The sequence below is a fragment of the Microbacterium sp. genome, from assembly GCF_035687345.1.
Lineage (GTDB): Bacteria > Actinomycetota > Actinomycetes > Actinomycetales > Microbacteriaceae > Microbacterium.
Map to the genome: position 1 here is coordinate 1 of NZ_DASRXZ010000093.1, position 49,287 is coordinate 49,287.

Here is a 49,287-nt window from a genome sequence, read left to right on the forward strand (position 1 = left end):
GCCGAGGCGTCCTGCCACGACATCGTTGCCGCCGAGGGTGTCGTTCTGGAACTGGTCGGCGTTGTCGCCCTGCAGCAGGTCGGCGTGACCCGAGCCCTCGACCCAGTCGTCGTGCTCGCCGCCGACCACGGTCATGCGACCGGTCGTGCCGAGGAAGATGTCGTCGCCCATGCCTCCGAAGAGAGTGGTGGCGTCACCTCCGCCGTTGACCATGAAGTCGTCGCCGAGACCGCCGATGCCGAGGTCCACCCCGCCGCCGACGTTCATCGCGTCGTTGCCCTGCTTGCCCTTGAGGTTGTCGTCGCCGAACGAGTCGGTGATGATGTCGTTCCCCGGGCCGCCGACGAGTGCGTCGTTTCCGGAGCCGCCCTCGATGCGGTCGTCGCCTCCGTAACCCCAGATGGAGTCGTCGCCCTCGTCACCGCGCAGGTTGTCGTCCGCCGGCGTGCCGTGCATCTCCACATGCTCGTCACCCTGCCAACGCCACTGGCCGTTGATCAGGCTGAGACCCGGCACGCGCTCCGAGGCCGGCAGTGCTGCCTGCTCCTCGATGTCGATGATCGGGTCCTGCAGCGCGAAGATGTCGGCCGGCAGGTTCGAGGCATCCGTGTTCCGCTGGATGATGTCCGAGAACGTGTTGCCCTCGAGAGCGGCGAACAGCTGCTCACCCTCGTTGCGGAACAGGTAGTAGAAGCGGTCGCCGAACTGGAGCTTCTCCAGCTGCGTCTCGAACACGAAGTTGAACGTCGAGCCGAGCATGCCGCCGAACGGGTCGAGGCGCTCTGCGAGGCCGCCGATCCAGAAGTCGACATCATTGAGGCCGGTCTCCTTGCCCGCCCACGTGCCCGTGCTGAACATGAAGTCCTCACGGTCCTCCGGAGCGGCCACGACAGGCGGGGCGAGCGTCGCGATCTGCTCTTCGACCGCGAGCGACACCGAGTTCGGGCTGCCGACGATCTGCACCTGCGCGATGCCGAGCCGCTGCAGCTCGCTCATCGTGCCCGCCGCGATCGCGGTCGGCTGCGTGAGCAGGATCGGTCCGCCGAACATGCCGGCCGCCGGGCCCGCCGCGAGCGCGTCGGGGAAGTTCGTGCCGGTGGTGACGAACGCCGTCGGCGCTCCGTCCGGGTAGAACTCCTGGCTGACCTTCACCGCGGTGTCGTAGCGGTTCACACCCGCGATGCGGCGCGTGTCGCCGTACGCCGAGATCGCCGTCTCGACGGCCGCGCTCACCGACGGCGTGCCGCCGACGATCACGATCTCACCCGGCGTGAGGCGCGCGAGCTCGGCCGCGGTGGCCGGCGGGAGCGCCCCTGGCGTCGTCAACAGGACCGGCGAGCCGTCCCGAGCCGCGATCGCGCTGACCGCGAGCGCGTCCGGGTAGTTCGTGCCGTCCACGACGAACACGCGCTCGACCCCCGGCTCGGCGAACCGCTGGCTGATGAGCGACGCGGTGTGGTAGCGGTTCGTGCCCGCGAGCACGTCCACCTGACCGGAGCTCGCGTACGCCGCGAGGTTCGCGATCGTCTCGGGGCTCACGGTGGTGGGACCGCCCAGCACCACGATGCGCTCGGGGGTGAGCCGCTGAAGCTCGGCCGCGGTCGCCGACGGGATCTCACCGTCGGTGCTGTGCGCGACGAGCAGGAGCGGTCCGCCCTCCGCCGCGGCACCCGCCGCACCGGCCAGACCGTCGGGGAAGTTGTACCCGTTGGTGATGTACACCACGGGCACCGGCTTCGCCTCGGGGAATTGGCGCTGGCTCACGAACGCCGCGGTCTGGAACCGGTCGGAACCGGAGTGCCGGATCACGAACTCCTCGCCCTGGAGGGCGCCGTTCACGAGGAGGGCAGCGGCGGTGCGCTTCTCCTCGATCGTGGTCGCCGCCAGGATCGACGGGTGCGTGCCGTACGCCGCCACGAAGTTCACGAGCGACGCCTTCTCACCGGCACGACCGAAGTTGTTGCCGTTCTTGATGTTCCGGCCGAAGTCGTCCCAGCTCGTGTACGGCTTGAGAGTCGTGTCGCCGGTCATCTCGAAGAACTTCTGCCGCGCAGCCTGCAGCGGCGGCACGCCCGTGTCGCGACCGCGGAGCAGGTTCAGCGTCGCGAGGTCGAGCGGGAGCCCGAGCAGGTTGTTGCGCAGCACGTCGACGACGTGCTCGTCGATCTGGCTGCCGACGCGCGCCGTCATGCCGTTGATGAGCGACCCGGCGGCCTCCTCCGGCGAGAGCGTTCCGTTCTCGTCGTAGAGCGTCGGGTTGAGGAATCCGGTGAGCAGCGGGATGTCCTGCATCGGCTGCCCGCCCTCGACCGCCTCGCGGCCGATCTCCTCGGTCATCATCGAGTGGCCGAACCTGTACACGACGTGCGCGAACTCGGCCGTGATCGACGGGTCGATCGCCGCGTTGTAGCTGTTCTCGTTGAACACGACGGCGTCGATGTTCGGCGAGATCTTGCGGCCGAACTCCTCGAACACGAGGTGCTGGTACTGCATCTCGGTCGCGAACTTGGCGGCGTGGAACAGGCGCTCCTGGAACTTCCAGTCGTCGGCGTTCCAGTTCGCCGGCAGCGACGCCGGGCTGCCGCCCTCGGGGAAGTACCCCGGGAGGTTCTCCTCCGGCTTGTCCGACACGTACGAGTGGGGCTCGCCGCGGAAGGCCTTGGCGAACTCCTCGATCCCGCCGCGCTCGTCGGAGTCCTGCGCCTCGAGCTCAGGACGCTCGCCGTTGAGCACCTCCAGGATCTGCCCGACCATGCGGTTGTGCTCCGCGTGGAACACCGCGTGCACCGCCGTGAGGCCGATGTTCTCGTTGACGCGCCCGTCACCGGCGATGAAATGCTCGTCGAGCGCGGCGTTGTCGTAGCCGCTGAGCACCGGCTCGCCGGTCTCCGGGTCGAGCACGGCGGTGCCGTCCTCGTTGAAGCGCGGCAGCAGTTCGCCGGTCTCCGGGTCGACGACCGGCGTCGCGCCGTGGGCGATGTCGTCCAGGAACGCGTGGCCCGTGCCGAGCACGTCGTCCGGGACGGGGACGCCTCCGGGACCGCCCGGGACGAAGCCGCTGCCGGTGATGTACTGCGGATAGCCGTTCGCCGCCGGCACGAAGTTGCCGTACGGGTCGGTGAGGATCTGCGGGACATCGAGCAGGTCGGCATCCGTGAGCTCGAGGCCGAGGATGTCACGGGCCTGAGCCTTGACGTCCTTCCACTTCGCCATGCCGCCGTTCTCGCCCTCGATGAGCCGGCCGGTCGGCACCGGAACGCCGCCCTCGAGCTCGTACTCGCGCAGGAAGAAGTGGTGCGCCGGGTGCGAGCCGTAGGTCTGGTTCTGGTCGATGAACGGCGAGGTCAGGTTCTTGTGCTCCGTCGGGTTGCCCTCGAGGCGAGTCGCCCGCGTGAGGGTGATGAAGTTCGCCGCCGGGTTGCACTCCACGGTCTCGCCCGGGCGCATTCCGCTCTCCGGGCAGTAGAGCGGGTCGTCCTCCGCGAGCGGCACGATCATGGTGCCGTTGCCGCCCTTGCCGACCAGGTCGAGGCCGTGGTCGAAGAACTGGCCGAAGAAGCCCATGAACGTGTTGAACGGCGCCGAGAGCTCCTCGTCCGGTGCCGTGTTGGGGGTGACGACGCGGTCGGTTCCCTCGATCGGGATCGCCGTGCCGGCCTGCACCTGGTTCGCGATGGCGGGGTTGTTCAGCGACTGGTCGACGATCAGGTTGCTGATCAGGCGCGGCTCCGAGTCGTACACGTTGCCGCTCGTCTGCGCGTAGCAGGTCGTGCCCGCCTCACACGCGGCCATCTGCTCGGGAGTGTTCGCCTCGAAGCCGAGGTCGAGCGCCTCGGGCTCCGCCTGACGCCATTCGGCCTCCAGCAGCCGGGGGAACGCGTTGTCGGACGCGCCGTACTCGGACTGGTGGAGGCGGAGGTTGTTGAACGAGCCGTCGATCGTGCGGACGCCCTTGGGACGCATCTCGTCCGACACGCAGTTCTGCGCGGCGTCGCCCTGATCGGTGCAGAGCAGCTCGTAGTTGGAGGGGTTCAGCACGTCTGCGGCGTGTGCCTCCGAGATCTGGATCTGCCGGAGGATGAACTCCAGGTCGTTCTGGTTGAGGACGAACGACGGATCCTCATCCGTCGCCGCCACGGCTCTGTCCGGTGGACTGCCCACCAGAAGCGTCAGCACCAGTCCGGCGATCGCGACGATCGCCAGTGCTATCCGCCGCCACCTTTCCGAGAGGTCCCCAAGTGAATGCGTGTTGGTGTTCATCGACTGCCGTGCCCTCCAGACAGGCCTTGCGCCCCCAGCTGAACCCCGGCACGCCCAGACCGTGCCGTGCACCGGCCCCAACCGGCGCTGGTTGATTCATACAGGAATCTCCACCCAATGACAAGGTAATTCGCACGAAAAGTTCAGACTGGGTTCAGACGAGCTTCAGGCATCCGTGCATAGGCGAACTCCCCCGCTGCGGCCGCCTGCAACAGGGTCTTCGCGGGCGTCGCGCGACCCGCTCCAGGGTCAGACCGAGACGGTCTCCCGCGCCTCCTGCGGGCTTTCCACGGATGCCGACGGCCTCGAGAGCGCGCTCGGCCACCACGCACTCGCACCCACGTCGTAGACGAGCGCGGGCACGAGGAGCGTGCGCACGACGAACGTGTCGAGGATCACCCCGAACGCCACGATGAAGGCGATCTGCGCCATGAACAGCAGCGGCAGCACACCGAGCGCGGCGAAGGTCGCCGCCAGCACGATGCCGGCCGAGGTGATGACGCCGCCGGTGAGCACGAGGCTCCTGAGGATGCCCGTGCGCGCGCCGTGCAGAACGGTCTCCTCCCGCGCCCTGGCCATGAGGAAGATGTTGTAGTCGACGCCGAGCGCGATGAGGAACACGAACGCGAACAGCGGCACCGTCGGATCGGCCCCGGTGAACCCGAAGACCTCGTTGAACGCGATCGCGGACACGCCGAGAGCGGCCGCATACGACAGCGCGACGCTGCCGATCACGATGACGGGCGCGACGAGCGATCTCAGCAGCGCGACGAGCACGACGAAGATCGCGAGCAGCACGAGCGGGATGATGATCGCGCGGTCGCGCAGGGCGGCTTCGTTCGCATCGATGTCGATCGCCGTCTGCCCGCCCACGAGCACGTCCCGGCCGACATCGTCCAGCGCGGCGCGGAGCGTCCGGACGACGGACTCCGCCTGCGGCGTGTCGGGTGCGTGGTCGAGGGTCGCCTCGAGCAGCACGCGTCCGTCGACGACGAGCGGAGCGAGCGCGATACCCGCCCCCGATGCGAACGGCTGCACGCCGTCGGGCGTGATCGGCGTCGGGCCTCCGAGTGTCGCCACACGGACGTGATCCACGCCGTCCACCCCGAGGATCGCCTCGGTCACCTGGAGCATCCGCGACGCCTCGACGACGACCACCGCGGGCGTTCCCGAGCCCGCGGGGTAATGCTCCGCGAGCACGGCGAGCCCGTCGCGCGCCTGCGACTCGCCGATGACGTACTGGCTCGACGGTGCGCCGTCGGCGCGCAGCTGCGTCAGGCCGAACGACATGGCGACGAGCGCGAGGCCGGTCACGATCCAGACGCCACGGTGGCGGTGCGCCACGGACCGCGCGAGGCGCGGCCACAGCCCCGGTCCGTCCGTGGGGTCCTCATGCGGATGCCGCGCCACGATCCTCCGCGGCCAGAACGCCCTTCTGCCGGCCCACAGCAGCAGGGCGGGCAGGAGCGTGAACGATGCGAGAAGCGCGAACGCGATGCCGATCGACGCGATCGGCCCGAGCGTGCGGTTCGAGTCGAGCTCGCTGACCAGGAGCACCATGAGCGCCGCGATGACCGTGAGCCCCGAGGCGAGGATGGCCTTCCACGACCCGCGCAGGGCATCGCGCGTGGCCTCCCACCTCGTCCGGCCGGCCGCGAGCGCCTCGCCGTAGCGGCTGATGTACAGCAGCGCGTAGTTGGTGCTCGCGCCCACCACGAGGATGAGGAGGATCCCCTGCGTCTGCCCCGCGAGCAGGACTGCGCCCGAGCCCGCGAGGCCCGCGACGACGAGGACCGCCCCGCACAGCGCCGACAGGCTCGTGAAGAGCACGATGAGCGGAAGCAGCGGCGATCGATAGACGACGATCAGGATGAGCAGGACCGCCCCGAGGGCGACGAGCAGGAGCAGCCCGTCTATGCCGGCGAACGCGGCGATGATGTCGGCCGCGAATCCCGCGCCGCCCGTGATGTAGACGCCCGTCGCCTCGGGAACGGCGGTCTGCAGCCCGGCGCGCAGCAGCGACACCGTCTCATCGAGCGCGCCCTGGGAGTCGACCGGGATGACGAACTCCGCCGCGAGGCCGTCGTCCGCCACGATGAGCGGCGTCGAGCGGAACAGCGCGAGCCCGTCGATGGGGGGCATCCGCTGGATCTGCCGTTCGATGAACGGCACTTCGCGCTCGTCGAGGGGCTCGTCGAACGTGAGCACCGCGACGGCGTAGCTGTAGCCCTGGACCCTGAACTCGTCGTCGAGCCGATCGACCTGCGTCGACTCCGCGCTGTCGGGCAGGAACTGCACGCGGTCGTTCGTCCCCAGGTCGTTGAGCTGGCTGAACGCCCTCCCTCCCGCGAGGAAGATCACCACCCACACGAGGATGATCCCCGCCGTGATCGCGATGCGCCGCCCCCGTGATTCCTTCGCACGCTCGCGCGTCGCCGTGTTCCCCATACCGGCCCCCAGACTCCGTGTGGGAGACAAGATAGGCGCAATCCTGCTCGCAGTTCTACCTTCTGCTGAGGCTTTCCCGAAGATTCCGCACACTTTCGCTGGCGTTGCGGCGGGACGGGACTATCGTGAACGCATGGGGGTTCTCTTCGGCACCGTGCTCGTCGTGCTCGCAGGCACGGGGCTCATCGCGCCGGCGGGCGATCGCTCCGAGCCGGTGCCGACGCCCGGCTGCGTGTTCTCGGGGGGCGCGATGATCTGCGGCGGGGCGCAGCCCACCGATCCGCCGGGCGGCCGACCGTCCACTCCGGCGCCGAGGCCGTCGCAGCCTGAGCAGCCCGGCCCGAGCGCGCCGCCGGCCGCTCCGACGCCCGCGCCGGCGCCCGGAGAGCCGGGTGCGCCGTCGACTCCCGCGCCGAAGCCGGATCCGTCCGCCAGCCCGACCGCGCCGCAGCCGACGACGGAGCCGCGCACCGACGACCCGACGCCCGCGCCCTCACCGTCCGAGAACGGCGCTCCGGCGAGCGAGGACGACGGCGCGGCGACGCCCGTGATCGCGACGGTGGCGATCGGCGCCGCGGTCGCAGCCGCCGGCGTCACCGCGGCTGTCCTCGTGAGGCGCCGGGCCGCGGCATCCGCGACGGGCTCCGATACGGGCACCGGCGGCGACGGGTCCGCCGACTAGGTCGACACAGCCCGCCCACACCGTCAGGGCTGCACGAGCAGAACCAGCGCGCCCACGCCGTTGTACACGACGTGCGCGGCGATCGGGGCCCAGATCCGCCCTGTCACCGCGGCCAGCGTGCCGCACGCGATGCCGGTGAGCGTCGCCCCCAGCAGGAGCGCCGGCTGCAGCCCTCCCACGATCGCGTGCATCGCGACGAACGCCGCGGTCGAGATCGCGACGGCCACGACCGCCATCGACCGTCGTCCCATGCGGTTTGCGAGCACGTCGCTCGCGGCGCCCTGGACGAGACCGCGGAAGTAGGCCTCCTCCACGATCGGCGCGATGAGCACCGCCGCGATGAGCGTGACCGCGAGCGCGGGCGCCGGACGCGCGAGACCGGATGCGCCGCCTGTCGGCGCGACGAGCTCGACGAGCGCGCGCACGACGAGTCCCGCGAACGCCCCGAGCACCGCATCCGTCCACGACCCGCGCACGAAGCCCGCCGGCGCACCCGCGCCGTCGCCGGACCGCCGGCCCGCGATCGCGACGGCGAGCGCGAGGGGCGTCATCGTCAGCACGACGAGGGCGACCGCCAGCGCGACGGGCGGCCAGCCGGTGAAGAGCTGCGCCGTCGCCGCCGCGGCCGCCGTCAGCGCCCACGCGACGGCGGCGATCCCGAGGGCGAGGCCCGGGAGCTCGTACCGGGCGCGACGCAGCCGGTGCGGGCGCGGCTCGAGCCCGTCGCGACGGGTGCCTTCGCGCGACGGGCTCGTCGAGGTGCCTCTACTGTCCGCGGGCACGACGCCGCGCGAGCGCCGCCGCGATGGCGATGCCGCCGATGCCGAGCGCACCGATGCCGCCCCAGATCAGCGCCGCCGGCACCGTGCCACCCGTGGTCGACAGACCGCCGCCGACGGCGCCTTCGCCCCCGCTCGGCCCGTTGACCGTGATGGACGCGGTGGCAGCGAACGTTCCGGCGGTGTCGGCGACACTCACGGTGTAATTGTGGGTGCCGGTCACCTGCGGCGCCGTGAAGGTCGCCGACAGGTTGCCGTTGCCATCGGCTGTCTTCGTGACCTGCGTCGTGCCGACCGCCGCGAACAGCGAAGAGAGCGACGAGGCCGACACGCCGGCGCCGCTCACGGTGAACACCGCGGTGGTTCCCGCGGGAACCGTGCCGTCGCCGCCGCACTCGATGACCGTCGACTGCCCGGGCGTGATCGTCGGCGCCTGCACAGTGCACGTGACGTCCGGTGGGTACGTGTCCGCGGTCGCAGCGCTCGCCCCCATGAAGATGAGGGCACCGCTGATACCGATGACGGAAACAATCTTCTTCAGCATGTGAGATCCCCAGTTCTCTGCCGCAGTGCCTCCGCTGGCGCGGCCCTTGACCGCCGGAGTGCCGTCATGCTACTCCACCCGGGAAGGAATCAACAGGTATCATTCAGATTTTCGCAAGGATTTCTCAACCTCCCCGAGAGGGCACTGCCCGCATGATCGAGATCCTCACGGTGTGCACCGGCAACATCTGCCGCTCTCCGCTCGCCGCGCAGCTCCTCCGGCGCGCGCTCGGCGACGTCCGCGTGCGGGTCGAGAGCGCAGGGACACACGCGCGCGACCGTGACGCGATGGCACCCGACGCCGTGCGCCTCGCCGAACGGCTCGGGGTCGGACCCGACGAGATCCGGATGCACCGCGCCCGCCGCCTCGACGAAGGTCAGCTCACGCGCCCTGACCTCATCCTCACGATGGACCGCGACCAGCGCAGGGCGGTCGTCGAGATCGCGCCGACGCGCGTGCACGCGACGTTCACGGTGCGGGAGTTCGCCCGTCTCGCGCGGGCGGTGCCGCGCGAGGAGCTGCAGGCGGCGGCATCCGCCGGCGACTCGCCGTCCGGGCGCGTCCGCGCGATGGCCCGCGAGCTCGCCCTGCATCGCGGCCTCGTGCCGCAGCCCGTGGACCCCGAAGAGGACGACGTTCCCGACCCGTACGGACGGGAGTGGCACGCGTACGTGGCGTGCGGCGCGCAGCTGGTCCCCGCGATCCGCGTCGCCGCCGAGACCGTGCGGGGCGCCGTCACCGTCTGAGCACCGGGATGTCGCCTCGCGGTGTGGCACAATACCCGGAACCACCGGACCGAGAGGCGACATGGAGCTCAGGGAATACGTCCGGATTCTGCGCAGGAACTGGGGGATCATCCTCGCGGCGACGCTGCTGGGGATCGCGGTGGCCCTCGCCTGGTCGCTCACCCGCACGCCGGAATACCGCGCGCAGAGCACCGTGTTCGTCTCGAGCCAGGCAGGTGGCAGCATCGCCGAGCTCGAGCAGGGCGCGAGCTTCGCGCAGTCGCGCGTCGCGACCTACGCCAGCCTCGTGTCGACGCCGATCGTGCTCGACCCGGCGATCGAGCAGCTGGGGCTCGACGAGGACGCCCCCGACCTCGCTCCGCGCGTGCAGGCGACGACGGTGCCGAACACGTTCCTGATCACGATCACCGTGACCGACACGGATCCGGACCGCGCCGCCGACACCGCCAACGCCGTGGCCGCATCGCTCGCCACGACGGTCGAGACCCTCGAGTCCGTCGACGACGACGAACCCGCATCGAGCCCGGTTCACCTGACCCCCGTCCGCGACGCGCTCCCGCCGGATGCGCCGTCCTCGCCGAACACGCGGCTCAACCTGCTCATCGGCGGCCTCATCGGAGCGGCGCTCGGCATCGGCGGCGTCGTCCTGAGGACGGTGCTCGACACGCGCATCTCGGGGGCGCGCGACCTCGCGGCGGTCAGCGACCGGCCGCTGCTGGGGACGATCCCGTTCGAGAAGCGCGCGAAGGAGCGTCCGCTCGTCGTGCAGGACGATCCGCTCAGTGTCCGGGCCGAGGCGTTCCGCACGCTGCGCACGAACCTGCAGTTCCTCGACCTCGACAACAGGTCGTCTTTCGTCATCACCTCGAGCGAGCCCGGCGAGGGCAAGACCACGACGCTCATCAACCTCGCGACCGTCCTCGCCGACGCGGGGCGCCGCGTCGCGGTCGTGGATGCCGACCTGCGCCGCCCGCGCGTCGCCACCCACCTCGGCATCGAGGGCGGAGCCGGCCTCACGGACGTGCTCATCGGACGCGCTTCTCCCGAGGAGCTCCTCGTCCCGTGGCGCACGCGCAACCTGCGCGTGCTCCCCGCCGGGCGCATCCCGCCCAACCCGAGCGAGCTGCTCGACTCGACGCAGATGCGCGCGCTGCTCGCCGACCTCGAGCGCGAGTTCGAGATCGTGCTCGTCGACGCGCCGCCGCTTCTCGCCGTCACGGATGCGGCGGTGCTCGCGAAGGCGACCGCGGGCGCGATCGTGGTCGTGGCCGCCGGGCGCACGAAGAGCGCGCGCCTCACCGCCGCGCTGGAGACCCTGCAGGCGGTCGACGCCCGGACGGCGGGCCTCGTTCTGACGATGGTTCCGATGCGCGGACCGGACGCGCACCACTCGTACGGCTACCGCTACGGCGGCAGGGAAGCCGACGGCGAAGACTGACGCGAGGGCCCGGATTTCCGGGCATCCGTCATCACGTTCAGGAAGACTTCGCGTGTTCTCCACTTGACGTACAGGAAACATGCGACGAACCTCTATGTACGACGTCCATCTGGGGATCGGGCGAGGGGTTCGAAGTGACGTGGGAACTGAAGCTGGGGGCTTCGGCGTTGACACCGCCGCGTACCGCCGGGCAACCGGTGGGCGCACGATGGCGCGAGGCATACGCCGTTCGGCTGTGGATGACGGATGCGCTCATCCTCGTGTGGGTGGTGTACGGCACGCAGATCGCGTGGCTCGGGCTGCAGCCGCCGCGCGTGTCGGGGCTCGCCGAGATCGACTACTGGATCTTCTCGGGCGTGCTCATCGGCGCGTGGATCTGGATGCTCGGCCTGCTCGAGACACGCAGTGACAAGGTCATCGGCGCGGGGATCACGGAGTACATCCGCGTCGGCGATGCGAGCCTGAGGGTGTTCGGCGCGGTCGCGATCGTCGCGTTCCTGTTCCGCGTCGACGTCGCGCGTGGCTACCTCATCCTGGCGCTGCCGATGGGCATCGTCACCCTCGTCCTCGGACGTTGGCTGTGGAGGCAATGGCTCATCGCGCACCGCCGCATGGGCCTCTACACGGCGCGTGTCCTGCTCGTGGGGTGTGAGGAGTCGGTCGCCCAGATCGCGCGTGAACTCTCGCGAACGACCGACGCCGGCTACACCGTCGTGGGGGCATGCGTTCCCGCCGCCGTGGGCGGCACCGTGGCGGGCACCGGTATCCCGATCGTCGGAGATCTGGAATCGGTGCCCGCCGCGCTTGCCCGCATCGATGCCGACACCGTCGCGATCACCGGCACGGACGACCTGCCGCCCGACCGCGTCAAGCAGATCTCGTGGGCGCTCGAGTCCGGCGGCCAGCACCTCGTGCTGGCGCCGAGCATCGTCGACATCAGCGGTCCGCGCATCCGCACCCGGCCCGTCGCGGGGCTTCCGCTCATCCACGTCGAGCGCCCGTCGCTCTCGCGCGGGCAGAGGGTCGCGAAGCGTCTCGCCGACATCGTGTGCTCCGCCGCGATGCTCGTCGTCCTCGCACCCGCGCTCCTGCTCATCGCGGCCGCGGTGCGCGCCACCAGCCCCGGGCCGGCCCTCTTCCGCCAGGCGCGCATCGGCCGCAACGGCGAACCGTTCCACATCCTCAAGTTCCGCACGATGTACGAGGGGGCGGATGCCGAGCTGGCCACCCTCCTCGCGGCGCAGGGGACCGACGACCGACCCCTCTTCAAGGTGCGCGATGACCCGCGCGTCACGCCGTTGGGGCGGTTCCTGCGCAAGTACTCGATCGACGAGTTCCCGCAGCTGCTCAACGTGCTGAGCGGCTCGATGAGCCTGGTGGGGCCGCGGCCGCAGGTGCACGCCGAGGTCGCCCTGTATTCGGATGCCGCGAAGCGGCGCCTGCTCATCCGGCCGGGCATGACGGGGCCGTGGCAGGTCAGCGGCCGGTCGAGCCTGGACTGGGAGGACGCGATGCGGCTCGACCTGTCGTACGTCGAGAACTGGTCGCTCCTCGGCGACGCGGCGATCCTCGTCAAGACGGTCAAGGCGGTCGTGTCGCCCGGAGGGACGGCGGTCTAGTGCGTGTGCTCATGATCGCGCCGTCGTTCTTCGGCTACGAGAAGGCGATCGCACAGGAGATCCGGGCTCAGGGCCACGAGGTCGAGCTCGTCGACGAGCGCCCCTCGAACGCACCGCTCGCTCGGGCGGTCGTGCGCGTCGCACCCGCGATCCTCGGCCACCGGATCACGGCGCACTTCAGGGAGCTGCTGCGCCGCGCCGAGCACGATCCTCCGGATCTCGTCCTCGTCATCAAGGGCGAGGTCGTGCCGGAGTGGTTCCTCACGACGCTCCGGTCGCGCTGCCCGAGGGTGCGGTTCGTCTACTACACGTTCGACTCGTTCGCGAACAGCCCTCGGGGCGCTGCGCTCCTCCCCCTTTTCGACCGCGCGTTCTCGTTCGACCCGGACGACGCGCGCCGCACAGGCGTGGATCACCTGCCGCTGTTCCACCGCCCGGAGTTCCACCCGGGCGACGAGCCGCGCGACCTCGACGTGTCGTTCATCGGCACGTTGCACGGCGATCGCCACGCGTTCGCGAACGCCGTCGCGGCCGCCGTGCCGCCGGAGCGACGACTCCTGTGGTTCTACTCCCCTGCCGCCTGGTATTTCTGGCTGCGCAAGGTCTTCGTGCGCCGGTACCGCGGCATCCCGCGCGCGGACGTGCGCACGACGCCGCTGCCGATCGGCGCGGTCGCCGACACCATGCGCCGTTCCAAGGCGGTCATCGACCTCCAGCGGCCCGGTCAGACCGGACTGACGATGCGCGTGTTCGAGGTGCTGGCCAGCGGCGCCGCGCTCATCACCGCTAACGCCGCGATCCGCGACGAGCCGTTCTACGATCCCGCACGCGTGCTCATCGTGCCCGCCGATCCCGCTCGCATCGAAGTGGCGGAGGTGACCGCGTTCATCGCCGCGCAGCCCGCCCAGGGGACGAGCCCCGCCGGCTTCGAGAACCGGTCGCTCGCCGCCTGGACGTCGGAAGTCCTGGCGCCCGCGCTGGTCGGGGCCTGACATGCGGATCGTCATCGACGCGATGGGATCGCCCGCCGGATCGGGCGGGATGAACCTGTACGCGCGCGAGGTCGTCGGCGCCTGGGCGCAAGCCCACCCCGGCGACGGCATCATCGTGGTCGGGGGGCCGTGGGCGGCGGACGCGTTCGCCACCCACGCGAACGTCTCTGTGCACGTCGTTCCGAGCGTGTCACCCGTCGCCCGGGCGTGGACCCAGCTCGTCTCGTCCGCGATCGTGTTCCGACGCTCCCGCGCCGACGCGCTGCTGTCGCTGAGCCCGGTCGCCTCCCCGCTCGTGCCGCGCGCGCGCCGCGCGGTCGTCGTGCACGACTGGCGGCACGAGAACCACCCCGCGGAGTTCCCTCTCGTGCAGCGCCTCTACCGGCGCCTGTGGCGGTGGTCGGCGGCATCCGCGGGGACGACGGTGGCGATCTCCGAGAAGACCGCCGCCGAGACCCGCGATCGCGTGCGGCCCCGCCGTCTCGTCGTCGTCGAGAACGGCGGCGACCACCCGCGGCGGTGGCACACGGCACCGGCGTCCGCCCGGGGCGTGAACGTGGTCACGTACGGGCATCTGCCGAACAAGCGCCCCGAGGCCGTGATCCGCGCGGTCGCCGCGATGCCCGACGTCACCCTCTGGGTGCTGGGGGCGGTGGACGAGTACCGGGAGTCGCTTCGAGAGCTCGCGGCGCGCTACCGGGTCACCCACCGCGTGCGACTGCCGGGATACGTGTCCGACCGTTCGTACCAGCGGATCGTTGCATCCGCGGCGGCCCTCGTCCTCAACTCGTCCGACGAGGGCTTCGGCCTCCCGGTCGTCGAGGCCGCGTACTTCGGGATCCCCGTCGTCGTGGCATCCGACAGCGGCCTCGCGGCGATCCACCCGGGGGCCGTGCACGTCTCGGATCCCGATCCGCAGAGCATCGCTGATGCCGTGACCGCCGCCCTGCGGGAGGAGCCCCGCCGGCCGCGGCGCGTGCGGCCGTGGGCCGACTGCGCGCGGGAGACGCGTGCGGCCGTCGAGGCGTCGCTCCCACGCCCGTCGCGGGTACCGGCGATCGCGGGGAGCCGGCGATGAGGATCAACCCGTGGGCGCTGCCGCTCGTCCTCCTCGGAGCGGCGATCGTGGCCCTGCTGGTTCGCGACCTGTCCGATCCGGCCGCGCTCGCCCTCGCGGGCCTTTCCGCGGTCATCGCGCTCAGCGGCGCCATCCAGTCCGCCGCGCACGAGCTGCGGCCGGCCGCCGCGGCTTTCTACGTCTTCTGGTTCGCGTGGCTCGGGGTGGGCCCGATCGCGCAGCTCACGCTGGGCCGCGTCGCGTGGAACGACACACGGGCGCTCGCCGATCCGGCGGCGGTGCGGCTCGCGCTCGTGCTGACCGCGCTCGCGATCGCCTTCTTCGCGATCGGCGACCTCGCGACCCGTGCCCGTGTGCGCGCCCCGCGTCCCGAGGCGCGCGCGTCGATCCGCCGGGTCGTGCACGGCATCGTCGTGGCGGCCCTCGTCGTCGTCGGCGTGAACGCGGTGAACGTGCTCGGGCTCAACAGCCTCTTCGCGAGCCGCAACGCCCGGGGTGACGCGCTCGACGCGGCGGGCGGCTCGCTCTCGGACGCCGGCGGGGTCGTCTACGCCCTCTACACGGTGCTCCCGGCGGGCCTCGCGATCGCGGCGGCGCTCCTCGGCGTGTATCGTCTGCAGCTCGCGTGGCGCGGTCTCGCGCACGTCCGCGTGAGCGAGATGGGTCTGCTTCTCGTCGGAGTCGTGGGCATCGCCCTCTTCGCCAACCCGTTCTCGCAGACGCGCTTCATCGCGCTGCTCGCCCTCGGATCGCTCGTGCTCGCCGCGGTGCGCCCGCGGTCGCCGCGCGCCGGCTTCGCCTTCCTCGCGCTGGGGATCGCGGCGACGCTGCTCATCTACCCGCTCGCGAACGTGTTCCGGCGCGGCACGCTCTCGTTCGGGAGCATCACGGCGAACACGTTCGTCTCGCCCGACTTCGACGGGTTCCAGCAGGTCGTGAACACGCTGTCGTACGTGCAGACGCACGGCTTCGCCGGAGGCCACCACCTCGTCTCGGCCGTCCTGTTCTTCGTGCCGCGCTCCGTGTGGGCCGACAAGGCCACGATCGCCTCGGCGGATGTCGCGAAGCACGCCGGCTACTCGTTCACGAACCTCTCGCTCCCGGTCCACGCCGAGCTCTATCTGCAGTTCGGCATCGCGGGCCTCGTCGTCGGGATGCTGCTGCTGGGCGTGCTCGCCGCGCGGGTCGACTCGGCGTGGCTCCACGCACCGCTGTCGAAGTGGGCCATGCTCGCGCCGCTCGTGTCGATGGCGATGTTCGGGATCCTCCGCGGGCCGCTCGGCGCGCAGGTGCCGGCGTACCTGCCCGCGATCCTCATCCTGCTCGTCGCGATCCGCTCGAGCCCCCGCACGCGGGCCCTTCCCGATGCCACGGAGCAGCCCTCGTACGATCTGCAGCCGGTGGGTGCCCGATGAGCGCGCCGGTCGATGTCGTCGTCACGTGGGTGGACGACACGGATGCCGCGTGGCGCGCGCTGCGCGACGAACACCTCGTGCGCTCAGGCGCCGACCCGTCGGACGTCGCCACGCCCGATCGCTTCCGGGACTGGGACCTGCTGCGCTTCTGGTTCCGCGGCATCGCGGCGAACTGCCCGTGGGTCGGGACGGTGCACCTGGTGACGCAGTCCCCGCCGCCGGAGTGGCTCGACACGGAGCATCCGCGTCTTCGCGTCGTGCGGCACGAGGACTTCATTCCGTCCGAGTACCTCCCGACGTTCAACTCGCGCACGATCGAGCTCAACCTGCACCGCATCGAGGGGCTGTCCGACCGGTTCGTCTCGTTCAACGACGACATGTTCGTGCTGCGCCCGCTCGACGAGACGCACTTCTTCCGCGGCGACCTGCCCGTCGGCTTCGGCGTCATGAACGCGATCTCGCTGGGCGACAACGTCTCGCATGCGATGCTCAACGACGTCCACCTGCTCAACGGCCGGTTCTCGAAGCGCCGGGTGATCGCCCGGTCTCCCCTGCGGTGGTTCAGCCCGCGCTACGGGCGCGGACTCCTGCAGAACCTGGCCCTCGCGCCCTGGCCGCGGTTCACCGGTTTCCTCAACCACCACCTGCCGCTGCCGCTGCGGCGGGCGACCATGATGCGCGTGTGGGGCGAGGCGGACGCGGCCCTGGAGCGCACGTGCCGGTCGACGTTCAAGAGCTTCGCCGACCTGAACGTGTTCCTCTTCGCGTGGTGGGCGCTGTGCGAGAACGCGTTCGCACCGGCGAGCCCGCGCCGCTACGGCACATTCATCCAGCTCTCCGACGCGTCGATCGACCGGGCGTGCGAGGTGGTCGCCGGTGCGCGCACTCCCATCGTGTGCCTCAACGACGGCCCGCTGGACTTCGAGACCGCCCGAGCCCGCCTCGCGGCGGCGTTCACTTCGCTCCTGCCCGCCCCGTGCGAGTTCGAGCGTCAGGAGGAGGAATCATGACCGAGCGCATCCTGATCACCGGCGGCGCCGGGTTCATCGGAAGCAGGCTCGCCGCGCGCCTCGCGGGCGAGGGACACGAGGTGCGCGTGCTCGACTCCCTGACCGAGCAGGTGCACGGTCGGCGTCCCGTGCACCCGCCCCTCCCCTCCACGGTCGAATTCGTGCGCGGCGACGTCCTGTCGCGCAGCACGCTGAGAGCGGCGCTCGCCGACGTCACGGTGGTCGTGCACCTCGCGGCCGACACCGGAACGGGCCAGTCGATGTACGAGATCGACCGATACGTGCAGACGAACGCCGGCGGCACGGGGCGCCTGCTCGACGTGCTCGCGAACGAGCGGCACTCCGTGCGGCGACTCGTCGTCGCGTCGTCGCGCGCCGTCTACGGCGAGGGGGCCTACCGCACGTCCGACGGCCGTGTCGTCTACCCCGGGCCGCGCAGCGAGGCCGACCTGGTGCGCGGCGACTTCGAGGTGCGCACGCCGGGCGAGACCGAGCTCGTGCCCGCGCCGACGCCCGAGTCCGCGCCACTCCAGCCGTCGAGCGTGTACGGGATCACGAAGCACATGCAGGAGGCGCTCGTGCTCACGGCGGCTCCGGCGGTGGGCATCGAGGCGGTCGCGCTGCGGTACCAGAACGTGTTCGGTCCGGGTCAGTCGCTCACGAACCCGTACACGGGGATCCTCTCGATCTTCTCGGGCATCCTGCGGCGGGGCGGTGAGGTCAACGTCTTCGAGGACGGGCGCGAGAGCCGCGACTTCGTGTTCGTGGACGACGTCGTCGAGGCGACGCGACTGGGGGCGCTGCATCCGGATGCCTCGGGTGTCTACAACGTCGGCTCGGGCACCTCCACGACCGTCGTCGACGTCGTCGAGGCGCTCGCCGCCGCGTTCGGCGCCGAGCCGCGCATGCGGGTGTCGGGCAGCTTCCGGGCGGGCGACATCCGCCACAGCATCGCCGACACGACGCGCCTGCGCGCACTCGGCTGGGCGGCCGCGACGAGCTTCGCGGAGGGCCTGCGGCAGTTCGCGGCCTGGGTCGAGGAGCAGCCGGCGGATGCCGCGGGCTACGAGCGCTCGCTCGCCGAGCTGTCGTCGCGCAGCCTGTTCAAGTGACGAGCGCCTCGCCGCGGGCCGCCGCGGCCAGGAGCGCGAGGACGTCCGGCGTGTACGTCGCGGCGATCTGGCGGTCGTTGCCGCCGCCCTCGTTCGTGCGGTAGAGCCCCGTCGGGCGCGTGCCGGGCACGCCCAGGAACTCGAGTGGCCGTGGTCGCACCTGCACGATCGCGCGGCCCGACCGCACCGCGAGGAAGTGGAGCCACACGTCGTCGGCGCGCGGCGCCCGCTCGACGAAGCCCGTCCCCGCCTCGCGGATCACGTGCGCGAACGTGCGCGGGTACAGCACGCCCGACACGCCCGTCGCGAAGTGGAGCGGTGACGGTGTCGTGCGCCGGCACGGCTTCCACGAGGTGTAGGGGCGGATGCGGGGTGCCTCCCCCATGTCGTCGACGCCGAGGACGTGGGCGCGGAAGCACACGATGGCCTCCGGCACCCGCTCGCCCGCGTCTCGCAGCTCGGCGAGCCACCCGCGCGGATAGAAGACGTCGTCGTCGGCCGTCACGAAGTCGCGGTCGGGCTCCGACTCGACGAGCGGCCAGTACTTCGTGTGCGGGCCGAGGTCGACCGCCTCGCGCACCTCGAGTCCTCGCGCGACGAGACGTCGCAGTGTCGGCGGACGCGGGCGCGCGTGGTCATCCGGCCCGAGCCACAGGATGAGCCGGCTCGGGCGCACGGCTCCACGGCCGATCGACTCGAGCGCGAGGTGCACGATGTCGAGCCGCGGTCCGTGGGTCGTGAGCGACACGATCGGGCCATCCCCCGTGACGGGAGCCTTCGACACGCGATTGCGCATGTCGAAGCGCACACGCAGCGCGCGGCGCGCGACGCCGTTCCACACACGCCGGGGGATGCTCGTCACGCCCTGCCTCCTGCGCGTGGAAGGAGTGCGGAGACCGCCCGGAGGTCCGCGAACCGAAACGCGTAGAACGACCCGACCGGAATCCCCGACGTGCGGCGGAGGAGGACGAGGTTGAGGTTGCTCGACACGAGGTTGCCGATGAGCGTCGCGACGGCGGCGCCGACCGCGCCCCACACCGGCACGAGCACGAGGAACACCGCGACGTTCACGACGCACGCGATCACGAGGCTGATGCTGCGCAGGCCGGGCCGCCCGCGCGCCGACAGCCCGGTGCCCGCGATCGACCCGGGGTTTCCGAGCACGACGGCGGCGAGGAGCACGAGGAGCGGCACGAGCGCCCCGCGGAAGTCGTCGCCGAACAGCACCGGCAGCCACAGCCACGCCGTCGCCGCGATCGCGAGCGCGACGGCGCCGGTCGCGATGGTCGACATCCGCGATGCGCGCGCGAGGAGCTCGTCGTCGCCCTTCGCGGCGTCGTGTGTGAACACGACGTCCCGCACGGCTGCGTTCACGATGAGCGGCGCCTCGCTGATCGTGACCGCCACCGCGTAGAGCCCGAGCTCGTAGGCGCCGCCCACGGGCACGAACAGGAGCTGGTCGATCCGGATGAGGAGGATGCCCGCGACCGCGCCGATCCATGAGCGCAGGCCGTACCGGAGGAGGTCGGCGGTGCGGGCCGATGCCTCGTCGGCGGCGTCCGCATCGGCTCGGGCGGTCGCCTCACCCGGTCGCAGGCCGAGGTACACGAGCCCGCCCACCACCGGCGCGAAGGCGACGACGATCACGGCCGCCGCGACCGTGAGGGTGCCGGTCGCGAAGAGCACGACGATCGCGATGACCTTGACGAATGCGGCGACCACCCGCTCCGTCGCGATGAGCCGCCAGCGTCCGAGGCCGGCGGCTCCCGCCTGCACGACCGCGACGAGCACCGTCGGCACGATCGCGAGCGCTCCGACGACCATGTAGCCCGCGAGGGTCTCGTCCCCCGCGCTCAGGAGCGTCGCCGCCTGGACGGCGACGACGACCGCGACGAGGCCCGCGAGCAGGGTGAGCACGGCGCCGCGGCGAAGCGCGACGCCGATCAGGCGCGGAGAGCGCGCAACGACGTAGGTGACGGCCGTGGGGATCCCCAGGGGCGCGATCGTGACGGCGAGCAGGAGCGGCGCCGTCGCGGCAGCGAGTTCGCCGCGCCCCGAGACGCCCAGCCCCACCGCGAGCAGCGGTGCAGTCGCGAGCGCGGCGACAGGGGGGAACGCGCGCCCGACGAACATCGTGACGACGCCCCGGCGCAGCGTCTGCGCGGACCCGCGTCCGTCGTGCCGCATGCCCATCCGACTCCCCAGCCGCCACCGCCCGCCGATGGTGGCTGCAAGCCTACGTCGAGGAATTCAGTTTTGCGACAGCCGACGTCAAGGTAAAGTGTGCGCTACTGGGGGCACAGACAATGGGGCTGCGACACGTTGGGGTCGGCCCTCGCGTGCGGTCGAAGGGGATGACCGGGGCGTGGGTCGTCATCGTGGTGCTCGCTGCCGCCATCATCGCCGGCGCCGCGTGGATCGGCATCCGCGCCGCGCTCGCGCACGGCCACCTCCGGGCGGTGCAGGCGACCGCGCAGGACATGCGGAGTCTGCTCGACGATCCGACCGCGATGGCGAGCACGCTCGCCGAGGCCGCAGACCACACCGCCGCCGCGCGCGCCCTGACCTCCGACCCGATCTGGCGCGCCGCCGAGGGCATCCCGTGGCTCGGCGCGCAGCTCGGAGCCGTGGGCGTGCTCACGGGCGCGGTGGACGACGCCGTCGGCGACGCCCTCACCCCCCTGGCCCTGTCGGTGTCGCAACTCGACCTCACGGCCCTCCGCCCGCAGAGCGGACGCATCGACCCGGCACCGCTCGCGGGGCTCGGCGCCGACGCCGGACAGGCCGCCGAACGCCTCCAGGCGGCCCTCGCGACGGTCTCGCAGATCGATCGCGGCGCGCTCGTGGGGCCGGTGCGCGACGCCGTCGACCAGGTCGCGGACCTGCTCGCCACCGCGCACGGCGGCGCGGATGCGTTCGCGCGGGCGGGCGACCTCCTCCCGTCGATGCTGGGCGCCGAGGGACCCCGCGATTACCTGCTCCTTTTCCAGAACAACGCCGAATGGCGCTCGCTCGGCGGCATCCCGGGTGCGATGGCGCTCGTGCACGTCGAGGACGGCCGCGTCGAGCTCGTCCGGCAGGAGTCGACGGCCGACTACCGCCGTTACCGCGAGTCGGTTCTCGACCTCGGACCCGAGGTCCGCGGCATCTACGGAGAGAACCCGGGCCGGTGGATCCAGAACATCACGCAGGTGCCCGACTTCGCGGTGTCGGCCTCGCTCGCGCAGGAGATGTGGGCGCGCGAGCACGGCGGCCAGCGCATCGACGGCGTCATCTCCTTCGACCCGGTCGCGCTGTCGTACCTCCTGAAGGCCACGGGGCCCATCACGACGCCCACCGGAGACCGGCTCACGGCGTCCGACGTCGTCAAGACGCTCCTGCGCGACTCGTACCTGCGGTTCGACCGACCCGCAGACCAGGACGCGTTCTTCGCAGGGGCGGCGGAAGCGGTCTTCTCGACCGTCACCGAGGGCAGGCTCGACACGACGCGCCTCGTCTCGGCGCTCGGCCGCGCCGCCGACGAGCGGCGCCTGCTCGTGTGGAGCGCGCATCCCGCCGATCAGGCGATCATCGAGGGCACCGCCCTCGCCGGACGGCTGCCCGACAGCGACGACCGCACCGCGCGCTTCGGTGTGTATCTGAACGACGGCACAGGATCGAAGATGGACTTCTACCAAGCGGCGTCCTCGACGGTCCGGTGGGTCTCGTGCGAGAGCGGGCGGGACGGCGTGACGGGGCTGGCGGAGGTCTCGGTCACGATCGAGAACAACGCGCCCGCGGATGCCGCGGACCTCCCGCGGTATGTGACGTCCGGAGGCAAGTACGGCCTCGAGCCGGGCACGGTCCGCACGGTCGCGTACATCTACCTTCCGCCGGGCTTCGACCTCGTCGACGCGTCTGTCACAGGCGATGTCGGCTTCGGCGGCGGCGTGCACGACGGACGCCGTGTCGTGAGTGTGAGCGTGGACGTGGAGCCCGGGGCATCCGCGACCCTCACGCTCGCCGCGCGTCCCAGCGAGCCGTCCGCTCCGCGGCTCGCGCTCGTGTCGACGCCCACCATCGGCGGAGCTTCTGGGGAGGAGGCGACATGCAGGACCTGAACCCATTGACCGAGGCCCCCGCGACGTGGCGGGGCCGCGGGTTCGAGATGTGGAACAATTCGGGCTGGATCCAGGAGAATTCGGGCAGGGCGCACGAAGGGGAGGTGCCGGTGGACATCGGCGCGAAGGGGGCGACGGCCGTCGTCATCGAGGACGATGACGTCGTCCGGGAGCTGCTGCTCGACATCTTCGAGTCGGCGGGCTTCCGCGCTTTCGGCGCGTCCAACACCGTCGACGGCGTCGACGCGGTCGTCGAGCACGACCCGCTCATCACCACCGTCGACATCAACATGCCCGGCATCGACGGCCTCGAGGCGACGCGCCGCGTGCGCGACCGCAGCGCGACCCACATCATCGTCGTCTCGGCACTGACCGACGAGGCGGATGCCGTGCTGGCGCTGTCGGCGGGCGCCGACGACTTCGTGCCGAAGCCCTTCCGGCCGCGCGAGTTCCGCGCGCGCATCGAGGCGGTGCTGCGGCGCGCGAAGTCCGACACCCCGGCCGAGGCGACGGCGGCGCCCGCGTCCGAGATCGGCGCGACCGGCGCGGAGCCGCAGGCGCTCGTGTACGACGACCTCGTCGTCGACCGCTCGACCCGCATCGCGGCGCGCGACGGGGTCGACGTCGGGCTCACGCGTACCGAGTTCGACCTGCTCGTCGCCCTCATGGAGACGGGGCAGCGCGTGCGCACGAAGGAGGAGCTCGCGCTGGCGGTGCGCAGCCAGCGCGGCGGCTCCGTCGCCGAGGTCACGGACGTCGAGATGAGGACGATCGAGACCCACATCGCGAAGCTGCGGCGCAAGCTCGACGAGGATCCCACCGACCCCCGCTACATCGAGACGGTGCGAGGCGTGGGCTACCGACTCACGGGAACCGCGACCCGGCGATGACCCCGTCCGGTCGAGGAGCGGCCGTGTCGACCGGTGTCATCCCGTTGATCGACCGGGGGTCCGAGGTCGGAGGCACCGACGCCGACATCCGCAACGTGTGGATGTGGCAGCTCCTCTTCGCCGCCGTCGTCGCGATCATCGTCGCCGTCGGGTACGTCCTCGACCCCGCCGTCCTCCGCATCCCACCGCTCGTCGTCGGCGTCGGCGGCGTCTTCGCGACGACCATCGCCGCGCTCGTCGTCCCCTGGCGGCGCCTTCCCGCGGGCTCCGCCGTGTGGCTCCCCTACCTCGACATCCTCTGGGTCGGCCTGCTCACGTTCAGCACCGAGCTGCGACTCTCGCACCTGTGGGTGTTCCCGGTGACGTGGCTCGCGTCGCAGTTCCCGCTCTCGCGCCTCGTGGCGGCCCTCGCCGTCGTCGCGGTCATCACCCTCATCGAGGTGCTCGCCAACGAGCCGTCGCCGGCGAGCGCGCTGCGCGTCATCATCGCGGTCCTCGCGCTCGCCTTCGTCGGCATCGCGATCCACGCCACGGCGCGCCAGGGGCGCGCCTTCCGCACCCTCCTCACGCGGCAGTCGCAGCGCATCCGCCATTCGCTCGACACGGTCTCGACCGAGAGGCGCCGCATCAGCGACATGCTCGACGCCATCCATATCGGGCTCGCGCGCGTGAGCTCGTCCGGCGAGCTCCTGTCGACGAACGCGGCGTACCGCTCGCTGTACGCGATCGACGAGTCCGACCCCACCCAGCCTGCCCACTCCGTCGAGTACGACGGCCTGCGCGGCAATGCGCTCCGCGCCGGAGAGCGCACGTTCGACCGCGCGATGCGCGGCGAGGAGTTCGAGGACGAGCGCGTGTGGCTGTACGACTCGGACGGGAGGTGGCACGCGCTGTCGATCACGACGCGGCATCAGGCGCCCCGGCCCGGCGAAGAGGACAGCACGATGATCATCGCCGAGGACATCACCGAGCTGATCGCCGCCGACAAGCGACGCCAGGCGCTCGCGGCGCAGGTGTCGCACGAGCTGCGCAACCCGCTCACGGCGATCCTCGGGCACACCGATCGTCTGTTGGAGAGCGACCGGATCGACGATCGCGAGCGCAAGCGGCTGCTCGTCATCGAGGAGTCGACCGAGCGGATGATCCAGCTCGTCTCGACGATCCTCTCGGCCCGACCGGACGCGACGACGCGCGCCGACCGGGATCCGCGAGCCGTCACCGACCTGCGGGCAGTCGTCGAGGCATCCGTGGAATCGTTCGCGGTGACCGCGAACGACCACCGTGTGCGGCTGACCCTCGAACCGGGCGAGCCCCTCATGATCTGGGGCGACGCGTTCCGCCTGCGCCAGCTCGCCGACAACCTCGTGGGCAACGCGCTCAAGTACACGCGCCCGGGCGGGTCGGTCGACGTCAGCGTCCGCCGGGACGGATCGATGGTCGAGCTCATCGTCGCCGATACGGGCATCGGCATCGCCGAGAGCGACCTGCCCCGCATCTTCGAGCCCTACTTCCGGTCCGAGACTGCCGTCGAGAGCGGCATCCCGGGGACGGGGCTCGGGCTCGGGATCGTCCGCACGATCGTCGACGCACACGGAGGGACGATCCACATCGACAGCGCACTGGGCGTCGGCACGACCGTGACGACCCGGATACCGGCGGAGGCGACATGACGACAGCGACCGTGGACGGCTCGGTGCTCACAGCCGTCCTGGCCACCCTGACCACGATCCTCATGGTGGGCCTGGGGTTCCTCTATCGACCGTCACCGGCGACTCTGCTGTGGTCCATCATGTTCCTGGTGCTCATGTTCGCCAGCTACGGCGTGCTCATCGCCGAGGCGAACCGGATGCCGATCCTCGGCGAGCTCTCCGAGGGCATGATGATGAGCGCCCCCGCGTTCGTGTGGTCGGGCCTGCGCGCCGCTCGCGGCGTGCGGCCGCATGCGTGGAGCGGCCCGCTCGTCGCGACGTTCTCGGCGGTCGTGCTCATGGTGAGCGTCGGACACCCACCTCACTCGCTCGTGTACTCGGTCGCCTACTTCATCGGCGCGATCTGGGCGGGACTCACGGTCATCGAGCTCATCCGCCGGCACGAGCGCGACATGGGCCGCCTCCTGCCGCTGCTGATCGTCTCGGGTCTCCTCCCGATCATCGGCACCGCGAGCATCGTGGCGGCCGTCGTCGGCTTCCTGTCGGGCAACGAGCAGCATGTGCTGCCCGACCTCAAGTCGATCGGCGTCGTCGCCTACCTCACGTGTGCGCTCATCACGCTGCTCGCGATCGCGCGCAATCCCGACGAGTCCCGCGGCCGTTCGGGGGCCGGTGAGGCGTTCTGGGACACGGCCCGCGACCGTCTCACGCGCGCCGAAGCCGCCGGCGAGACGTCATGGTGCCTCGTCGCGCTGTCGCTCGACGACACCGACGCCCTGCGCGCCGCGGGCGGCGACGACGCGTTCCGTCGCATCGTCGCGCGCCTCGGCTCCGATGTGCGCGCGGCGTTCCCGGCCGAGGCCGACATCTTGGGGGACGGCAGCGGCGGCTTCCTCGTGCTCGTGGCACGGCCCGACTCGGCGCTGCGCGACTGCATCCGCGACCTGCTCGATCGCGTCTCCACGGTGCGCGCCGATCAGCCCCTCGCCGTCGAGTTCTCGGCGAGCGTCGGATCCGCGTGCGCGCGTACGCACGGCTACGACCTCGACACCCTCATCGCCGCCGCGCACTCGGCGATGGACAAGGCCCGCGCCGAGGGCGGGCATCAGTGGGCGCGGGCGGGCGCGGTGTGACGTTGCGGATATCGGTCATCGGATGCGGCTACCTCGGCGCCGTGCACTCGGCGGCGCTCGCGTCGATGGGCCACGAGGTCGTCGGCGTGGACATCGACGGCGAACGCATCGCCGCGCTCTCGCAGGGCGTCGCGCCCTTCTTCGAGCCGCGTCTGGAGGAGCTGCTGCGCGAGGGCCTCGACGCCGGCAGGCTGCGCTTCACGACCGACATCGCCGACGTCGCCGGCGCCACGGTGCACTTCGTGTGCGTCGGAACGCCCGAGCGGAAGACGAGCCGCGCGGCCGACCTGACGTTCGTCGAGCAGGCGATCGACGAGCTCGCGCCGCATCTCGAGCGCGGGCAGGTCGTCGCGGCGAAGTCCACTGTGCCCGTCGGCACGGCTGAGCGCCTCTCGCCGCGCGTCGAGGCGCGCGGTGCGACGCTCGTGTGGAATCCTGAGTTCCTGCGCGAGGGGTGGGCGGTACGCGACAGCATCGAACCCGACCGCATCGTCGTCGGAGTCGCCGGCACGCCGGCGGGCGAGGCAGCAGCCGACGTGCTGCGCGAGGTGTATCGCGACACCGTCGCATCCGGGACCCCGTTCCTCGTCACCGACTGGGCGACCGCGGAGCTCGTCAAGGTCGCCGCCAACGCGTACCTCGCGACGAAGATCTCGTTCATCAACGCGATGGCCGAGATCGCAGAGGTGACGGGCGCCGATGTCACGCTGCTCGCCGACGCGCTCGGCCACGACGGGCGGATCGGGCGCCGCTACCTCGGCTCGGGCATCGGCTTCGGCGGCGGATGCCTCCCGAAGGACATCCGCGCGTTCGTCGCACGCGCGGAGGAGCTGGGGCGCGGGGAGTCCGTGGCGTTCCTGCGCGAGGTGGAGGCGGTCAACCTGCGCCGCCGCGAGCGGGCCGTGCAGCTCACCGTCGACGCCCTCGGCGGACAGGTGTTCGAGAAGCGGATCACGGTGCTCGGCGCGGCATTCAAGCCGCACAGCGACGACATCCGCGACTCCCCCGCGCTCGAGGTCGCGGTGCGACTCAAGGGCCTCGGCGCCGCCGTCACGGTGACCGACCCCGCGGCCCTCGACAACGCGCGACTCCGCTACCCGCAACTGCGCTACGTCGACGATCGCGACGAGGCGCTGCGCGGGGCGGACGCCGTGGTCGTCGTCACGGAGTGGGACGAGTACCGGCGCCGGCTCACGCCCGAGCACGCGGCGAGCCTCACCGCGGGGCGCGTCGTCGTCGACGGGCGCAACTGCCTCGACGCCGCCGCGTGGCGGGCGGCGGGCTGGACCTACCGCGGCATGGGCCGCCCCTGACGGCCCGCCATCGCCGGCGTGTCGACGCCCGCCGATAGGGTGTGCGCATGGCGCCGCCCCCCGTCTCGACATCGCTCGAGCGCACGTATCGATACCTCCGCATCGGCGTCGCCGGCGCGGTGGTCGTCATCTTCACGGCGGTCGGGGTGGCCGCGGCATCCGTCGGCTGGCTCACGTCGGTGAGCGACTACTACTACACGTCCGCGCGCGACGCGGTCGTGGGGGCGCTCGTCGCAGTGGCGCTCGCGCTCGTCGCGCTGTCAGGGCGCGGAGCGGAGCGCTTCCTGCTCGACGCGGCAGCGGTGTTGGCGCCGCTCATCGCGGTGGTGCCGACGACCGTGGTGCCGGGGTCGATACCGGGGATCGAGGTCTCGTGCGAGGGGCGCTGCTTCCCCCGCGCGTACGAGGCGGATGCCGCGACCGGAGTCACGACGTACCTCATCGTCGGCGCGCTGACGGTCCTCGTCGCGCTGCTGCTCGTCGCTGTGAGGCAGACGTCGCTCGCGAGCATCGCGGCATCGCTCGTCTTCACCGTCGCGGTGCTCGTCGCGGTTGCGCTCACGTGGTCGCTCGCGCGCGATCTGTTCCTCGAGCAGGGGCACTTCGTCGTGACGGTCGCCTTCTTCGGATTGTTCGCCACCGTCGCGATCCGGAATGCGTTTCCGCGCCGCGAGGCGCCGCCGCCCCCGGTCTTCCGCGCGATCTACACCGCGATCGCGGTCGGGCTGGCGCTGCTGCTCGTCCTCTACGTCGTGCTGCTGCCGCAGTCCGATACGACCGGGGTGCCGGTCGTGCTGATCACCGAAGCCGCCGCGCTGGTGCTGTTCTTCGCGTTCTGGGTCGTGCAGGGGATCGAGAAATGGCGTGATTCGGATCCAAGGCTCGCACCAGCGTCGACGGGGCCCGCGCACACACCGTGAGCATGCGAGCCCTCCGCGGTCGGCGAGGCGTCCACACCGGCATCTCGGAGAGGGCGAGCGTCGCCCGCGGTGCGACGCACGAGGCCGCGACGCGGCCGGCGTCGCCGCTGCGGTCCTGGCGCCGCTCCGTGAACTCCGGCTGAGGGGCGGTGTCCGCCACCTCGGCCCTCGAGTCGGCAGCGTGCCGGAGGAGGCATCCGTCGAGGCTCCGCGAGATGTTGTAGATCGAGACGAGCACGAGGGTGAACATGACCGCCTCGAGGGCGGCGAGGTTGATGACCCCGATGATCATGGCGGCGATCCCGACCGCGAGCACGACGACCGAGGCATCCGCGATCAGCCGGATGTTGCGGGCGACGCCTCGCAGAAACCAGCGGGAGGCCCCCAGCACCACCACGAAGGAGATGAGCATGCCGTTCGCGCCTCGTTCGTGCAGGAACTCGCTCACCGACAGCGGGATCATGCCGGCGGCCGACATGCTGACGCCGAAACCCGCGACCGCGGCCGGCAGGATCGTCGCCGCATTCGCCCGACGGACCACGCCGATCTCGACCGCGAACCGCAGCTGAGCGCGCAGCGGCTGGGCGCCCATCGCGATCACGCCGCCGACGACGGTGAGCGTCGCGTTGAAGGTGTGGCCGGAGAAGTCGTCGAACATTCCGAGCCTGCTGAAGTGCAGATGCCACCACAGCGGGTCGGTCGTCGTCGACGCCGCGAGCCCGATTCCAAGCAGAAGCATCGCCGCGGCGACCACGATCGGCGGAACGGGCAGGCCCGTGTACTCGCCGATCCCGCGCGCACGAGACACCGGAAAACGTACAGCGTTGAGGATCGTCGGATGCAGATTCATCGAGCTGCAGGCGTGCTTGAGTCGTTCGCCCCCTCCCCCCGGCGATGGCGCCGGCGAACTCGACGAACGGACGCCGGTTGGTCACCCCCCAATACCCAGCGGAGCCGTCAATGATTGGGCACCATGCTACGAGACAAACGCTGATGATCACCCATTCGCGCGCATAAGACGTACGACGCGCCGTGATGAGGGTGCTTCTGAGGGAGCGTTCAGCCCGTCTTCAGCGCACGACGGCGGTGACCGTCGCGAGGCGCGCGAGCACTTCCTGGCTGATCGATCCGAGCAGGAACCGAGCGAGCGCGCCGCGGCCGTGGGTGCCGATGACGGCGAGCCGCGCGGTCGCTGCGAGCTCGTTGATGATGAGCGACGGATACCCGCGCTCGACGCGTGTGACGATCTCGAGATCCGGGTAGTCCTGGCGGGTCCCCGCGAGCGAAAGAGCGAGCGACTCATCCGCGAGCAGCCGCATGTTCTCGAGGTACTCCTCGGGATACCAGCCGAGATTGCGCGGTGCCTCGAGCGGCGTCCACACCGTGACCGCGATGAGCGGCTCGTGCAGGCGGTCGGCCTCTGCGGCCGCGAACCGGACCGCGGATTCGGATGCCTCGGAGCCGTCGACGCCCACGACGACGCCCGACCGCCCCTCGAAGTCGAGGTCGGGCACGACGACGACGGGGCACTTCGCGCCCGCCGCGATCCGCAGTCCGTGCGCGCCGCGCGCGGGACCCGTGCCGGGGCCCTTGTAATCGCTGCCGATCACGAGGAGGTCGGCATCGGCGGATGCCTCGATGAGCCACGCGACCGGGCTGCCCCGGCCGACCCTCGTGGTGACCTGCACACCGCGCTCCGCGACGCGGGCCGCCTCCTCGGCGAGGAGAGCGCGGGTCTGCTCGACGGCGTCGTTCAGCACGGACTCCTCGCCGACCGCGCCGATCGCGCCCCCCACGACCGCCACGAGCTCGACCGTCTGGCCGCGCTCGGCGGCGCGTGCCGTCGCCCAGTCGACGGCTCTGCGGGCGGCGGGCGCGGCGGTGACTCCAACGATGATGGTGCTGCTCATGACGCTTCCCTTCGCCGGGCGGTGACTCCAGCCTACCGAGGGGAGGTCACGCCGCGCCGCGCGCCGCGTCGGCCGACAGCTCCGCCGTCACGAGGATCGGCAGGTGGTCGCTCAGGCCTTGCGGAAGCGTGCGGACGCGCTCGATCGTGAATCCGACCGAGGTCGCGAAGTCGTAGTGGCCGCGGAAGAAGCGGTACCGCGTGTACGTGCGCGAGTCGCTCAGCGAGAGCTCGTAACCCTGCTCGCGCACCTTCTGCCCGAGGTTCTCCTTGAACACGGGGTAGTTGTAGTCGCCGACCATGAGGGCGGGGAGACCTTCGCCGAGCCGCTCGAGCGCCGCGAGCGCGGTGCGGATCTGGTGGCGCCGCAGCGAGTTGAGCGCGGTCAGGGGTGCGGCATGGAACGAGGCGACGATGAACTCGCGACCGTCGTCGATGTCGTGCAGCCGCACACCGAGCATCCGCTCCTCTGCAGGCTTGAGCACGCGGTCGTGCAGGGACTTCTTGAGCGCGAGCGAGCGCACGTCGATCGCGCGGAAAGTGTTCTCGCGGTAGTACACGGCGAGGCCGAGGCGGTTGCGCTGCGTCGCCTGGGCGAGCCGCAGGCCCTCGATCATGTCGGGCATGTCGCGCGTGTCGACCTCCTGCAGGCACAGCACGTCCGCGCCGTGGCGATCCACGAGCCCCGCGAGCTCACGAGCGGCGCGGTGCTTGCGCAGGTTGTAGGAGATGACCCTCATGCCGCTTCCAGCCTATGCCGCGGGCCTGAACTGATCCTGATCGCGCGGTCCTCGGTCGGCGGAGCCGGTGCGAGCCGCGTGTAGCATCGGAGTGCCTCACTATCACATCGGGTACCGCAGCTGGGGTCGGATCTCGACGCATGGCACGTCTTGGAAGGACTGCATGAACGCCCCGGCCGACGAACTCCTCACCGCCGTCATCATCGAGGACGACCCGGAGATCCGCCGCATCCTGTCCCAGGTGCTCGAGGCCGCGGGCTTCACGACCGTGTCGGCGGACAACGGGCTCGACGGCGTGCGCGCGGTGGTCACGCACCGGCCTCTGCTGACGACGCTCGACGTGACGATGCCGGGCATCGACGGGTTCGAGGCCGCGCGGCGCATCCGCGCGCAGTCCGACACATACATCATCATGCTCACCGCGCTCTCCGACGAGGCCGACGTCGTGGCCGGGCTCGGAGCCGGGGCCGACGACTATCTGCTCAAGCCCTTCCGTCCGCGCGAACTGCGCGCCCGCATCGACGCGGCTCTGCGCCGGACCGGCGTGAGGCCGCTGCAGGGCGGAGCGGGCGGGCCCGCACCTCGGAGCAGCGAGGCGCCGTCGCCGGCGAGTGCGCGCCCCGGGACCGCCACGACGCCGGTCGCGCCGGCGGCCACGGCATCCGTCACCTCGTCCCCCGCCCCGGAGGGCGCCGACGCCGAGTGGCTCGTTCACCGCGATCTCCGGCTCCACCCCGAGCAGCGCGTCGTCCAACGCGGGGGCGAGGAGCTCGATCTCACCCGGACGGAGTTCGACCTGCTCGAGGCGCTGCTGGAGTCGAAGCGCCGCGTGCGCAGCAAGGCCGACTTGACGCTCATCCTGCGCGGCGAATCCTTCGCGACGGGGTACTACGTGGGCGACGCCGACAGGCGCGCGATCGAGGCGCACATGACGAACCTTCGCCGCAAGCTGGGCGACAGCGCCGCGAGTCCCCGCTACATCGAGACGGTGCGCGGGGTCGGCTACCGGCTCACGTCTGAATAGTAAGCGGCCCGATCGCGGCGGGGCTGTGGGGCGGAGGCATCCGCTTCCCCGCCGGATGCCTCCGCCTTTCCCCAGATCCAGGACCCCAGCTCCTGGCTTCTCTTCTTTCCCGCTCCGGGACCCCCAGGTCCCGGTTTCCCTCCCCGATCGCGGGCTCCCATACCCGCTCACGGGGTTCCGGCGTGCTCGGGTGACACGTCGGAGCCTCTGCAGACAAGCATGCTCGACACACCTCACGCGTCGGTTCGTCTTCGACCAACGTCCCCGCAAGGTTTTCGCAAGAGACCCTCAACGGCTGCGCGAGGCGGGCCCGTAGAATCGACCGCATGGTTACCGGGGGGAGGGCCGGGCCGCGGTGGACCGTGGGCGCGCCCGACGCGAGAACGCGCTCCATCTGGCTGACCCAGCTCGTGCTGGCGGCCAGCGTGGTGGTCATCTGCGTGCTCGTGCTCGCCCTCCAGCCCGACATGTTCACCCGGTGGGGCTTCACGACAGGCGCGTTCGCGATCGTCGTCGTGACCGTCGCGACGCTCGCTGTCCCGTGGACCCGCCTGCCCCACCTCGCCGTCCTCGCGGTCCCGTTCATCGATGCCGTCGCGATCGCCCTCATGGCGAACAAGACCGAGCAGCGCTTCGGATTCCTCTGGCTCTTCCCCGTCATGTGGGTCGCCATGCACTTCGCGGCCGCGTGGCTCGCCGCCCTGCTGGCGATGATCGGAACGCTGGTGCTCCTCGAGGCCGCTCTCAACCCGAGCGGCCAGGCGGCGCTGCGCATCTTCGTCGTGATGCTCTCCCTCACCTTCATCGGCATCACGGCACACCTCGCCCTGCGCCGCAGCCGGGCCCTTCGACGCCTGCTGCGGCGTCAGGCCCGCAGGCTCACGAACAGCCTCGAGCGTCATTCCGGACAGGAGAAACGCACCGCCGAGATCCTCAACGGCATCGACACGGGCATCGTGCGGCTGTCGGCGAGCGGACGCGTCCTCACGGTCAACGACGCGTACGCGCGCCTGTACGGACTCGATCCGCTCGACCCGAGTCTGCCGGCCCGCTCCGTCGAGTACACGAGCCTGCGGGGCATGCCCGTGCCGCTGTCGGAGCGGCCCTTCAACCGCGCCGCGCGAGGCGAGACCTTCACGGAGGCCTCGGTGTGGCTGTTCACACGCGAGGGCGAATGGCGCGCGCTGTCGATCAGCGCGAAGCGGCTGAGCGGCACCGAGGACGAGGAGGACGGCATCCTCCTGCTCGTGCATGACCTGACCGCCATCACCCAGGCGCAGCTCGAGCGCGAGCAGCTCGCCGCGATGGCGTCGCATGAGCTGAAGCATCCGCTCACCGTCATGATCGGCAACGCCGAGCTCGCCCTCGAGATGGACGAGCTCACACCGCGCACCCGCGAGCGGTTCGAGTCGATCCTGGCGGCGAGCGAGCGCATGTTCGAGATGACGAACGGCCTGCTCACGACCACGAGCCCCGGCTTCGCCGACGAGGAGTCCATGGCCGACATCGACCTGAGGCAGATCGTCATCGAGTCCGTCGGCTCGTTCCGCCCGACCGCGGCGGCGCACAACGTCGAGATCGATCTGCGGCTCGACGTGCCGCTGCCGGTCACCGCCGACGGGTTCCGTATGCGCCAGGTGATCGACAACCTCGTGAGCAACGCGATCAAGTACACGCCGGACGAGGGGCGGGTGCGCATCGTGGGCGTCGCCGACGGGTCGGATGTCACGGTGACGGTCTCCGACAACGGGATCGGCATCTCGGCCGAAGACCTGCCGAAGATCGCGACGCCGTACTTCCGCGCGGAGGACGCCAAGCAGACCGCGAGCGGAACCGGGCTCGGCCTGGGCATCACGTCGGCGATCGTCTTCGCGCACGGCGGCACGCTCGACATCGAGAGCGAGAAGGGCGTCGGCACGACGGTCGCCCTCCGGCTGCCGCGCTCCGTCGGCGCGACGCCGAGAGTCGACGAGGAGGCACGCTCGTGAACGAACTGGTCAGCGGATCGGCCTTCGAGCTCGGGATCGCCCAAGCCGCGATCACGACGCTCGCGACGGCGCTGGCGATCGGCATCGGCTTCCTCACGCGGCCAGGGCGCGACACGTTCTACTGGACGGTCGCGTTCGCCCTCGGAATGCTCGCCACGTACGGCGTCATCGCGGGCGAGCTGAACGACGCCGAGCTTCTCCGACGCGCGTCGCTGGGCGCGCTCATGGGTGCGCCGGCGTTCCTGTGGTCGGGGTTCCGCGCGCTGTGGGGGCTGCGCCCGCACGCGTGGGCGGGCGCGGTCGTCGCGGTCGTCTCGTCCGGGACGCTCGTCGCGGTCGGCGACTCCGGCTGGTACGGTCCCGCCTACCGCACCGTCTTCCTCGTCGCGTCCCTCTTCGCGGGCGCGTTCGTGCTCGACTGGGCGCGCTCGTCCGCGCGGCGTCGCGACCGGCTCCTGCTCCCCCTCGTCATCGTGTCGATCGCGTTCGTCGTCACGGGTGCGACGGCGTTCGTCGCGGGGCTGCTGTTCGCACCGTCGGGCGGCGACGACTTCGCGCTGCTGCGCATGGTCGCGTCGCTCGGGATGCTCGTGTACGTCGCGTGCGCCCTCGTCGCGGTGCTGGGGGCGACGCTGCGCAGCAGCGCCCTCACACGCTCCGCGGTCGCGTCCAGCGGCTGGCAGCGTTTCATCCAGACGGCGACCGAGCGGCTCGGGCGCGCACACCGCACGCTCGCACCGTGGTCGCTCGTGCAGCTGCGCATCGACGACGCGGCCGACATCGCCGAGACCGCGGGGACGACCGCGCTCGCCGAGCTTTCGGCACGGTTCATGGAGGAGGTGCACGAGGTCTTCCCCGCGGAGTCCGACATCGGCTCGCCCGAGCCGGGGACGGTCGTCGTGCTCGTGCCGCGCGCCGACGCGGTCGTGCGCGACCACCTGCGGACCACGCTCGACCGCGTCTCGCACATCGACGTGCACGGCGCGCTCCCGATCCGGCCCACCGCGAGCGCGGGCTGGGCACCCGTCTCGGTGGTGGGATACGACCTCGACGCGCTCCTGCTCACGGCGGGCGCGGCGGCGTCGCTCGCGAGCGAGAAGGGCGGCGACCGGTGGGAGCGCGTCGGCGCGGACACCGTCGAGCGGCTCCTGAGCGAGCTCGGACGGCGCTGAGCGCGTCGGCCGCCGCTACTCCTGGTCGCGCCGCGCGCGCGTCCGCTCGGCCCGGGCCGCGAGCTGGTCATCGGCCGGGTAGCCGACCTCGGTCAGCGTGAGGCCGCGCGCGGCGAGCACGGTGAAGTCGCTCGTCCGCTCGCCTTCGTCACGGATCGACGCGAGGTCGTCGACGTCGAGCCTCCCCTGGCCCACGGCGACGCATCCGCCGACCAGCGCGCGCACCATGCTGTGGCAGAACGCGTCGGCCTTCACATTCGCGACGAGCACGCCGTCGGGGTCGCGGTGCCAGTCGAACTCGAGCAGCGTGCGGATCGTCGTCGCCTCCTCGCGGGGCTTGCAGTACGCGGCGAAGTCGTGGAGACCGATGAGCGACCGGGCGGCGGCGTCCATCGCCTCGACGTCGAGCTCGGCGCGCACCGTCGTCGTGCGGTGCCGTTCGAGCGGGTCGTAGCCGGTCGTCTGATCCGCGATGCGGTAGGAGTACCGCCGCCACACCGCCGAGAAGCGCGCGTCGAAGCCCTCGGGCGCGATCGTCGTGCGATGGACGGTCACGTCGGAGTAGGCGCCGAGCACACCGCGGATGCGCCCCGCGAGGACCGCGACCGGATCGCCTGCTCCGCGACGGCCCGACCGTGACCGGAGCCGATGCTCCTGCTCGTCGTCGAGGTCGAGGTGCGCCACCTGACCGGTCGCGTGGACGCCGGCATCCGTCCGCCCGGCGACGACGAGCCGGGGCTGACCGCCCAGCACGCGCGCGATCGCATCCTCGAGCGTGCCCTGCACCGTCCGCAGGCCGGGCTGGCGCGCCCACCCCCGGAAGTGCGTGCCGTCGTAGGCGAGATCGAGCCGGATGCGCACCGCCCCAGCCTAGGCGCACAGGGCCACGTCACCCCAGCACGCGACGCGCGAGCGGCAGCCTCTCGCCGACGGCCTGCATCGCCGTGCGCGCCTGCTGCACGCGGTTCTCGCTCTCGCGCACGAACTCGCGCGCCACGACCGGGTGCGTGCGCACGATGTCGTCGAGCACCTGCACCGGCAGGACGACGACGTCGACCTCGCTCGAGGCGACCGCGCGCGAGATCGTCTGCGTGCGCGAGAGCGCGGTGATGCCGATGGGGTCCCCCGGGCCCAGCTGCGCGACCTGCACGAAGCCGTGATCCTCGGTCGGGATGCCGAGCGTGACGGTGCCTTCGAGGATGAAGCGGGTCTCGGTCGGGATCATGCCGGGGCGGAGGATGGACTCGCCCGAGCAGTACCGCTCGAGCCGGGCGCGGCCGGCCAGGGCATCCGTCTCGCCCGGTTTGAGGCTGAGAGCCGGCGCGATCCTGCGCAGCGCGTCCTGCAGGCGGCCGGGCGTGTGCCACACGTCGGTGATGTCGCCGTCGAGATGCAGGCCCGCGCGGCGCGCGGCGTACCAGACGCGCGTGTTGAACGCGTTGAGCACCGCGTACCGGTCGCCGGGGCTGCGCAGCGGAATCCCGACTTCGTAGCGTGCGCCCGGAAGCGCCGCCGCGTACGGCTCGCCGTCCTCCGACACGAGCGGGATGTCGCGCGCCACCTGCACGAGAAGCTCCCGCACGCGACCGGGTGGGTCGTCCGTCGAGAAGAGCAGCTCAGTCGACGCCTCGTACGGCGACGGGCTCCGCGAGAGATTCACGAACGACGTGCCGGCGAGCTCGGACGTCGGGATCACGAGGATCCCGTTCGCGGTGTCCAGGTGCACGGCGCGCCAGTTCACCTCGATGATCTGGCCACGGTCGTCGCCCACCTCGATCCAGTCGCCCAGCTCGAACGGCGACTCGAAGATGAGGAACAGACCCGACACCACCGAGCCGACGGCGTGCTGGAGCGCGAGGCCGACCACGATCGATGTCACGCCGAGCGCGGCGAACACGCCCGCGACATCCGCGTTCCACACCCACCAGAACACCGCGGCGATGCCGAGCACGATGAGCACGAAGCGGATGAGGTCGCTGAAGATCTTCGGGAAGCGGTCGCGCCACGATCCCTTCTCCGCCCTGTGGAACACGAGGTGGTTGATCGCGTTGATCGTCACGACGATCACCAGCAGCCCGAAGATCGTCCAGATGACGCGCGGCCACGTGCCCTCGCCCTCCCACGCGCCGGGCTGGCTGATGAGCACGAGCACGCCCGCGACCGGCACGAGATAGTTGCGCACCATGAGCACGATGGGTGCGGCACGGCTGTTGCGGCGCGCGAGCGCGTTGTGGATCTCCGTCAGCAGGATGAGCGCGAGCGGCAGCCCCACCGACACGATGACGGCGGGCCAGAACCAGGGCTGCGATGCGATGCCGGCCACGGATGCCTCACCTCACCGCCGCCGACGAGGCGGTCTCGATGCGCCACACGCGCTGCGTGCCGGTCTGCGTCTCGATCTCGCCCGCCGGCTCCAGCGAGATCGCGTCGGGCAGCCGGTCCGCGACGCGCTGCGTGACGTAGATGCCGGGCTCGGACGAGTCGCCCTGCACGCGGAACGCGAGGTTCACCGCGTCGCCCCACATGTCGTAAGCGACGCGCGCTCGCCCGATGAGGCCGCTCGTGACCTTGCCGGAGTCGAGGCCCGCACGCAGCCGCAGGTCGACGCCCTGCTGCGCCGAGTACCGCTCGAGGATCGCGTCGAGCTCGAGCGCGAACTCGACCGCCCGGCGCGCGTTGTCGACGCGCGGGTTCACGAGGCCGCAGCTCGCGAGGTAGCTCTGCCGCGTCGTGCGTACGCGCTCGATGCCGTGCCGCTCGGCGGCGTCGTCGAACGAGCGGATGAGATCGTTGAGGCGCGCGACCGCCTCCTCGGACGACATCGACAGCGAGAGCTCGTCGAACCCCACGATGTCGGCGAAGACGACCGTGACGTCCTCGCTGTCCTGCGTGATCGCCTCGTCGCCCAGCTTGTAGCGATTGGCCATGCCCTCGGGCATGAACGACAGGATGAGCTCCTCGTTCGCGCGTTCCTGCTCCTCGATGAGATGCGACTTGACCTGCAGGCTGCGGCTCATGTTGTTGAAGGCGTCGGCGACGTCGGCGAGCTCGTCGCTGGAACCCGCGTCGACCTGCACGCCCTCGTCGCCCGCGGCGATGCGCTGCGCGGCCACCTTGAGGCGCCGCAGCGGCCGCACGAACACCTGCGCGAGCACGAGTGAGAGCAGGCAGACGAAGATGATCATGCCCGCGGTCGACAGGATGAGGTTCCGCGTGAAGTCCTCGACGGGAACCATCGCCTCCTGCGCGGACTGCTGCGCGACGATCGCCCAGTTGAGTCCGTCGACCCCGAGCGGGGCGTACGCGGTGAGACTCTCTCGGCCCAGGTAGTCACGCTCCAACAGCGTCCCGCGGTCGCCCGCGAACGCGCGCGTGACGGCGTCGCCGGAGATCTGCTGCTGGAGGAGCGTATTGCCGTTCCGCACGCTGAGCGCGGCCGCGGCGGGTGAGAGCCCCGCCGCGACGGCGAGTGACTCGTACTCGCCGGGGTCGTCCTGCAGCTGGCGCGAGATCGAGCGCATGAGCCCGTCGCGTCCGACGAGGTACGTCTCGCCCGTCTGGCCGAGGCCGTTGACGGCGAACTCGCCGTCGACCGTCATGACGCTGTTGACGCGCTCGATCGGAAGCTCGATCGCGAGCGCGCCGATGACCTCGCCGCCGTCGGCGATCGGCGTCACCGCCCATCCGGCGGGGTTGCCGAGGCTCGGGCTGTACGCCGCGAAGTCCGCGATGACCACGTCGCCCACGATGTTGCGCGTCATGACCTCGCGGTACGCGTCGGCGAGGTTCGAGAGCCGGTACGGCCCCGTGAGCAGGTTCGTGCCGAGATCGACGCCCTTGAACGCGGTGTAGATGACGTTGCCCTCGGTGTCGAGCATGAGGACGTCCTCGAAGTCCTGCAGATCCGTCATCTCGCGGTAATAGTCGTGGTACCGCGCGTGCGCCGCCGACCACGCGCTCCCGTCGCCCGCGTCGTCCGTGCGGACAGCGTCCTCCCAGCTGTCGTACGGGATGACGTAGTGGTACTGCAGGTAGCGCTGCGCCTCACTGCGCGGCGCGAATGCGGAGCCGTCGACCTCTTCGCCGGTCGCGTCGGCGAGGGCGGTCGCGAACGTTTCTCGGTAGTACGAATCGAGCTCCGCGGATGCCTCGGATTCGAGCCGCTGCTGCTCGAGCTCGGCGAACGCGTTGGTGAATGCGCGCGCCGCCTGGCGGCTCGTCTCGTTCAGCGCGCCCAGCCGCACGGTGTTCTCGATCGATCCGAAGAGCTGCGCGACCTCGCGGCTGCGGTTCTCGCGGATCTCGACGAGCTTCTCGTACGCGATCGCGCGAAGCGCCTCGGTGCCGTTGACGTAGCCGATGACCCCCACCACGATGCTCGACAGCACGCTCACCGACAGGAGCATGATCAGCAGCAGCGAGTAGATGGACAGGCCGGCGCGCTTCCTCACCCGCGGCGTGCCCACCCATTCGGCACCCGCGGCGCTCCGACCCGGCTCCGCCATAGTCCGCTCTTCCTCACCGCGCGTCCCGTGCCCGGGTCACCGCGAGAAAACCCCCAGTACCCCGGCAGATTCCGAGGTGCGCCCATGTTACGACGCACGCTCCCCTCCGAGGTAGAGGCGTGTCGGGCGGGGGTGATACCGCGCGGCTCGCGCCGCCCGGAATGACGGGCCCGCACGCACACCCCGTTTACACTGGAGTGATCCCCCGGGTCTGAGTCATGAATACGAGTGCGCGCATCACTTCACGAGCCCGGTACGCCGGGCTCGATGGCTTGCGCGCCGTCGCGGTGGGCCTCGTCCTCGCCTATCACCTGTTCCCCGCCTGGTGGCTGCAGGGCGGCTTCATCGGCGTCGACGTCTTCTTCGTGATCAGCGGATTCCTCATCACGAGCCTCCTGTTGCGCGAGCGCGCGCGGGCCGGCCGCATCCGGCTCGTCGAGTTCTGGCGGCGGCGGGCACGGCGCCTCCTGCCTGCGCTCGCCCTCGTGCTGCTCGTGTGCTCGTCGGTCGCGTGGCTGATCGGCGGCGATGTGCTCGTGCGCCTCGGCGCCCAGATCGTCGGCGCGGCGACCTTCAGCTACAACTGGGTCTCGATCGCCGCCGACGCGAGTTACTTCTCGGCGGCGAACCCCGAGCTGTTCCGAAACGTCTGGTCGCTCGCGATCGAAGAGCAGTTCTACGTGCTGTGGCCGCTCGTGCTGCCGCTCGCACTGCTCATCCCGTGGGCCTGGGCGCGCTCGGCGGCGGCGGTGCTGGTGGCGGCCGCCTCCGCCGGATGGATGGCGGTGGTCGTCGCAAGCGGCGGCGACCTCACTCGCGCGTACTTCGGGCTCGACACGCACGCGTTCGGCATCCTGCTGGGCATCGCGCTCGCGTTCGCGCTCGAGCGCCTGCTCGCCGCACCGCCCGCGTGGTCGCTGCGACGCGGTTGGCGCGTGTCGGGAGCCGTCGTGGGAGTCGCGGCCATCGCCGGCCTCGTCGTCGTGGCGGCGATCCCCGCGAGCGACTCGACCGCGACGTTCCCGGGCGCCCTCGCGGCGGCGAGCGTGCTGTCGGCGATCGCGATCACCGCGGCGGTGTGGCCGGGGTCGGTGTTCGGCCCGCGGCTGGACACGCAGCCGCTGCGGTGGGTCGGCGACCGCTCGTACGGCCTCTACCTGTGGCACTGGCCGATCATCGTGCTCCTGCTCGCGGCGACGTCGGGCGGCGGGACGGGGGCGGGCGTCCCGGTCTGGATGGGCGTCTTCGCGCTCGTGCTCACCCTCGTGGCGGCCGAGGCGTCGTACCGCTGGGTGGAGCAGCCGATCCGACGTCTCGGATTCCGCGGGTCGCTCGCGGCGCTCAGCCGTCACCTCACGGCATCGCCCGCCACGCGCTGGCGCGCGATCGGGTCGGTGGCCGCGGCCGTCGTCGTCACGTTCGGCGCGTCCGCCGCCGTCGCGGCGGCGCCCGAGGTCACGTCAGGGCAGGCGGCCGTCGAGGCGGGGCTCGAAGCGCTGCACCGCGAGAAGGTGCGCTCGCCGTCGCCCACGCCCTCCCCCACGAACACGGCCGTCGAGGGCGAAGCGGCCGGCTCGGCATCCGACCGTCCTCGCCCCGGCTCGATGCCGTCGCCGTCGCCGACGCCCGTGACGGGCGCCGAGATCACGGCGGTCGGCGACTCGGTGATGCTCGCGTCGGCGCCCGCGCTGCTCGAGCGCTTCCCCGGCATCGAGGTCGACGCGACGGTCTCGCGGTCGATGTGGGCGGCGCCGGGGATCCTTCAACAGCTCGCGGATGCCGGACGCCTCCGCCCGTACGTCGTGGTGGCGCTCGGCACGAACGGACCCGTCGACGCCGGGTCGCTCGAAGAGGCCGCGCGCATCACGGGCCCGAACCGCACGCTCGTGCTCGTGAACGCCTACGCGCCCCGCGACTGGATCCCGGGAGTCAACGCCGACCTCGCGGCATTCGTGCGGTCGCATCCGGGTACCGTCCTCGCGGACTGGTCGGGCGCGATCGCGTCGCGCACCGACCTGCTGGCCGGAGACCACGTCCACCCCGGCGCCGAAGGCGGCCGTGTGTTCGCGGACGCGGTCGCGGCGGCCGTGGAGCGCGCGGAGTACAGGCGCGCGCTCAAGCAGTACGAGGTCGAACGGCGCGCGTACCTGCGCCTGCACCACATGGCGGGCCGCACGTTCGAGTGACCCGATCGGCGCGGTCCGCCGCTCGGTCGCTCAGTACCGCCGCACGAGCGCGACGCTCCGCTCGGTCGCCTCGAAGCCCAACCGCCCGTAGAGGTTGTTCGCGCCGGTCGGGCTCTCGGTGTCGACGTCGAGCACGGCCTTCTCGAGCCCCGCGTCGCGGGCCGCGCCCAGCAGCGCGACGATCACCGCGGGGGCGAGCTTCCGCCCGCGGCGATCGCGCGTCACGCCGATGAGGTCGATGTACACGCTCGAGTAGCCCTGCGTGGCCCAGTCCTCCTCGTTGACCGACCCCAGCGCCAGCGCGACGACGCGGTCGCCCTCGACCGCCACGCGGCTGAGGTCGGCGCGCAGGAACGGACCCTCGACGAACGTGTCCCACCGCTCGGGAGGCGTCTCGAGGCTTCCCCAGTGGTCGCGGAATGCGTCGTTCCGTGCGACGCGCGTCGCCTCCTTCAGCGCAGGCTCGTAGGCGCGCACGACGGCGTCACCGGATGCCTGGACCTCGGGGATGTCGATCGACAGGTCGCGCACCATCGTCGTGAACCACCGCTCGGCGGCGAACCCGCGACGGGCCGCGAGGTGCTGCGCCCCGACGTCGCCCTCGTCGGCGTAGACGAAGATCGCGGCCGGCAGTGCGAGATCGAGCTCGGCGAGCGCCTGGAGCGCGCGCTCGTGCTCCCACCGCATGACCTCGCGGCCGATCCCCCGCCCACGCACCTCGGGATGCACGCGCCCGCTCAGGTACATGTGCACCTGCACATCGCGAGACGGATGCGTCATCACCGCCGCCGAGGCGACCAGACGGCCTGCCGCGTCGAACCCGACGAGCGTGTCACGCGCCGGGTCGGTCCACGAGACCGTGAAGCTCTCCTCGATGTCTTCGCGCGGGGTGGTCCAGCTCGGGTGGTCGACGAGATCGCACGCGCGGAAGAGCTCGGTGAGCGCATCGACATCGTCGATCGTCGACGGGCGCCACTCGGCGATCTCGGCGTGCGCGGGCGGCACCGGTGTCGCGATCGCACCCAAGCGCTGCGAGAGAGGAGCGAGCGGTGCGGCGGGCGTCGTGTCGTCGGTCACCCACCCACCTTACGCGGCGGCGCGGCGGCGGCTGAGCGCGCTGGGCGCCGTTACGACGCGGGAGCAGGTCCCCGAAGACGACGAGACCCGCGGCCCCGAAGGGCGCGCGGGTCTCGTGCGTTGCTGTGGCGGATGCCTCAGGCCTTCTCGGCCTCCTCGGCCTCGGCGGCGGGAGCCTCGTCCTCGACAACGGCGTCCTCGGCAGCGGCCTCGGCAGCGGCGCCCTCCTCGGGCGACTCGGCGCCGGCCTCGGCGGACTCGTCCTCAGCCGGGGTCTCCTCGGCGGCGGTCTCCTCAGCGGGAGCCTCGTCCTTCGCGGGGGCCTTCTCAGCGGGGGCGGTCGACTTCTTGGTCGACTTCGCCTTCGGCGTCACCGGCTCGAGCACGAGCTCGATCTGGGCCATGGGGGCGTTGTCGCCCTTGCGGTTGCCGATCTTGGTGATGCGCGTGTAGCCGCCGTCACGGTCCGCCACGAGCGGAGCGATCTCGGTGAACAGCACGTGCACGACTTCCTTGTCGCCGATGACCGACAGCACGCGGCGGCGCGCGTGCAGGTCGCCGCGCTTCGCGAACGTGATGAGACGCTCGGCGAGCGGACGCAGGCGCTTGGCCTTCGTCTCGGTCGTCTTGATCGACTTGTGCGTGAACAGCGCGGCGGCGAGGTTCGCAAGCAGCAGGCGCTCGTGGGCGGGGCCGCCTCCGAGGCGGGGACCCTTGGTGGGCTTGGGCATTTGTCAATTACTCCAGGATGAGGATTCGGTCAGGGGATTCGGATGCTCCGCCTCGCTGCTGCGGACGGAGCATCCGCATCGGCTCAGACGGTCTCGTCGTCGTAGCCGCCGTAGAAGTGAGCACCGTCGAACCCGGGGACCGAGTCCTTGAGCGACAGTCCCAGCGACGTGAGCTTGTCGCGCACCTCGTCGACCGACTTCTGACCGAAGTTGCGGATGTTCATGAGCTGCGTCTCGGACAGAGCCACGAGCTCGCTGACCGTGTTGATGCCCTCGCGCTTCAGGCAGTTGTACGAGCGGACCGACAGGTCGAGGTCCTCGATCGGCATCGAGAGCTCATTCGAGAGGACGGTCTCGACCGGCGCCGGGCCGATCTCGATGCCCTCCGCCTCGACGTTGAGCTCGCGCGCCAGGCCGAACAGCTCGGTCAGCGTGCGGCCGGCCGACGCGACGGCGTCGCGCGGGGCGATCGAGGGCTTGGTCTCGACGTCCAGCACGAGCTTGTCGAAGTCGGTGCGCTCGCCGGCACGCGTCGCGTCCACGCGGTAGCTGACCTTGAGCACCGGCGAGTAGATCGAATCGACCGGGATCTGGCCGGCCTCGGCGTACTCGTTGCGGTTCTGCGTCGCCGAGACATAGCCGCGGCCGCGCTCGATCGTGAGCTCGAGCTCGAACTTCGCGGTGTCGTTGAGGGTCGCGATGACGAGCTCGGGGTTGTGGACCTCGACACCCGCGGGAGCGGAGATGTCGGCCGCGGTGACCTCACCGGCACCCGTCTTGCGCAGGTAGGCGGTGATGGGCTCGTCGCGCTCGCTCGAGACGACGAGCTGCTTGATGTTGAGGATGATCTCGGTGACATCCTCCTTGACACCCGGAATGGTGCTGAACTCGTGGAGGACGCCGTCGATGCGGATGCTCGTGACGGCCGCGCCGGGGATCGACGAGAGGAGGCTGCGACGCAGCGCGTTGCCGATCGTGTAGCCGAAGCCGGGCTCGAGCGGCTCGATGACGAAGCGGCTGCGGAACTCCCCGATCTTCTCCTCGGTCAGAGTGGGACGCTGTGCGATGAGCACTATGGGTTCCTTTCGATCACGTGCCCGCTATATGACACGTGCGGTGGATGGGTATTGAGTTGTTCTCGGGGCATCCGCGCGAGTGCGGATGCCGAAGCGTGCGGCACCACCCCTGCGGTCCCCGAGCCTGTCGAGGGATCGACCTTCGACAGGCTCAGAGACCGGGGTGAGATCAGACGCGGCGGCGCTTGGGGGGACGGCAGCCGTTGTGCGCCTGCGGCGTCACGTCCTGGATCGAGCCCACCTCGAGGCCGGCGGCCTGCAGCGAGCGGATCGCCGTCTCGCGACCCGAGCCCGGGCCCTTCACGAACACGTCGACCTTCTTGACGCCGTGCTCCTGCGCCTGGCGGGCGGCCGACTCCGCGGCCATGCCGGCGGCGTACGGCGTCGACTTGCGCGAGCCCTTGAAGCCCACGCCACCCGACGACGCCCAGCTGATGACGGCGCCCGACGGGTCGGTGATCGAGACGATCGTGTTGTTGAACGTCGACTTGATGTGGGCGTGGCCCAGCGCGATGTTCTTCTTCTCCTTGCGGCGCGGCTTGCGCGCAGCGGACTTGGCCTGTGCCATTGCTTTGCTCTCCTAAACCTTCGGGCCCGCGGTTACTTGCGGCCGGCCTTCTTCTTGCCGGCGACCGTGCGCTTCGGGCCCTTGCGGGTGCGCGCGTTCGTCTTGGTGCGCTGACCGCGCACAGGGAGGCCGCGGCGGTGGCGGAGGCCCTCGTACGAGCCGATCTCGACCTTGCGGCGGATGTCTGCGGCAACCTCACGGCGAAGGTCACCCTCCACCTTGTAGTTGGCGTCGATGTAGTCGCGAAGGGCGATGAGCTGGTCGTCGTGAAGGTCCTTCACGCGGATGTTCTCATCGATGCCCGTCGCCTTGAGGATCTCGTTCGAGCGGGTACGGCCGATGCCGTAGATGTAGGTCAGGGCGATGACCACGCGCTTGTCGCGCGGGATGTCGACGCCGGCGAGACGTGCCATGCGGCTCTCCTAGGAGTGTCGTGGAGGTGTGGAGCAGGATCGGTGCCCGGGCCTCCGCCCCGAGGTGTCCCCTCCGGAGAGGTTCTGATCCTGCCGTGTGTTCGTATTGAGTTGTGCGGTTCGACAGGCTCACCGACCGCACGGTCCCTGAGCCTGCCGAAGGGATCAGCCCTGGCGCTGCTTGTGACGCGGGTTCGACTTGCAGATGACCATCACGCGACCGTGGCGGCGGATGACCTTGCAGTGGTCGCAGATGGGCTTGACGGAGGGATTGACCTTCATGGGATTTCCTGTTCGCTGTCTTCGTACCCGGGCACACGAGTGCCCCGGGCCGTTACTTCTCGACCGGCCTAGCGGTAGCGGTAGACGATGCGGCCGCGGGTGAGGTCGTAGGGGCTGAGCTCCACGACGACGCGGTCCTCCGGGATGATGCGGATGTAGTTCTGCCGCATCTTTCCGGAGATCGTTGCGAGCACCTTGTGTCCGTTGGTCAGCTCGACGCGGAACATCGCGTTGGGGAGCGCCTCAGACACCGTGCCCTCGATCTCGATGACACCGTCTTTCTTGGCCATAGCCTCGCTTACGCTTGTGCAGACCGGTCGGTCTGCGGTGGATGGGATCGGTGCGATGACACGCCAATAAGGGCGCAACGCACCAAGGATCAATCATACGCGATCCGGGATGCACCGGCAACTTCGCAGGCGCGGCATCCGGCCCCCTCTCGAGGCCGGTGCACTCCCCTACTCGAAGAGCGAGCGCAGCTCGGCCGGAGGCGGCAGCTCGGAGTTCGCGATGACCTCGCCGTTGACCGCCACGGTCGGCGTGCCGATGCCCGCGGCTCCCGGCTGCACCGGGGTCTGCTCGGTCATGGCTGACACGAAGCGCGAGTAGCGGCCGTCGTTCACGCACGAGTCGATGCCGCTCACGCCCACCCCCGACGCGATCTCGAGGATCTGCTCATTCGTCAGGCCGGGGGTCTGCTCCGCGGGCTGGTTCTCGAACATCGCCTGCATGAACGGGACGGATGCGTCGGCATCCGCCTCGGCGACGCAGTACATCGCGTTCGCGGCGCGCGTCGAGTACTCGGTTCCCTGGGAGTAGCGGTCGAGGATCGAGATCGGGTGGATGTTCAGCGTGATCGTGCCGTCGTCGACGAGCTCCTGGATCGACGGGCCGTAGACCTGCTCGAACTGATTGCAGATGGGGCACATGAAGTCGATGTACGTGTCGAGCGTGTCCTCGCCCTCGCCCACGGCGATCGCACCCGTCTCGGCGCTGATGTTCGGGGCATCCGGCGCCTCGCCCGCGTTCGTCGACGGGTTGTTCAGCCACACGACGAGCACCGCGACCGCGACGAGGGCGACGACGACGGCGACGCTCACCCAGATCGCGAACCAGTTGACCTTGCGTGCCTGCGCCATGTGTGCCTCCGAGAAACGTGTGGGATCCGGACCGTGCCCGCGCTAGGCGATCGGGACCGGGGTGACGCCGAACGGGGCGAGCCCTGCGGCGCCGCCGTCCGGAGCGGTGAGCACCCAGATGCCGCCATCGTGCACGGCGACGCTGTGCTCCCAGTGTGAGCCGGGCGAGCCGTCGACGGTCGAGACGGTCCAGTCGTCGTCTTCGACGAACGTCGTGTGGTCGCCCGCGACGACCATCGGCTCGATCGCGAGCGCGAGCCCCGGACGGATCTCCGGCCCCGGGTCGGCGACGCGGTAGTTGAAGACCGACGGCGACTCGTGCATCTTGCGGCCGATGCCGTGACCGACGTATTCGCGGAGGATGCCGTAGCCGCCGTCCGGCGCGTTCGCCTCGATGTAGTCCTGCACGGCCGCACCGACTTCGGCGAGGTGCTTCGCCGTCGCGAGCGACGCGATGCCCGCCCACAGCGACCCCTCCGTCACCTCGGACAGCCGCTCGCGCTCCGCGACGACATCGGGCCGCGACGGATCGGGCACGACGACCGTGATCGCCGAGTCGCCGTTCCAGCCCTTGTACTCCGCGCCGGCGTCGATCGAGACGATGTCGCCCGGCTCCAGCACGCGGTCACCCGGGATGCCGTGCACGACCTGCTCGTTCACAGACGCGCAGATCGTGTGGCGGTAGCCGCGCACGAGCTGGAAGTTCGAGCGGGCCCCGCGGCCCGTGATGACCCGCGACGCCGCCGCATCGAGCTCGAGCGTCGTGACGCCCGGACGGATCAGCTCGCGCACCGCGGCCAGCGCCTCGGCCGTGATGAGCCCAGGCTCGACCATCGCCCGCAGCTGCGCGGGCGACTTGTAGATCGAACGGCGAAACGACACGTCAGGCGGCGGCCGTGCGGATGAGGCCGCGCGCTTCGAGCGCGCCGATGATACGGTCGGTCACCTCGTCGAGGGTGCCCGTGCCGTCGATCTCGTCGACGATGCCGCGGGTGCGGTACACGCCGAGGATCGGGGCGGTCTCGCGCTCGTAGATCGCGAGGCGGTTCGCGATGACCTCTTCGGTGTCGTCGGTGCGGCCCTGCTCCTTCGCGCGCAGCGTCAGGCGAGCGATGCTCTCCTCGCGCGGCACGCTGAGCTCGATCACGGCGTCGAGCGCCTCGCCGCGGCCCTCGAGGAACGCGTCGAGATCGCGCACCTGCGCGATGTTGCGCGGATACCCGTCGAGGAGGAACCCGTCGGCGGCGTCCTCCTGCTCGAGGCGCTCACGCACGACCTGGCTCGTCAGCTCGTCGGAGACGAGCTCCCCCGCCTCGATGACCGCCTTCACCTGGCGGCCCAGCTCCGAGCCGGCGGCGACGGCGCCGCGGAAGACGTCGCCCGTCGAGATCGCCGGGATGCCGAACGCCTCCGCGATGCGGACGCCCTGCGTGCCCTTGCCCGACCCCTGGGGGCCCACGATGAGCAGGCGGGTGGCCCGGCGCGCCTCGGACTCGTGAGTCTGTGCGGTCATCAGCGGAGAAGCCCTTCGTAGTGGCGCTGCTGCAGCTGCGCGTCGATCTGCTTCACGGTCTCGAGACCCACACCGACGATGATGAGGATCGAGGCGCCGCCGAACGGGAAGTCCTGGTTCGCGCCCACCGTCGCGAGCGCGACGAGCGGGAGCAGCGCGATGAGACCGAGGTAGATCGAGCCGGGCAGCGTGATGCGCGTCAGCACGTAATCGAGGTACTCGGCGGTCGGGCGGCCGGCACGGATGCCGGGGATGAAGCCGCCGTACTTCTTCATGTTGTCGGCCACCTCGACGGGGTTGAACGTGATGGCGACGTAGAAGTACGTGAACCCGACGATCAGCAGGAAGTACAGCACCATGTAGATCGGGTGGTCGCCTCGCGTGAGGTAGTTCGTGATCCACACGACCCACCCGGGAGCCTGCTCACCCGGCTGCGGCTGGTTGAACTGCGCGATGAGCGCCGGGATGTACAGCAGCGACGAGGCGAAGATGACCGGCACGACGCCCGCCATGTTGACCTTGATCGGGATGTAGGTGTTCGTGCCGCCGTACGTGCGACGGCCGACCATGCGCTTGGCGTACTGCACCGGGATGCGGCGCTGCGACTGCTCGACGAACACGACGAGTGCGACGACCGCGATGCCGACCGCGAGCACGAGGAGGAAGACCTCGAAGCCGCGCGACTGCCAGATGGCCCACATCGAGGCCGGGAACGCCGCGGCGATCGACGTGAAGATGAGCAGCGACATGCCGTTGCCGATGCCGCGCTCGGTGACCAGCTCGGCGAACCACATGATGAGGCCGGTGCCGGCGGTCATCGTGATGATCATGAGCAG

41 protein-coding genes are annotated in these 49,287 nt (G+C 70.9%); 19 read left to right on the plus strand and 22 right to left on the minus strand.

The genetic code is table 11. The features are described from left to right. Positions 1 to 4,161: peroxidase family protein (locus VFF97_RS10615; protein ID WP_325033472.1), on the minus strand; the 4,161-nt coding region annotated here is incomplete at its 3' end. 348 nt (positions 4,162 to 4,509) lie between these two features. After that, on the minus strand, positions 4,510 to 6,708 hold the full coding sequence (locus VFF97_RS10620; RefSeq protein WP_325033473.1) for an MMPL family transporter: 2,199 nt from the start codon (positions 6,706 to 6,708) through the stop codon (positions 4,510 to 4,512). Positions 6,709 to 6,841: 133 nt separating this feature from the next. Here VFF97_RS10620 and VFF97_RS10625 point away from each other — a divergent pair, with 133 nt between their 5' ends. Further along, positions 6,842 to 7,390 (plus strand): hypothetical protein, encoded by a 549-nt coding sequence (locus VFF97_RS10625; RefSeq protein WP_325033474.1) that lies wholly within the window; start codon positions 6,842 to 6,844, stop codon positions 7,388 to 7,390. Positions 7,391 to 7,413: 23 nt separating this feature from the next. Here VFF97_RS10625 and VFF97_RS10630 read toward each other — a convergent pair whose 3' ends face one another. Both VFF97_RS10630 and VFF97_RS10635 read right to left on the minus strand, forming a co-directional pair. After that, positions 7,414 to 8,172, minus strand: a complete 759-nt coding sequence (locus tag VFF97_RS10630; protein ID WP_325033475.1) for a CPBP family intramembrane glutamic endopeptidase — start codon at positions 8,170 to 8,172, stop codon at positions 7,414 to 7,416. After that, the gene (locus tag VFF97_RS10635) at positions 8,156 to 8,713 is read right to left on the minus strand and encodes a hypothetical protein (protein ID WP_325033476.1); all 558 of its coding nucleotides are present in this window, start codon (positions 8,711 to 8,713) and stop codon (positions 8,156 to 8,158) included. Before VFF97_RS10635 ends, VFF97_RS10630 begins: the two co-directional genes overlap by 17 nt. Before the next feature lie 152 nt (positions 8,714 to 8,865). On the opposite strand from VFF97_RS10635, the gene VFF97_RS10640 reads away from it, so the two are divergent. The 8 genes from VFF97_RS10640 (at position 8,866) to VFF97_RS10675 (ending at position 18,123) form a co-directional block, all read left to right on the plus strand. Then, positions 8,866 to 9,459, plus strand: a complete 594-nt coding sequence (locus tag VFF97_RS10640) for a low molecular weight phosphatase family protein (RefSeq protein WP_325033477.1) — start codon at positions 8,866 to 8,868, stop codon at positions 9,457 to 9,459. A gap of 61 nt (positions 9,460 to 9,520) precedes the next feature. After that, positions 9,521 to 10,897, plus strand: coding sequence for a polysaccharide biosynthesis tyrosine autokinase (locus tag VFF97_RS10645; RefSeq protein WP_325033478.1), 1,377 nt, complete (start codon positions 9,521 to 9,523; stop codon positions 10,895 to 10,897). Positions 10,898 to 11,031: 134 nt separating this feature from the next. Next, positions 11,032 to 12,516, plus strand: coding sequence for a sugar transferase (locus VFF97_RS10650; protein WP_325033479.1), 1,485 nt, complete (start codon positions 11,032 to 11,034; stop codon positions 12,514 to 12,516). 11 nt (positions 12,517 to 12,527) lie between these two features. Then, positions 12,528 to 13,508 carry a glycosyltransferase family protein gene (locus VFF97_RS10655; protein ID WP_325033480.1) on the plus strand — a complete coding sequence of 327 codons (981 nt, stop codon included), beginning with the start codon at positions 12,528 to 12,530 and terminating at the stop codon, positions 13,506 to 13,508. Position 13,509: 1 nt separating this feature from the next. After that, complete coding sequence (locus VFF97_RS10660; RefSeq protein WP_325033481.1) at positions 13,510 to 14,586, plus strand: glycosyltransferase; 1,077 nt, start codon at positions 13,510 to 13,512, stop codon at positions 14,584 to 14,586. Continuing rightward, positions 14,583 to 16,001: a hypothetical protein gene (locus tag VFF97_RS10665; protein ID WP_325033482.1), complete on the plus strand. Its 1,419-nt coding sequence runs from the start codon at positions 14,583 to 14,585 to the stop codon at positions 15,999 to 16,001. The genes VFF97_RS10660 and VFF97_RS10665 overlap by 4 nt, the downstream gene beginning before the upstream one ends. After that, positions 15,998 to 17,011, plus strand: a complete 1,014-nt coding sequence (locus VFF97_RS10670) for a Stealth CR1 domain-containing protein (protein ID WP_325033483.1) — start codon at positions 15,998 to 16,000, stop codon at positions 17,009 to 17,011. Before VFF97_RS10665 ends, VFF97_RS10670 begins: the two co-directional genes overlap by 4 nt. Beyond that, a complete protein-coding gene (locus tag VFF97_RS10675; protein ID WP_325033484.1) occupies positions 17,008 to 18,123 on the plus strand; it encodes an NAD-dependent epimerase/dehydratase family protein in 1,116 nt (371 codons plus the stop codon). Before VFF97_RS10670 ends, VFF97_RS10675 begins: the two co-directional genes overlap by 4 nt. On the opposite strand, the gene VFF97_RS10680 is transcribed toward VFF97_RS10675, so the two are convergent. Then, complete coding sequence (locus VFF97_RS10680; RefSeq protein ID WP_325033485.1) at positions 18,116 to 18,985, minus strand: hypothetical protein; 870 nt, start codon at positions 18,983 to 18,985, stop codon at positions 18,116 to 18,118. The genes VFF97_RS10675 and VFF97_RS10680 overlap by 8 nt on opposite strands. Next, positions 18,982 to 20,310 carry a lipopolysaccharide biosynthesis protein gene (locus VFF97_RS10685; RefSeq protein ID WP_325033486.1) on the minus strand — a complete coding sequence of 443 codons (1,329 nt, stop codon included), beginning with the start codon at positions 20,308 to 20,310 and terminating at the stop codon, positions 18,982 to 18,984. Before VFF97_RS10685 ends, VFF97_RS10680 begins: the two co-directional genes overlap by 4 nt. Before the next feature lie 167 nt (positions 20,311 to 20,477). Here VFF97_RS10685 and VFF97_RS10690 point away from each other — a divergent pair, with 167 nt between their 5' ends. From VFF97_RS10690 to VFF97_RS10715, 6 genes are read left to right on the plus strand one after another with little or no spacing between them, the layout of a single operon-like run. Then, entirely contained in the window at positions 20,478 to 22,223 is a 1,746-nt protein-coding gene (locus tag VFF97_RS10690; protein WP_325033487.1) for a DUF4012 domain-containing protein, read from the plus strand. Then, the gene (locus VFF97_RS10695) at positions 22,211 to 23,113 is read left to right on the plus strand and encodes a response regulator transcription factor (protein ID WP_325033488.1); all 903 of its coding nucleotides are present in this window, start codon (positions 22,211 to 22,213) and stop codon (positions 23,111 to 23,113) included. Before VFF97_RS10690 ends, VFF97_RS10695 begins: the two co-directional genes overlap by 13 nt. A 23-nt stretch (positions 23,114 to 23,136) precedes the next feature. Continuing rightward, complete coding sequence (locus VFF97_RS10700) at positions 23,137 to 24,783, plus strand: HAMP domain-containing sensor histidine kinase (RefSeq protein WP_325033489.1); 1,647 nt, start codon at positions 23,137 to 23,139, stop codon at positions 24,781 to 24,783. Next, on the plus strand, positions 24,780 to 25,895 hold the full coding sequence (locus tag VFF97_RS10705) for a diguanylate cyclase domain-containing protein (RefSeq protein WP_325033490.1): 1,116 nt from the start codon (positions 24,780 to 24,782) through the stop codon (positions 25,893 to 25,895). Before VFF97_RS10700 ends, VFF97_RS10705 begins: the two co-directional genes overlap by 4 nt. A 2-nt stretch (positions 25,896 to 25,897) precedes the next feature. Then, on the plus strand, positions 25,898 to 27,208 hold the full coding sequence (locus VFF97_RS10710; RefSeq protein WP_325033509.1) for a UDP-glucose/GDP-mannose dehydrogenase family protein: 1,311 nt from the start codon (positions 25,898 to 25,900) through the stop codon (positions 27,206 to 27,208). Between the two features lie 47 nt (positions 27,209 to 27,255). Beyond that, on the plus strand, positions 27,256 to 28,128 hold the full coding sequence (locus VFF97_RS10715; RefSeq protein WP_325033491.1) for a hypothetical protein: 873 nt from the start codon (positions 27,256 to 27,258) through the stop codon (positions 28,126 to 28,128). A 1,070-nt stretch (positions 28,129 to 29,198) separates the two neighbouring features. On the opposite strand, the gene VFF97_RS10720 is transcribed toward VFF97_RS10715, so the two are convergent. After that, a complete protein-coding gene (locus VFF97_RS10720; protein WP_325033492.1) occupies positions 29,199 to 30,038 on the minus strand; it encodes a universal stress protein in 840 nt (279 codons plus the stop codon). 46 nt (positions 30,039 to 30,084) lie between these two features. Beyond that, positions 30,085 to 30,777 carry an endonuclease/exonuclease/phosphatase family protein gene (locus VFF97_RS10725; protein WP_325033493.1) on the minus strand — a complete coding sequence of 231 codons (693 nt, stop codon included), beginning with the start codon at positions 30,775 to 30,777 and terminating at the stop codon, positions 30,085 to 30,087. Between the two features lie 163 nt (positions 30,778 to 30,940). Here VFF97_RS10725 and VFF97_RS10730 point away from each other — a divergent pair, with 163 nt between their 5' ends. The 3 genes from VFF97_RS10730 (at position 30,941) to VFF97_RS10740 (ending at position 34,961) form a co-directional block, all read left to right on the plus strand. Beyond that, positions 30,941 to 31,801 carry a response regulator transcription factor gene (locus VFF97_RS10730; RefSeq protein ID WP_325033494.1) on the plus strand — a complete coding sequence of 287 codons (861 nt, stop codon included), beginning with the start codon at positions 30,941 to 30,943 and terminating at the stop codon, positions 31,799 to 31,801. Positions 31,802 to 32,127: 326 nt separating this feature from the next. After that, positions 32,128 to 33,789, plus strand: a complete 1,662-nt coding sequence (locus VFF97_RS10735; protein ID WP_325033495.1) for a PAS domain-containing sensor histidine kinase — start codon at positions 32,128 to 32,130, stop codon at positions 33,787 to 33,789. Then, the gene (locus VFF97_RS10740) at positions 33,786 to 34,961 is read left to right on the plus strand and encodes a hypothetical protein (RefSeq protein WP_325033496.1); all 1,176 of its coding nucleotides are present in this window, start codon (positions 33,786 to 33,788) and stop codon (positions 34,959 to 34,961) included. Before VFF97_RS10735 ends, VFF97_RS10740 begins: the two co-directional genes overlap by 4 nt. 15 nt (positions 34,962 to 34,976) lie before the next feature. Here VFF97_RS10740 and truA read toward each other — a convergent pair whose 3' ends face one another. From truA to VFF97_RS10755, 3 genes are read right to left on the minus strand one after another with little or no spacing between them, the layout of a single operon-like run. Next, positions 34,977 to 35,822: a tRNA pseudouridine(38-40) synthase TruA gene (gene truA / locus VFF97_RS10745; protein ID WP_325033497.1), complete on the minus strand. Its 846-nt coding sequence runs from the start codon at positions 35,820 to 35,822 to the stop codon at positions 34,977 to 34,979. 28 nt (positions 35,823 to 35,850) lie between these two features. Continuing rightward, positions 35,851 to 37,284 carry a mechanosensitive ion channel domain-containing protein gene (locus VFF97_RS10750; protein WP_325033498.1) on the minus strand — a complete coding sequence of 478 codons (1,434 nt, stop codon included), beginning with the start codon at positions 37,282 to 37,284 and terminating at the stop codon, positions 35,851 to 35,853. A gap of 7 nt (positions 37,285 to 37,291) precedes the next feature. Continuing rightward, positions 37,292 to 39,466 carry an adenylate/guanylate cyclase domain-containing protein gene (locus VFF97_RS10755; protein WP_325033499.1) on the minus strand — a complete coding sequence of 725 codons (2,175 nt, stop codon included), beginning with the start codon at positions 39,464 to 39,466 and terminating at the stop codon, positions 37,292 to 37,294. A 218-nt stretch (positions 39,467 to 39,684) separates the two neighbouring features. Between VFF97_RS10755 and VFF97_RS10760 the strand changes: the two genes are divergently transcribed. Next, positions 39,685 to 41,652: an acyltransferase family protein gene (locus VFF97_RS10760; protein ID WP_325033500.1), complete on the plus strand. Its 1,968-nt coding sequence runs from the start codon at positions 39,685 to 39,687 to the stop codon at positions 41,650 to 41,652. Between the two features lie 30 nt (positions 41,653 to 41,682). Here VFF97_RS10760 and VFF97_RS10765 read toward each other — a convergent pair whose 3' ends face one another. From VFF97_RS10765 to secY, 11 genes are all read right to left on the minus strand, one after another. After that, positions 41,683 to 42,729: a GNAT family N-acetyltransferase gene (locus VFF97_RS10765; protein WP_325033501.1), complete on the minus strand. Its 1,047-nt coding sequence runs from the start codon at positions 42,727 to 42,729 to the stop codon at positions 41,683 to 41,685. A gap of 137 nt (positions 42,730 to 42,866) precedes the next feature. Beyond that, positions 42,867 to 43,460: a 50S ribosomal protein L17 gene (rplQ, locus tag VFF97_RS10770; RefSeq protein ID WP_325033502.1), complete on the minus strand. Its 594-nt coding sequence runs from the start codon at positions 43,458 to 43,460 to the stop codon at positions 42,867 to 42,869. Positions 43,461 to 43,543: 83 nt separating this feature from the next. Continuing rightward, the gene (locus VFF97_RS10775; RefSeq protein WP_325033503.1) at positions 43,544 to 44,533 is read right to left on the minus strand and encodes a DNA-directed RNA polymerase subunit alpha; all 990 of its coding nucleotides are present in this window, start codon (positions 44,531 to 44,533) and stop codon (positions 43,544 to 43,546) included. Between the two features lie 172 nt (positions 44,534 to 44,705). Then, complete coding sequence (gene rpsK / locus VFF97_RS10780; RefSeq protein ID WP_179491846.1) at positions 44,706 to 45,104, minus strand: 30S ribosomal protein S11; 399 nt, start codon at positions 45,102 to 45,104, stop codon at positions 44,706 to 44,708. Positions 45,105 to 45,136: 32 nt separating this feature from the next. After that, positions 45,137 to 45,517, minus strand: a complete 381-nt coding sequence (gene rpsM / locus VFF97_RS10785; protein ID WP_325033504.1) for a 30S ribosomal protein S13 — start codon at positions 45,515 to 45,517, stop codon at positions 45,137 to 45,139. Between the two features lie 165 nt (positions 45,518 to 45,682). Beyond that, positions 45,683 to 45,799 (minus strand): 50S ribosomal protein L36, encoded by a 117-nt coding sequence (gene rpmJ / locus VFF97_RS10790; RefSeq protein WP_005050492.1) that lies wholly within the window; start codon positions 45,797 to 45,799, stop codon positions 45,683 to 45,685. 68 nt (positions 45,800 to 45,867) lie between these two features. Next, entirely contained in the window at positions 45,868 to 46,089 is a 222-nt protein-coding gene (gene infA / locus VFF97_RS10795) for a translation initiation factor IF-1 (RefSeq protein WP_013583992.1), read from the minus strand. A gap of 168 nt (positions 46,090 to 46,257) precedes the next feature. Further along, a complete protein-coding gene (locus tag VFF97_RS10800) occupies positions 46,258 to 46,938 on the minus strand; it encodes a DsbA family protein (protein WP_325033505.1) in 681 nt (226 codons plus the stop codon). Positions 46,939 to 46,980: 42 nt separating this feature from the next. Beyond that, positions 46,981 to 47,820 carry a type I methionyl aminopeptidase gene (map, locus tag VFF97_RS10805; RefSeq protein ID WP_325033506.1) on the minus strand — a complete coding sequence of 280 codons (840 nt, stop codon included), beginning with the start codon at positions 47,818 to 47,820 and terminating at the stop codon, positions 46,981 to 46,983. A 1-nt stretch (position 47,821) separates the two neighbouring features. Further along, complete coding sequence (locus VFF97_RS10810; protein ID WP_325033507.1) at positions 47,822 to 48,451, minus strand: adenylate kinase; 630 nt, start codon at positions 48,449 to 48,451, stop codon at positions 47,822 to 47,824. Continuing rightward, positions 48,451 to 49,287 (minus strand): preprotein translocase subunit SecY (secY, locus tag VFF97_RS10815; RefSeq protein ID WP_325033508.1); only part of this gene is annotated, 837 nt, incomplete at its 5' end. The genes VFF97_RS10810 and secY, both read right to left, overlap by 1 nt.

Coding starts and splice junctions, on each gene's coding strand:
- VFF97_RS10690 (WP_325033487.1), top strand. CDS start 20,478: ATGACCGGGGCGTGGGTCGTCATCGTGGTGCTCGCTGCCGCCATCATC.
- VFF97_RS10675 (WP_325033484.1), top strand. CDS start 17,008: ATGACCGAGCGCATCCTGATCACCGGCGGCGCCGGGTTCATCGGAAGC.
- VFF97_RS10645 (WP_325033478.1), top strand. CDS start 9,521: ATGGAGCTCAGGGAATACGTCCGGATTCTGCGCAGGAACTGGGGGATC.
- VFF97_RS10720 (WP_325033492.1), bottom strand. CDS start 30,038: ATGAGCAGCACCATCATCGTTGGAGTCACCGCCGCGCCCGCCGCCCGC.
- VFF97_RS10715 (WP_325033491.1), top strand. CDS start 27,256: ATGGCGCCGCCCCCCGTCTCGACATCGCTCGAGCGCACGTATCGATAC.
- VFF97_RS10660 (WP_325033481.1), top strand. CDS start 13,510: ATGCGGATCGTCATCGACGCGATGGGATCGCCCGCCGGATCGGGCGGG.
- VFF97_RS10670 (WP_325033483.1), top strand. CDS start 15,998: ATGAGCGCGCCGGTCGATGTCGTCGTCACGTGGGTGGACGACACGGAT.
- VFF97_RS10735 (WP_325033495.1), top strand. CDS start 32,128: ATGGTTACCGGGGGGAGGGCCGGGCCGCGGTGGACCGTGGGCGCGCCC.
- VFF97_RS10620 (WP_325033473.1), bottom strand. CDS start 6,708: ATGGGGAACACGGCGACGCGCGAGCGTGCGAAGGAATCACGGGGGCGG.
- infA (WP_013583992.1), bottom strand. CDS start 46,089: ATGGCCAAGAAAGACGGTGTCATCGAGATCGAGGGCACGGTGTCTGAG.
- VFF97_RS10725 (WP_325033493.1), bottom strand. CDS start 30,777: ATGAGGGTCATCTCCTACAACCTGCGCAAGCACCGCGCCGCTCGTGAG.
- VFF97_RS10705 (WP_325033490.1), top strand. CDS start 24,780: ATGACGACAGCGACCGTGGACGGCTCGGTGCTCACAGCCGTCCTGGCC.
- VFF97_RS10755 (WP_325033499.1), bottom strand. CDS start 39,466: ATGGCGGAGCCGGGTCGGAGCGCCGCGGGTGCCGAATGGGTGGGCACG.
- VFF97_RS10730 (WP_325033494.1), top strand. CDS start 30,941: ATGAACGCCCCGGCCGACGAACTCCTCACCGCCGTCATCATCGAGGAC.
- rpsK (WP_179491846.1), bottom strand. CDS start 45,104: ATGGCACAGGCCAAGTCCGCTGCGCGCAAGCCGCGCCGCAAGGAGAAG.
- VFF97_RS10685 (WP_325033486.1), bottom strand. CDS start 20,310: ATGCGGCACGACGGACGCGGGTCCGCGCAGACGCTGCGCCGGGGCGTC.
- VFF97_RS10760 (WP_325033500.1), top strand. CDS start 39,685: ATGAATACGAGTGCGCGCATCACTTCACGAGCCCGGTACGCCGGGCTC.
- VFF97_RS10665 (WP_325033482.1), top strand. CDS start 14,583: ATGAGGATCAACCCGTGGGCGCTGCCGCTCGTCCTCCTCGGAGCGGCG.
- rpmJ (WP_005050492.1), bottom strand. CDS start 45,799: ATGAAGGTCAATCCCTCCGTCAAGCCCATCTGCGACCACTGCAAGGTC.
- rpsM (WP_325033504.1), bottom strand. CDS start 45,517: ATGGCACGTCTCGCCGGCGTCGACATCCCGCGCGACAAGCGCGTGGTC.
- VFF97_RS10695 (WP_325033488.1), top strand. CDS start 22,211: ATGCAGGACCTGAACCCATTGACCGAGGCCCCCGCGACGTGGCGGGGC.
- VFF97_RS10810 (WP_325033507.1), bottom strand. CDS start 48,451: ATGACCGCACAGACTCACGAGTCCGAGGCGCGCCGGGCCACCCGCCTG.
- VFF97_RS10640 (WP_325033477.1), top strand. CDS start 8,866: ATGATCGAGATCCTCACGGTGTGCACCGGCAACATCTGCCGCTCTCCG.
- VFF97_RS10635 (WP_325033476.1), bottom strand. CDS start 8,713: ATGCTGAAGAAGATTGTTTCCGTCATCGGTATCAGCGGTGCCCTCATC.
- VFF97_RS10625 (WP_325033474.1), top strand. CDS start 6,842: ATGGGGGTTCTCTTCGGCACCGTGCTCGTCGTGCTCGCAGGCACGGGG.
- VFF97_RS10655 (WP_325033480.1), top strand. CDS start 12,528: ATGATCGCGCCGTCGTTCTTCGGCTACGAGAAGGCGATCGCACAGGAG.
- VFF97_RS10800 (WP_325033505.1), bottom strand. CDS start 46,938: ATGGCGCAGGCACGCAAGGTCAACTGGTTCGCGATCTGGGTGAGCGTC.
- rplQ (WP_325033502.1), bottom strand. CDS start 43,460: ATGCCCAAGCCCACCAAGGGTCCCCGCCTCGGAGGCGGCCCCGCCCAC.